The 51620-nt window shown below is 62.4% G+C and carries 72 protein-coding genes, 2 tRNA genes and 1 pseudogene (2 of these 75 only partly in view); 28 read left to right on the top strand and 47 right to left on the bottom strand.

Annotation, left to right across the window (positions count from 1 at the left end):
- Window positions 1-390, top strand: the 3' portion of a protein-coding gene (locus PVE73_RS05200) for a DUF459 domain-containing protein (RefSeq protein WP_277365925.1). It extends 867 nt beyond the left edge of the window; the window shows 390 of its 1257 coding nt (coding positions 868-1257); the start codon falls outside the window, past its left edge; the stop codon is at window positions 388-390.
- Window positions 391-454: 64 nt separating this feature from the next.
- Here the strand turns inward: PVE73_RS05200 and PVE73_RS05195 are convergent, their stop codons facing one another.
- Together PVE73_RS05195 and gltB are read right to left on the bottom strand one after the other, a co-directional pair.
- The gene (locus PVE73_RS05195; RefSeq protein ID WP_277365924.1) at window positions 455-1909 is read right to left on the bottom strand and encodes a glutamate synthase subunit beta; all 1455 of its coding nucleotides are present in this window, start codon (window positions 1907-1909) and stop codon (window positions 455-457) included.
- A 126-nt stretch (window positions 1910-2035) separates the two neighbouring features.
- Window positions 2036-6760, bottom strand: a complete 4725-nt coding sequence (gltB, locus tag PVE73_RS05190; protein ID WP_277365923.1) for a glutamate synthase large subunit — start codon at window positions 6758-6760, stop codon at window positions 2036-2038.
- A 487-nt stretch (window positions 6761-7247) separates the two neighbouring features.
- Here gltB and PVE73_RS05185 point away from each other — a divergent pair, with 487 nt between their 5' ends.
- The gene (locus PVE73_RS05185) at window positions 7248-8300 is read left to right on the top strand and encodes a low specificity L-threonine aldolase (RefSeq protein ID WP_277367351.1); all 1053 of its coding nucleotides are present in this window, start codon (window positions 7248-7250) and stop codon (window positions 8298-8300) included.
- 92 nt (window positions 8301-8392) lie between these two features.
- On the opposite strand, the gene PVE73_RS05180 is transcribed toward PVE73_RS05185, so the two are convergent.
- Window positions 8393-8863, bottom strand: a complete 471-nt coding sequence (locus PVE73_RS05180) for an Hsp20 family protein (RefSeq protein WP_277365922.1) — start codon at window positions 8861-8863, stop codon at window positions 8393-8395.
- A gap of 393 nt (window positions 8864-9256) precedes the next feature.
- Between PVE73_RS05180 and PVE73_RS05175 the strand changes: the two genes are divergently transcribed.
- Complete coding sequence (locus PVE73_RS05175; protein WP_346772398.1) at window positions 9257-10243, top strand: alpha/beta hydrolase; 987 nt, start codon at window positions 9257-9259, stop codon at window positions 10241-10243.
- 36 nt (window positions 10244-10279) lie between these two features.
- On the opposite strand, the gene hisN is transcribed toward PVE73_RS05175, so the two are convergent.
- Window positions 10280-11059 carry a histidinol-phosphatase gene (gene hisN / locus PVE73_RS05170; RefSeq protein WP_277365921.1) on the bottom strand — a complete coding sequence of 260 codons (780 nt, stop codon included), beginning with the start codon at window positions 11057-11059 and terminating at the stop codon, window positions 10280-10282.
- Window positions 11060-11306: 247 nt separating this feature from the next.
- Window positions 11307-12197, bottom strand: coding sequence for an N-formylglutamate amidohydrolase (locus PVE73_RS05165; protein WP_277365920.1), 891 nt, complete (start codon window positions 12195-12197; stop codon window positions 11307-11309).
- 195 nt (window positions 12198-12392) lie between these two features.
- Between PVE73_RS05165 and PVE73_RS05160 the strand changes: the two genes are divergently transcribed.
- Both PVE73_RS05160 and PVE73_RS05155 read left to right on the top strand, forming a co-directional pair.
- Complete coding sequence (locus PVE73_RS05160; RefSeq protein ID WP_277365919.1) at window positions 12393-12755, top strand: response regulator; 363 nt, start codon at window positions 12393-12395, stop codon at window positions 12753-12755.
- A gap of 76 nt (window positions 12756-12831) precedes the next feature.
- Window positions 12832-12906: transfer RNA gene (locus PVE73_RS05155), tRNA-Val, on the top strand.
- A gap of 75 nt (window positions 12907-12981) precedes the next feature.
- Here the strand turns inward: PVE73_RS05155 and PVE73_RS05150 are convergent.
- The 24 genes and pseudogenes from PVE73_RS05150 to PVE73_RS05035 form a co-directional block, all read right to left on the bottom strand.
- The gene (locus PVE73_RS05150) at window positions 12982-13788 is read right to left on the bottom strand and encodes a site-specific integrase (RefSeq protein ID WP_277365918.1); all 807 of its coding nucleotides are present in this window, start codon (window positions 13786-13788) and stop codon (window positions 12982-12984) included.
- A 363-nt stretch (window positions 13789-14151) separates the two neighbouring features.
- Window positions 14152-14841, bottom strand: coding sequence for a hypothetical protein (locus tag PVE73_RS05145; RefSeq protein ID WP_277365917.1), 690 nt, complete (start codon window positions 14839-14841; stop codon window positions 14152-14154).
- Complete coding sequence (locus PVE73_RS05140; protein ID WP_277365916.1) at window positions 14838-15050, bottom strand: hypothetical protein; 213 nt, start codon at window positions 15048-15050, stop codon at window positions 14838-14840. Before PVE73_RS05140 ends, PVE73_RS05145 begins: the two co-directional genes overlap by 4 nt.
- The gene (locus PVE73_RS05135; protein ID WP_277365915.1) at window positions 15047-15352 is read right to left on the bottom strand and encodes a hypothetical protein; all 306 of its coding nucleotides are present in this window, start codon (window positions 15350-15352) and stop codon (window positions 15047-15049) included. Before PVE73_RS05135 ends, PVE73_RS05140 begins: the two co-directional genes overlap by 4 nt.
- Window positions 15349-16011 carry a hypothetical protein gene (locus PVE73_RS05130; protein ID WP_277365914.1) on the bottom strand — a complete coding sequence of 221 codons (663 nt, stop codon included), beginning with the start codon at window positions 16009-16011 and terminating at the stop codon, window positions 15349-15351. The genes PVE73_RS05135 and PVE73_RS05130 overlap by 4 nt, the downstream gene beginning before the upstream one ends.
- 202 nt (window positions 16012-16213) lie before the next feature.
- A complete protein-coding gene (locus PVE73_RS05125; RefSeq protein WP_277365913.1) occupies window positions 16214-16663 on the bottom strand; it encodes a hypothetical protein in 450 nt (149 codons plus the stop codon).
- A gap of 194 nt (window positions 16664-16857) precedes the next feature.
- Complete coding sequence (locus tag PVE73_RS05120) at window positions 16858-17937, bottom strand: hypothetical protein (RefSeq protein WP_277365912.1); 1080 nt, start codon at window positions 17935-17937, stop codon at window positions 16858-16860.
- Window positions 17934-18140 carry a hypothetical protein gene (locus tag PVE73_RS05115; protein WP_277365911.1) on the bottom strand — a complete coding sequence of 69 codons (207 nt, stop codon included), beginning with the start codon at window positions 18138-18140 and terminating at the stop codon, window positions 17934-17936. The genes PVE73_RS05120 and PVE73_RS05115 overlap by 4 nt, the downstream gene beginning before the upstream one ends.
- The gene (locus PVE73_RS05110; RefSeq protein ID WP_277365910.1) at window positions 18137-18400 is read right to left on the bottom strand and encodes a hypothetical protein; all 264 of its coding nucleotides are present in this window, start codon (window positions 18398-18400) and stop codon (window positions 18137-18139) included. The genes PVE73_RS05115 and PVE73_RS05110 overlap by 4 nt, the downstream gene beginning before the upstream one ends.
- A complete protein-coding gene (locus tag PVE73_RS05105) occupies window positions 18397-18771 on the bottom strand; it encodes a DUF4326 domain-containing protein (protein WP_277365909.1) in 375 nt (124 codons plus the stop codon). The genes PVE73_RS05110 and PVE73_RS05105 overlap by 4 nt, the downstream gene beginning before the upstream one ends.
- Window positions 18764-19294, bottom strand: coding sequence for a hypothetical protein (locus tag PVE73_RS05100; RefSeq protein WP_277365908.1), 531 nt, complete (start codon window positions 19292-19294; stop codon window positions 18764-18766). The genes PVE73_RS05105 and PVE73_RS05100 overlap by 8 nt, the downstream gene beginning before the upstream one ends.
- Window positions 19291-20127, bottom strand: coding sequence for a radical SAM protein (locus PVE73_RS05095; RefSeq protein ID WP_277365907.1), 837 nt, complete (start codon window positions 20125-20127; stop codon window positions 19291-19293). Before PVE73_RS05095 ends, PVE73_RS05100 begins: the two co-directional genes overlap by 4 nt.
- On the bottom strand, window positions 20124-20345 hold the full coding sequence (locus PVE73_RS05090; RefSeq protein ID WP_277365906.1) for a hypothetical protein: 222 nt from the start codon (window positions 20343-20345) through the stop codon (window positions 20124-20126). Before PVE73_RS05090 ends, PVE73_RS05095 begins: the two co-directional genes overlap by 4 nt.
- Window positions 20342-20860, bottom strand: a complete 519-nt coding sequence (locus tag PVE73_RS05085; protein ID WP_277365905.1) for a hypothetical protein — start codon at window positions 20858-20860, stop codon at window positions 20342-20344. The genes PVE73_RS05090 and PVE73_RS05085 overlap by 4 nt, the downstream gene beginning before the upstream one ends.
- Entirely contained in the window at window positions 20857-21060 is a 204-nt protein-coding gene (locus PVE73_RS05080; protein WP_277365904.1) for a hypothetical protein, read from the bottom strand. Before PVE73_RS05080 ends, PVE73_RS05085 begins: the two co-directional genes overlap by 4 nt.
- Window positions 21061-21760: 700 nt before the next feature.
- Window positions 21761-22012: pseudogene (locus tag PVE73_RS28220) on the bottom strand (DUF2312 domain-containing protein); the annotation flags it as partial.
- Complete coding sequence (locus tag PVE73_RS05070) at window positions 22009-22425, bottom strand: hypothetical protein (RefSeq protein ID WP_277365902.1); 417 nt, start codon at window positions 22423-22425, stop codon at window positions 22009-22011. The pseudogene PVE73_RS28220 and the gene PVE73_RS05070, both read right to left, overlap by 4 nt.
- A 5-nt stretch (window positions 22426-22430) precedes the next feature.
- Window positions 22431-23558: a hypothetical protein gene (locus tag PVE73_RS05065; RefSeq protein WP_277365901.1), complete on the bottom strand. Its 1128-nt coding sequence runs from the start codon at window positions 23556-23558 to the stop codon at window positions 22431-22433.
- Window positions 23555-23779 carry a hypothetical protein gene (locus tag PVE73_RS05060; protein ID WP_277365900.1) on the bottom strand — a complete coding sequence of 75 codons (225 nt, stop codon included), beginning with the start codon at window positions 23777-23779 and terminating at the stop codon, window positions 23555-23557. The genes PVE73_RS05065 and PVE73_RS05060 overlap by 4 nt, the downstream gene beginning before the upstream one ends.
- Window positions 23779-24819 carry a hypothetical protein gene (locus tag PVE73_RS05055; protein ID WP_277365899.1) on the bottom strand — a complete coding sequence of 347 codons (1041 nt, stop codon included), beginning with the start codon at window positions 24817-24819 and terminating at the stop codon, window positions 23779-23781. The genes PVE73_RS05060 and PVE73_RS05055 overlap by 1 nt, the downstream gene beginning before the upstream one ends.
- Before the next feature lie 145 nt (window positions 24820-24964).
- The gene (locus PVE73_RS05050) at window positions 24965-25249 is read right to left on the bottom strand and encodes a hypothetical protein (protein ID WP_277365898.1); all 285 of its coding nucleotides are present in this window, start codon (window positions 25247-25249) and stop codon (window positions 24965-24967) included.
- Between the two features lie 27 nt (window positions 25250-25276).
- Window positions 25277-25627: a hypothetical protein gene (locus tag PVE73_RS05045; RefSeq protein ID WP_277365897.1), complete on the bottom strand. Its 351-nt coding sequence runs from the start codon at window positions 25625-25627 to the stop codon at window positions 25277-25279.
- Between the two features lie 5 nt (window positions 25628-25632).
- A complete protein-coding gene (locus tag PVE73_RS05040) occupies window positions 25633-25938 on the bottom strand; it encodes a hypothetical protein (protein WP_277365896.1) in 306 nt (101 codons plus the stop codon).
- A 224-nt stretch (window positions 25939-26162) separates the two neighbouring features.
- Window positions 26163-26333 (bottom strand): Arc family DNA-binding protein, encoded by a 171-nt coding sequence (locus PVE73_RS05035; RefSeq protein WP_277365895.1) that lies wholly within the window; start codon window positions 26331-26333, stop codon window positions 26163-26165.
- Between the two features lie 258 nt (window positions 26334-26591).
- Between PVE73_RS05035 and PVE73_RS05030 the strand changes: the two genes are divergently transcribed.
- Window positions 26592-26819: a hypothetical protein gene (locus PVE73_RS05030; protein WP_277365894.1), complete on the top strand. Its 228-nt coding sequence runs from the start codon at window positions 26592-26594 to the stop codon at window positions 26817-26819.
- Between the two features lie 4 nt (window positions 26820-26823).
- Here PVE73_RS05030 and PVE73_RS05025 read toward each other — a convergent pair whose 3' ends face one another.
- Both PVE73_RS05025 and PVE73_RS05020 read right to left on the bottom strand, forming a co-directional pair.
- Window positions 26824-27159: a helix-turn-helix transcriptional regulator gene (locus tag PVE73_RS05025; protein ID WP_277365893.1), complete on the bottom strand. Its 336-nt coding sequence runs from the start codon at window positions 27157-27159 to the stop codon at window positions 26824-26826.
- A gap of 94 nt (window positions 27160-27253) precedes the next feature.
- Complete coding sequence (locus PVE73_RS05020; protein WP_277365892.1) at window positions 27254-27901, bottom strand: hypothetical protein; 648 nt, start codon at window positions 27899-27901, stop codon at window positions 27254-27256.
- 146 nt (window positions 27902-28047) lie between these two features.
- Between PVE73_RS05020 and PVE73_RS05015 the strand changes: the two genes are divergently transcribed.
- The 8 genes from PVE73_RS05015 (at window position 28048) to PVE73_RS04980 (ending at window position 34751) form a co-directional block, all read left to right on the top strand.
- On the top strand, window positions 28048-28368 hold the full coding sequence (locus tag PVE73_RS05015) for a helix-turn-helix transcriptional regulator (protein WP_277365891.1): 321 nt from the start codon (window positions 28048-28050) through the stop codon (window positions 28366-28368).
- Between the two features lie 322 nt (window positions 28369-28690).
- Entirely contained in the window at window positions 28691-29074 is a 384-nt protein-coding gene (locus PVE73_RS05010) for a hypothetical protein (protein ID WP_277365890.1), read from the top strand.
- A gap of 137 nt (window positions 29075-29211) precedes the next feature.
- Window positions 29212-30054, top strand: coding sequence for a helix-turn-helix domain-containing protein (locus tag PVE73_RS05005; RefSeq protein ID WP_277365889.1), 843 nt, complete (start codon window positions 29212-29214; stop codon window positions 30052-30054).
- 96 nt (window positions 30055-30150) lie between these two features.
- Window positions 30151-30807, top strand: a complete 657-nt coding sequence (locus PVE73_RS05000; protein ID WP_277365888.1) for a hypothetical protein — start codon at window positions 30151-30153, stop codon at window positions 30805-30807.
- On the top strand, window positions 30804-33326 hold the full coding sequence (locus PVE73_RS04995) for a DNA methyltransferase (RefSeq protein ID WP_277365887.1): 2523 nt from the start codon (window positions 30804-30806) through the stop codon (window positions 33324-33326). The genes PVE73_RS05000 and PVE73_RS04995 overlap by 4 nt, the downstream gene beginning before the upstream one ends.
- Complete coding sequence (locus PVE73_RS04990; protein ID WP_277365886.1) at window positions 33323-33754, top strand: hypothetical protein; 432 nt, start codon at window positions 33323-33325, stop codon at window positions 33752-33754. The genes PVE73_RS04995 and PVE73_RS04990 overlap by 4 nt, the downstream gene beginning before the upstream one ends.
- The gene (locus tag PVE73_RS04985) at window positions 33754-34068 is read left to right on the top strand and encodes a hypothetical protein (protein ID WP_277365885.1); all 315 of its coding nucleotides are present in this window, start codon (window positions 33754-33756) and stop codon (window positions 34066-34068) included. Before PVE73_RS04990 ends, PVE73_RS04985 begins: the two co-directional genes overlap by 1 nt.
- Before the next feature lie 143 nt (window positions 34069-34211).
- The gene (locus PVE73_RS04980) at window positions 34212-34751 is read left to right on the top strand and encodes a methyltransferase (RefSeq protein WP_346772397.1); all 540 of its coding nucleotides are present in this window, start codon (window positions 34212-34214) and stop codon (window positions 34749-34751) included.
- A gap of 2 nt (window positions 34752-34753) precedes the next feature.
- On the opposite strand, the gene PVE73_RS04975 is transcribed toward PVE73_RS04980, so the two are convergent.
- Window positions 34754-34978 carry a DUF982 domain-containing protein gene (locus tag PVE73_RS04975; RefSeq protein WP_277365883.1) on the bottom strand — a complete coding sequence of 75 codons (225 nt, stop codon included), beginning with the start codon at window positions 34976-34978 and terminating at the stop codon, window positions 34754-34756.
- Between the two features lie 59 nt (window positions 34979-35037).
- Between PVE73_RS04975 and PVE73_RS04970 the strand changes: the two genes are divergently transcribed.
- Together PVE73_RS04970 and PVE73_RS04965 are read left to right on the top strand one after the other, a co-directional pair.
- Window positions 35038-35733 (top strand): hypothetical protein, encoded by a 696-nt coding sequence (locus PVE73_RS04970; protein ID WP_277365882.1) that lies wholly within the window; start codon window positions 35038-35040, stop codon window positions 35731-35733.
- Window positions 35730-36035, top strand: coding sequence for a hypothetical protein (locus PVE73_RS04965; protein ID WP_277365881.1), 306 nt, complete (start codon window positions 35730-35732; stop codon window positions 36033-36035). Before PVE73_RS04970 ends, PVE73_RS04965 begins: the two co-directional genes overlap by 4 nt.
- 15 nt (window positions 36036-36050) lie before the next feature.
- Here the strand turns inward: PVE73_RS04965 and PVE73_RS04960 are convergent, their stop codons facing one another.
- The 12 genes from PVE73_RS04960 to PVE73_RS04905 all read right to left on the bottom strand — a co-directional run bounded on the left by PVE73_RS04960 (window position 36051) and on the right by PVE73_RS04905 (window position 40518).
- Window positions 36051-36395, bottom strand: a complete 345-nt coding sequence (locus PVE73_RS04960; RefSeq protein ID WP_277365880.1) for a hypothetical protein — start codon at window positions 36393-36395, stop codon at window positions 36051-36053.
- Window positions 36396-36647: 252 nt separating this feature from the next.
- Window positions 36648-36980 (bottom strand): hypothetical protein, encoded by a 333-nt coding sequence (locus PVE73_RS04955; protein WP_277365879.1) that lies wholly within the window; start codon window positions 36978-36980, stop codon window positions 36648-36650.
- Window positions 36965-37207 carry a hypothetical protein gene (locus PVE73_RS04950; protein ID WP_277365878.1) on the bottom strand — a complete coding sequence of 81 codons (243 nt, stop codon included), beginning with the start codon at window positions 37205-37207 and terminating at the stop codon, window positions 36965-36967. Before PVE73_RS04950 ends, PVE73_RS04955 begins: the two co-directional genes overlap by 16 nt.
- Complete coding sequence (locus PVE73_RS04945) at window positions 37200-37487, bottom strand: hypothetical protein (RefSeq protein WP_277365877.1); 288 nt, start codon at window positions 37485-37487, stop codon at window positions 37200-37202. Before PVE73_RS04945 ends, PVE73_RS04950 begins: the two co-directional genes overlap by 8 nt.
- Window position 37488: 1 nt before the next feature.
- The gene (locus PVE73_RS04940; RefSeq protein ID WP_277365876.1) at window positions 37489-37839 is read right to left on the bottom strand and encodes a hypothetical protein; all 351 of its coding nucleotides are present in this window, start codon (window positions 37837-37839) and stop codon (window positions 37489-37491) included.
- A gap of 70 nt (window positions 37840-37909) precedes the next feature.
- Window positions 37910-38143: a hypothetical protein gene (locus PVE73_RS04935; RefSeq protein WP_277365875.1), complete on the bottom strand. Its 234-nt coding sequence runs from the start codon at window positions 38141-38143 to the stop codon at window positions 37910-37912.
- A 40-nt stretch (window positions 38144-38183) separates the two neighbouring features.
- A complete protein-coding gene (locus PVE73_RS04930; RefSeq protein ID WP_277365874.1) occupies window positions 38184-38483 on the bottom strand; it encodes a hypothetical protein in 300 nt (99 codons plus the stop codon).
- Between the two features lie 58 nt (window positions 38484-38541).
- Window positions 38542-38904 (bottom strand): hypothetical protein, encoded by a 363-nt coding sequence (locus tag PVE73_RS04925; RefSeq protein ID WP_277365873.1) that lies wholly within the window; start codon window positions 38902-38904, stop codon window positions 38542-38544.
- A gap of 102 nt (window positions 38905-39006) precedes the next feature.
- Window positions 39007-39744 carry a hypothetical protein gene (locus tag PVE73_RS04920; protein ID WP_277365872.1) on the bottom strand — a complete coding sequence of 246 codons (738 nt, stop codon included), beginning with the start codon at window positions 39742-39744 and terminating at the stop codon, window positions 39007-39009.
- Window positions 39745-39808: 64 nt separating this feature from the next.
- Window positions 39809-40120: a helix-turn-helix domain-containing protein gene (locus PVE73_RS04915; protein WP_277365871.1), complete on the bottom strand. Its 312-nt coding sequence runs from the start codon at window positions 40118-40120 to the stop codon at window positions 39809-39811.
- A 45-nt stretch (window positions 40121-40165) separates the two neighbouring features.
- Window positions 40166-40393, bottom strand: a complete 228-nt coding sequence (locus PVE73_RS04910) for a hypothetical protein (RefSeq protein WP_277365870.1) — start codon at window positions 40391-40393, stop codon at window positions 40166-40168.
- Window positions 40393-40518, bottom strand: coding sequence for a hypothetical protein (locus tag PVE73_RS04905; RefSeq protein WP_277365869.1), 126 nt, complete (start codon window positions 40516-40518; stop codon window positions 40393-40395). Before PVE73_RS04905 ends, PVE73_RS04910 begins: the two co-directional genes overlap by 1 nt.
- Before the next feature lie 83 nt (window positions 40519-40601).
- Here PVE73_RS04905 and PVE73_RS04900 point away from each other — a divergent pair, with 83 nt between their 5' ends.
- Both PVE73_RS04900 and PVE73_RS04895 read left to right on the top strand, forming a co-directional pair.
- Window positions 40602-41231 carry a putative metallopeptidase gene (locus tag PVE73_RS04900; protein WP_277365868.1) on the top strand — a complete coding sequence of 210 codons (630 nt, stop codon included), beginning with the start codon at window positions 40602-40604 and terminating at the stop codon, window positions 41229-41231.
- A 10-nt stretch (window positions 41232-41241) separates the two neighbouring features.
- Window positions 41242-41475 (top strand): hypothetical protein, encoded by a 234-nt coding sequence (locus PVE73_RS04895; RefSeq protein ID WP_277365867.1) that lies wholly within the window; start codon window positions 41242-41244, stop codon window positions 41473-41475.
- 40 nt (window positions 41476-41515) lie between these two features.
- On the opposite strand, the gene PVE73_RS04890 is transcribed toward PVE73_RS04895, so the two are convergent.
- Both PVE73_RS04890 and PVE73_RS04885 read right to left on the bottom strand, forming a co-directional pair.
- Window positions 41516-41588: transfer RNA gene (locus PVE73_RS04890), tRNA-Leu, on the bottom strand.
- 556 nt (window positions 41589-42144) lie between these two features.
- Window positions 42145-42294 carry a hypothetical protein gene (locus PVE73_RS04885; RefSeq protein WP_277365866.1) on the bottom strand — a complete coding sequence of 50 codons (150 nt, stop codon included), beginning with the start codon at window positions 42292-42294 and terminating at the stop codon, window positions 42145-42147.
- A gap of 269 nt (window positions 42295-42563) precedes the next feature.
- Here PVE73_RS04885 and PVE73_RS04880 point away from each other — a divergent pair, with 269 nt between their 5' ends.
- The 6 genes from PVE73_RS04880 to PVE73_RS04855 are packed head-to-tail and all read left to right on the top strand — an operon-like array spanning window position 42564 to window position 48289.
- The gene (locus PVE73_RS04880; protein ID WP_277365865.1) at window positions 42564-43028 is read left to right on the top strand and encodes a DUF2280 domain-containing protein; all 465 of its coding nucleotides are present in this window, start codon (window positions 42564-42566) and stop codon (window positions 43026-43028) included.
- Entirely contained in the window at window positions 43015-44433 is a 1419-nt protein-coding gene (gene terL, locus PVE73_RS04875; protein ID WP_277365864.1) for a phage terminase large subunit, read from the top strand. The genes PVE73_RS04880 and terL overlap by 14 nt, the downstream gene beginning before the upstream one ends.
- 11 nt (window positions 44434-44444) lie before the next feature.
- Window positions 44445-45848, top strand: a complete 1404-nt coding sequence (locus PVE73_RS04870) for a hypothetical protein (RefSeq protein ID WP_277365863.1) — start codon at window positions 44445-44447, stop codon at window positions 45846-45848.
- 9 nt (window positions 45849-45857) lie between these two features.
- On the top strand, window positions 45858-47039 hold the full coding sequence (locus tag PVE73_RS04865; protein ID WP_277365862.1) for a head fiber protein: 1182 nt from the start codon (window positions 45858-45860) through the stop codon (window positions 47037-47039).
- 22 nt (window positions 47040-47061) lie between these two features.
- Window positions 47062-47706, top strand: a complete 645-nt coding sequence (locus tag PVE73_RS04860; protein WP_277365861.1) for a hypothetical protein — start codon at window positions 47062-47064, stop codon at window positions 47704-47706.
- A gap of 13 nt (window positions 47707-47719) precedes the next feature.
- Window positions 47720-48289, top strand: coding sequence for a DnaT-like ssDNA-binding protein (locus PVE73_RS04855; RefSeq protein WP_277365860.1), 570 nt, complete (start codon window positions 47720-47722; stop codon window positions 48287-48289).
- On the opposite strand, the gene PVE73_RS04850 is transcribed toward PVE73_RS04855, so the two are convergent.
- Complete coding sequence (locus PVE73_RS04850; protein WP_277365859.1) at window positions 48265-48471, bottom strand: hypothetical protein; 207 nt, start codon at window positions 48469-48471, stop codon at window positions 48265-48267. The genes PVE73_RS04855 and PVE73_RS04850 overlap by 25 nt on opposite strands.
- An 85-nt stretch (window positions 48472-48556) precedes the next feature.
- On the opposite strand from PVE73_RS04850, the gene PVE73_RS04845 reads away from it, so the two are divergent.
- The 4 genes in view from PVE73_RS04845 to PVE73_RS04830 are tightly spaced (each overlapping or abutting the next) and all read left to right on the top strand, a layout consistent with a single transcriptional unit that may run on beyond the window.
- Window positions 48557-49144, top strand: a complete 588-nt coding sequence (locus tag PVE73_RS04845; protein ID WP_277365858.1) for a helix-turn-helix transcriptional regulator — start codon at window positions 48557-48559, stop codon at window positions 49142-49144.
- The gene (locus tag PVE73_RS04840) at window positions 49141-50202 is read left to right on the top strand and encodes a hypothetical protein (protein ID WP_277365857.1); all 1062 of its coding nucleotides are present in this window, start codon (window positions 49141-49143) and stop codon (window positions 50200-50202) included. Before PVE73_RS04845 ends, PVE73_RS04840 begins: the two co-directional genes overlap by 4 nt.
- Window positions 50199-51053: an XkdF-like putative serine protease domain-containing protein gene (locus tag PVE73_RS04835; protein WP_277365856.1), complete on the top strand. Its 855-nt coding sequence runs from the start codon at window positions 50199-50201 to the stop codon at window positions 51051-51053. The genes PVE73_RS04840 and PVE73_RS04835 overlap by 4 nt, the downstream gene beginning before the upstream one ends.
- Window positions 51046-51620, top strand: the beginning of a protein-coding gene (locus PVE73_RS04830; protein ID WP_277365855.1) for a hypothetical protein. The gene runs 808 nt beyond the window's last position; only the first 575 of its 1383 coding nucleotides appear in the window; the start codon lies at window positions 51046-51048; the stop codon falls past the right edge of the window. The genes PVE73_RS04835 and PVE73_RS04830 overlap by 8 nt, the downstream gene beginning before the upstream one ends.

Here is a 51620-nt window from a genome sequence, read left to right as displayed (position 1 = left end):
CAACCGGTGCGGCTGCGCGCCAGCGACGGCATCAATCTGACGAGCGCCGGCAAGCGCAAGATCGCCTTCTATGTCGAAAAGCCGCTGAGCAAGATCCTCGGCACCGCTGTTTCTCCCGAGGACGGTAAGGACGGCGTCGGGAATGACCTGCGACCGGGCGTCGCCGTCGGCAACCCTGCCGATCTCAAACGCACCCAGCCCATCTCACTTGCAGGCCCGGACCTGGACGGCGGCGCGGAGCTTCTCGGGGCGGCAGGTGCCATTTCCACTGCGGACGGAAAGAAACTCAAGCCTTCCTCCCAGGCCGGACGCGCCGACGACTTCTCGTTGCGCCAGCCGGAAACCGCCAAATCCGCGGCCCCCGAGACGACGACGGCGATAACACCGTGACGGAAGCGTCCGGCAGCCTCCATCCCGCCTATCCGTTCGGGTTCCCGGGATCGCTGCAGCGGTGCTATCGCGGCAGGACGGTGCTTCCCATCAGGAACTCGTCGATCGCGCGGGCCGCCTGCCTTCCTTCGCGGATCGCCCAGACCACAAGCGACTGGCCGCGCCGCACATCACCCGCGGCAAAGAGCTTGTCGAGGCTGGTGCGGTAGTCGCGGTCGTTGGCGACCACATTGGTGGAGTTGCGCCGGTCCACACTGGTGGCAAGCGAGGTGCCGAGTTCCTGCAGGACACCGGTTTCCACCGGACCCGCGAAACCGACGGCAATGAAGGCCAGATCCGCCCGGATGACAAATTCCGTGCCCGCGATCGGCTTGCGCTTCTCGTCGACCTGGCAGCACTTCACCCCGGTGAGATGACCGTCCTCGCCGATGAATTCGAGCGTTGCGACCTGGAACTCCCGCTCCGCGCCCTCCGCCTGGCTGGAGGAGGTTCGCATCTTGGTGGCCCAATAGGGCCAGACGGAGAGCTTGTCCTCCTTTTCCGGCGGCTTCGGGCGGATGTCGAGCTGTGTGACCCGGACGGCGCCCTGGCGGAAGGCCGTACCGACGCAGTCAGAAGCCGTATCGCCGCCGCCCACCACCACCACGTGCTTACCCCCGGCCAGGATCGGCTCCGAGGGCCAGGCGGCGGACTGGATGTCCTCGCCTCCGATGCGCCGGTTCTGCTGCACCAGATAAGGCATGGCATCATGAACGCTGTTGAACTCCACGCCGGGAATGCCCGCCGGGCGCGGCTTTTCCGAGCCGCCGCAGTAAAGCACCGCGTCATATTCGGCCAGAAGCGCGGCCACCGGCTTGTCGACGCCGACATTCACGCCACAGAAGAAGGTCACGCCCTCGCCCTGCATCTGTTCGACGCGGCGCTCGATATAGCGCTTTTCGATCTTGAAGTCGGGAATGCCGTAGCGCATCAGCCCGCCCGGCCGGCTCTCGCGCTCGTAGACATGCACATCGTGCCCGGCGCGGCCGAGTTGCTGGGCGGCCGCCATGCCGGCCGGCCCCGAGCCGATGATCGCCACTCGCCTGCCGGTCTTCTTGTCGGCCGGCTGAGGCCGGATAAAGCCGAGTTCATAGGCTTTGTCGCCGATCGCCTGCTCGATGGTCTTGATGGCCACCGGCACGTCTTCGAGGTTTAGCGTGCAGGCCTCCTCGCACGGCGCCGGGCAGATCCGGCCCGTCCATTCGGGGAAGTTGTTGGTGGAGTGGAGATTGTGGATCGCCGTCTCCCAGTCCCCCTGGTAGACGAGATCGTTCCAGTCCGGGATCTGGTTGTGTACGGGGCAGCCCGTCGGCCCATGGCAGTACGGGATGCCGCAATCCATGCATCGCGCGGCCTGTTTGGAGACCTCCTGGTCCGACATCGGCAGGGTGAACTCGCGGAAATGCCTGATGCGGTCGGACGCCGGCTGATACTTGTTCTCCTGCCGGTCGATCTCGAGAAAACCTGTAACCTTGCCCATACCCGTTCCTTGTATCTGAAGGCCTTGAGCCCGCAGCCAATCTTGTCTGATCCTGGAATCCCGCATGCCGTGTCAACCCGTGCGGGAGGCATCCGGCCCCACGGATGTCTCTGTTCGAATGGTTGCCTATTCCGCCGCGATGCCCATGCGCATGCGCTCCATCTCTTCCAGCGCGCGGCGGTATTCGACCGGCATCACCTTGCGGAATTTCGGCCGATAGTCCGCCCAATGGTCGAGGATGGCGCGCGCCCGCTCGGAGCCGGTGTAGCGGTAGTGGTTGGAGATCAGGTGCGCGAGGCGCTCCTCGTCGTGCCGCGTCATGTCGCCGGAGACGTCCACCCGGCCCATATGGGCAAGGTCGCCGCCGTGATGATGCAGCTTCTCGAGGATTTCGTCCTCTTCCGGCACCGGCTCCAGCTCCACCATGGCCATGTTGCAGCGCTCGGAGAAGTCGCCCGCCTCGTCCAGCACATAGGCGACACCGCCCGACATGCCGGCCGCGAAGTTGCGCCCCGTCTGGCCGAGCACCACAACCAGGCCGCCGGTCATGTACTCGCAGCCATGGTCGCCCACGCCTTCGACCACCGCCACGGCGCCCGAATTGCGCACGGCGAAGCGCTCGCCCGCCACGCCGCGGAAATAGCACTCGCCCTCGATGGCGCCGTAGAGCACGGTGTTGCCGACGATGATCGACTTTTCCGGCTCGATCTTCGCCTTCACCGACGGCCTGATGACGATGCGCCCGCCCGACAGGCCCTTGCCGACATAGTCGTTGGCATCGCCTTCGAGCTCGAACGAGATGCCGCGCGCGAGGAACGCGCCGAAGGACTGGCCAGCCGTACCGGTGAAGCGCACAGAGATCGTATCGTCCTTCAGCCCCTTGTGGCCGTAGCGCTTCGCCACCTCGCCCGAAAGCATGGCGCCCGTCGTGCGGTCGATGTTGCAGATGCCGAACTCGAGCGAAACCGGCTCCTTCTTCTCCAGCGCCGGCTGGGCGGCGGCGATGAGCTTCCGGTCGAGGATGTCCTCGATCGGGTGCTTCTGTCGCTCGGTCCAGCGGATCGCCTCGCGCGGAGCCTCCGGCTTGAAGAAGACGCGGGAGAAGTCGAGCCCCTTCGCCTTCCAGTGCTCGATCAGCGCCCGCTTTTCGAGCAGGTCCGACTGGCCGATGATGTCGTCCAGCTTGCGGTAACCCATCTCCGCCAGCAACTGCCGCACCTCTTCGGCGACGTAGAAGAAGTAGTTGATGACATGCTCCGGCGTGCCCTTGAAGCGCTTCCTCAAGACGGGGTCCTGCGTGGCCACGCCCACCGGACAGGTGTTGAGATGGCACTTGCGCATCATGATGCAGCCTGCCGCGATCAGCGGTGCGGTGGAGAAGCCGAACTCGTCGGCCCCGAGCAGCGCGCCGACGATCACGTCGCGTCCGGTGCGCAAACCGCCGTCCACCTGCAGCGCCACGCGGCTCCTGAGCCCGTTCAGCACCAGCGTCTGGTGCGTCTCGGCAAGGCCCATCTCCCAGGGAGAGCCCGCATGCTTGATGGAGGTGAGCGGAGAGGCGCCCGTGCCGCCGTCATAGCCGGCGATGGTGATGTGGTCGGCGCGCGCTTTGGCCACGCCCGCAGCCACCGTGCCGACGCCCACCTCGGAGACCAGCTTCACCGAAACGTCGCCTGAAGGATTCACGTTCTTCAGGTCATAGATGAGTTGCGCCAGATCCTCGATGGAATAGATGTCGTGATGCGGTGGGGGCGAGATCAGGCCCACGCCCGGCGTCGAATGGCGCACCTTGGCGATGGTCGCATCCACCTTGTGGCCGGGCAACTGTCCGCCCTCGCCGGGCTTGGCGCCCTGTGCCACCTTGATCTGCATCATGTCCGAATTGACGAGATATTCCGTGGTCACGCCGAAACGCCCGCTCGCCACCTGCTTGATGGCCGAGCGCTCGGGGTTCATCGAGCCGTCGGCCAGTGGGCGGAACCGGTCCGCCTCCTCACCGCCCTCGCCCGTGTTCGACTTGCCGCCGATGGTGTTCATGGCGCGCGCGAGCGTGGTGTGCGCCTCGCGGCTGATGGAGCCGAAGGACATGGCGCCCGTGGAGAAGCGCTTGACGATCTCCGCAGCCGGCTCGACTTCGTCGAGGGGGATCGGGGCGCGGCCGCTCTCCGTCGCCCTCCTGACGCCGAACAGGCCGCGGATGGTGTTGGCTCTCGCGCTCTCTCCGTTGATGAGATTCGAGAACTCCTGATAGGTCTCCCACGATTTCCCGCGTACGGCGTGCTGCAGTGTCGCCACCGCGTCGGGCGTCCACACATGGTCCTCGCCCCGTATGCGATAATTGTACTCGCCGCCCACTTCGAGCGCGGTGCGCAGCACCGGATCGTCGCTGAAGGCGGCCGCGTGCCGCGTCACCGTCTCGGCGGCGATCTCCTCCAGACCGACCCCCTCGATCGTCGTCGCGGTGCCGGTGAAGTAGCGCTCCACGAAATCGGACCTCAAGCCCACCGCATCGAAGATCTGCGCGCCGCAATAGGACTGATAGGTGGAAATGCCCATCTTGGACATCACCTTGAGGATGCCCTTGCCGATGGACTTGATGTAGCGCTTCACCACTTCCTGGGCGTCGACCTCGGGTGGAAACTCGCCCTTCGCATGCATGTCGTTGAGCGTGTCGAAGGCGAGGTAGGGGTTGATCGCTTCCGCGCCGTAGCCGGCGAGGCAGCAGAATTGATGCACCTCGCGCGGTTCGCCCGATTCCACCACCAGACCGGCGGAGGTCCTCAAGCCCTTGCGGATCAGGTGGTGATGCACCGCCGCCGTGGCGAGAAGGATAGGAATGGCGATGCGGTCCGGCCCGATCTGCCGGTCCGACAGGATGATGATGTTGTAGCCCCCGGCCACCGCCGCCTCGGCCCGCTCGCACAACCGGTCGAGCGCGCCCGTCATGCCCGCCGCCCCTTCGAGCGTGGAATAGGTGACGTCGAGCGTCTTGGTGTCGAACCGGTCTTCGGTATGGCCGATGGAGCGGATCTTCTCCAGATCCCCGTTCGTCAGGATCGGCTGGCGCACCTCGAGCCGCTTGCGGCGCGAACTGCCGACGAGATCGAAAATGTTCGGCCGCGGCCCGATGAAGGAGACGAGGCTCATCACCAGCTCCTCGCGGATCGGGTCGATCGGCGGATTGGTGACCTGCGCGAAGTTCTGCTTGAAATAGGTGTAGAGCAGCTTCGGCTTGTCCGACATCGCCGAGATCGGCGTGTCCGTGCCCATGGAGCCGATCGCCTCCTGGCCGGTGGTGGCCATGGGCGGCATCAGCATCTTCACGTCTTCCTGGGTGTAGCCGAAGGCCTGCTGCCGGTCGAGCATGGAGACGTCCTGGCGCAGCGCGCGCGGCGCCACGGGTTTCAGCTCCTCCAGGATGAGCTGCGTGTTGTCCAACCACTTCTGGAAGGGATGCTTCGAGGCGATTTCCGTCTTGAGCTCGTCGTCCGAAACGATCCGGCCCTCATCCAGGTCGATCAAAAGCATGCGGCCGGGCTGCAGCCGCCATTTCGTGACGACTTTCTCCTCCGGCACGGTAAGCGCGCCAGCTTCCGACGCCATGATCACACGGTCGTCGTCCGTCACCACGTAGCGTGCGGGGCGCAGGCCGTTGCGGTCGAGTGTAGCGCCGATCTGCCGTCCGTCGGTGAAGGCCACCGCGGCGGGGCCGTCCCACGGCTCCATCAGGGCCGCATGATACTCGTAGAAGGCCTTGCGCTCGGCGCTCATGAGCTTGTTGCCCGCCCACGCTTCGGGGATGAGCATCATCATGGCGTGCGTCAGCGAGTAGCCGCCCTGGTAGAGGAACTCCAGAGCGTTGTCGAAACAGGCCGTGTCCGACTGGCCCTCATAGGAGATCGGCCACAGCTTGGCGATGTCGTTGCCGAAAAGCTCCGAATCCACCGAGGCCTGGCGCGCCGCCATCCAGTTTACATTGCCCCGCAACGTGTTGATCTCGCCGTTATGCGCGACCATGCGGTAGGGATGCGCCAGCTTCCAGGACGGGAAAGTGTTGGTCGAGAAGCGCTGGTGCACGAGCGCCAGCGCGGACTCGAAGCGCGGGTCCTTGAGGTCCTTGTAATAGGCGCCAAGCTGGTAGGCCAGGAACATGCCCTTGTAGACGACCGTACGCGCCGACATGGAAACGATGTAGAAGCCGTTGTCGCGGCCGCCCGTCTCCTCATAGATGCGGCCGGAAACGACCTTGCGCAGGATATAGAGGCGGCGCTCGAAGTCCTCCTCGTCGGTGATCCTTTCGCCGCGCCCGATGAAGACCTGACGGTGCACCGGCTCGGACGCCACGATGTCCGGCGCCTTGGAGAGGCAGGAATTGTCGACCGGCACGTCGCGGAAGCCGAGAAGCTTCTGCCCTTCAGAGCGGCAGACGTCGGCGATCACCTCCTCGATATGCGCGCGCAGCGCGGGATCCTGCGGCATGAAGAGATAGCCGACGCCATAGTGCCCCTGTGCGGGGAGTTCCACATCTTCCCTGGCCATTTCCTCGCGGAAGAAGCGGTCGGGGATCTGCACCAGGATGCCGGCGCCGTCGCCCACGAGCGGATCCGCGCCCACCGCGCCGCGATGGGTGAGGTTTTCGAGCATCGCCAACCCGTCCTCGACGATGCCGTGCGACTTCGCACCCTTCATATGCGCCACGAAGCCGACACCGCAGGCGTCGTGTTCGTTGCGGGGGTCATAGAGTCCTCGCGCATCGGGAAAGCCGGCCGGGACCGCAGGTTTGACGGCCGTGGCCCCAGCCTGCACGGCGGGCGCCTGCCCGGTCGATACAGATGGCGTCAGTTCCGTCATCGCTTCGTCCTCCAGTCTGGGCGCCCGGGGCGCCGTTGGGTTTTCGGGCGGCCTCTGGCGGCGGCTCGTCCCGGTGATCGGTCGGCATATCTTTCGAAAAGCCGGAAGAACGCTTCTCCCTCTCCCCCGGGGCGCGTTCCTTCTTGTGGGCGGTGCCCGGTAAACCTGTCCCTGGGCGCCGCGTTCCGCGCATCCTTATGGACCGCCGCACCACTATAGCGCAAACGGCCCACGAATACCCGGATAAATAAGACAGCAGTGCTGTCCTATTTCTTTCATTGCCAGAAAACCGCGCGCCGCACAATACGAAAACGAAAAAAAACCGCGGAGATCGGGCAACAAAATTGCTGCAGAGGCGGCAATCCCGCAAGTTCACACCACAGCCGCGTTGCTCCGGCAGAAGGACCCGAGCCTTCTCACATTATTCTTGAATCCTCGGCGCCGACACGCAAGGGTGCCGCCGCAATGAACGAGGTGAAGGATGGCGATCAATCTCGCATCAGACAATTGGGCCGGCGCGCACTCCGCGATCAGCGCGGCGCTGGACGAGCATTCACGCGGTTACGCTTCGGCCTACGGCACGAGCGAACTCGACCGACAGGTGGAAAAGCGCTTCTGCGAGATCTTCGAGCGAGACGTGGCGGTGTTCTTCGTCGCAACGGGAACAGCCGCGAATTCGCTGTCCATGGCGCTCCTCAACAGGCCCGGCGGTGTCGCCTTCGCCCATCATGAGGCGCATATGCGCGAGGACGAGGGCGGAGCGCCGGAATTTCTCACCGGCGGAGCGAGGCTCCATGGCGTCCATGGCGCTCTCGGGCGCATGACGCCGCAAGCCCTGGACGAGGCCATACGGCTTTTCCCGGCCGAATTCGTCCATTCCGGCCAGCCCATGGCTGTCTCCATCACGCAATCGACCGAGATAGGCACGGTCTACTCACTGGACGAAATCGCCGGTATCGCGGACGTCTGTCGCACCCACGACCTGCCCCTGCACATGGATGGCGCGCGCTTTGCCAATGCACTGGTTTCGCTCGGCACGACGCCGGCGGAAATGACCTGGAAGCGCGGGGTCGACGTCGTCTCCTTCGGCGCCACCAAGAACGGCTGCTGGTGCGCGGAGGCGATCGTGGTGATGGATCCATCGCGGGCGCGCGACATGCCCTTCCTGCGCAAGCGTGCGGCGCACCTCTTTTCGAAGTCGCGCTTCGTCGCCATACAGTTCGACGCCTATTTCCGGGACGGTTTGTGGCTCGGGAACGCTGCCCACGCAAACAGGATGGCGGCAAGACTGGCCGATCATCTTGCCCGAACGGCGATAACGCGCCTTGCATGGCAGCCGCAGGCCAATGAAGTCTTCGCGGTCCTCACCGCCGCAACCGCGGCAACGCTGCAGGAGAAGGGCGTCTTATTCCATCCGTGGAAGGTTCCACAGGGTATGGGGCTGGAGCTCGGAACAAACGAAGGGCTCTACCGCTTCGTCACCTCCTTCGCCACGACGGCGGCGGAAGTGGACGGTTTCGGCGAGATGCTGCGGGCCTGAACCGCCCTCACCTCACGAGGCCTTGGCAGGAAACCCTCAAAACAAAAAGCGGCGCCCGAAGGCGCCGCTCCACGGCTTTCGTTCAATACGCGTCAGGCGGCGTTCTTCGCCTCGATCTGCTTCGCCTCGCCCTTGGAAGCGCGCGCGATCGGAATGCGGCGCGGTTTCATCTCCTCGGGGATATTGCGGGTAAGCTCGATATGGAGCAACCCGTCCTTGAGCGTCGCGCCCGTCACCTCCACATGGTCGGCAAGCTGGAAGCGCCGCTCGAACGTGCGAGAGGCAATGCCGCGATAGAGAATCTCCGCCTCGTCCTTCTCCTGCTCTTCGCGCTTCTCGCCCTTGATGGTCAGCACGTTGCGATGTGCTTCGACCGAGATGTCGTTCTCGGAAAAGCCCGCCACGGCCATCGAGATGCGATAGGCGCTCTCGTCGGTGCGTTCGATATTGTAGGGCGGATAGCTCTGGCCGTTATCGATCTGGCCGAGCGAGTCGAGCATGGTGAAAAGCCGGTCGAATCCGACGGTTGACCGGTAAAGGGGAGAAAAGTCGACATGACGCATGGTCTGTCCTCCTGTTGAGCAACAAGTTTGCGTTTGGCCATCGCCGGAAACCCGTTTTTGGCGTTTCCCCATGGCCAGCGGCCCCGTCAGTGGCGGCCGCGCATAGGATTTGGGAATTTTCTTCCCGCCCTTCAAGAGGAGGCAAATCAGGAGCCGGAGCACCACGACAGGGATTATGAACGCAGCCTGAACACCGCCTTCGCCTTGCGTTCAGGCAGGCTCCCCTATTGTGTCCATGAAACTTCCGGACCCGATGCTACCGTCCCTTCCATCGGTCCGGGCAATGCCGGGGGCGGCCCGTCGGGCCGCCTCCGGTATGCTCTCCCCCTGTCGAAAACCTTTGCCCTTGGCCAGCCCGCTCTCTATCACAGTAGCAAGCAGACCTTCCCTGTGGTGAGTGCCTTTTCGATGCCGGACCTGCTCTGCGAAATCCCGCAAAATCCCGTGCCCGAAGGCGCGGTGGCTGCCATGATGGTGACGCGCGACGGCAAACGCATCCGCTACGCGCTTTTCCCCTCCTCCGCCGAGCATGGCACCGTCGTGGTCCTGCCGGGCCGCAACGAATGCATCGAGAAGTATTTCGAGACGGTTCGCGATCTTTCCGCACGTGGTTTCGCCGCTGTCGCCCTCGACTGGCGCGGCCAGGGTGGCTCGGACCGGCTGCTCAAGGACCCAAGGCGCGGCCATGTCCGGTCCTTCGATCAGTATGCCGCCGATCTCGACCAGTTTTTCCGAGAGGTGGTGCTGCCGGATTGTCGGCCGCCCTTCACCGTGCTCGCCCACTCCACCGGTTCGCTCGTGGCACTGCTCGCAGCACCGCATCTCACCACGCGCGTGCGCCGGATGGTGCTCATCGCGCCCCTTATCGAACTCCACACATCCTTGCCTTTGACACCGTTCGAAACCCTGGCAAAGGCGCTCTGTGCCGTGGGCCTCGGCCGCACATACGTCGCGGGGCGAAGCCGGCGCGGCAAGGAAGTCCCTTTCAAACCCAACGCGCTCACGAGCGATGAAGGGCGCTACCTGCGCAACCAGGCGCTCGTGGACGCCTTTCCGGAACTCTTCATCGGCGGCCCCACCGCTGCCTGGCTGAACGCCGCCTGGTCGGCCGCCAAGCGGGTCTGCGACCCGGATTTCAAGGCGACGATCCGCATTCCCATCCTGTTCCTCGCCGCCGGCATGGACCGGGTCGTCTCGACACCGGCGATTGAACACTACGCACGCGGCCTGCGCTCCGCGAAAGTGCTCACCATTGACGGCGCGCGACACGAGATTCTGCAGGAGGCCGATATGTTCCGCGAGCAGGCGCTGGCCGCCTTCGATGCCTTCGCGAAGGGCCGTGGAGCGGAGACGGGCACGAGCGAGCCCGCCATCATCTGACCGGTTTCCGCCGGATGGCATCTTGCCACGCGATCGTCACCCCTGCAGATATTCGAGCGCCCGCGCGTGAAGTTCGGGCGTGGCGGCGGCCACGATGTCTCCGCCCGCCTCCGCGGCCACTCCCGCCCAAGTGGTCACCACCCCGCCCGCCTTCTCGATGATGGGGATGAGTGCGACGATGTCATAGGGCTGCAACCCGCATTCGATGACAAGGTCCACGTGCCCGGCGGCCACCATTGCATAGGCGTAGCAATCCGTGCCGTAGCGCGGCAGGCGCACGGCTGCCTCCACCCGGTCGTACAGCGCCCGGCGGGGCCCGTCGAAAAGAGCGGGAGTCGTGGTACAGAGCGTGGCGTCGCCCAGGGCGGTCGTGCCCCGTGTGGAAAGCCTGCGCGAACCGCCCGGCCCCTCGTAAAAGGCACCACCGCCGTCGGCATAGTAGAGCTCTCCGATGAAGGGCTGCGACATCATGCCCGCCACCGCATCGCCGTCGACCATGAGCCCGACCAGCGTCCCCCAGAGCGGCAAGCCGGAGATGAAGGCGCGCGTGCCGTCGATCGGGTCGATCACCCAGAGATGGCTGCTGTCTCCGTTCTCCGTTCCGAACTCCTCGCCCACGATGCCGTGCTCCGGGAAGCTCTCGCGGACAAGACGGCGGATCGCCTGCTCGGCCGACCGGTCCGCCTCCGTGACCGGATCGAAGCCGCTCTCGTGCTTGTTGACGACATGCCCTCCCTGGCGGAAGCGCGGAAGCGTTTCGGCAGCGGCGGCGGCGGCGATCCTGCGCATAAAGTCGGGCGAAGGGCTGTTGGGCATGGTGTTCCCCTGAAGGAAGCGCAGCCAGGGCTGCTCGATTCGACGTGGAAGAAAGCGGATTGCGATCCACGAATCCAGTCCTTTGTGCACAAATTTGTAGCAGGGCTTGACAATTGTGCAATGCAGCATAAACTGTGATTCGGACAGATGATTCTGTCCATGCCCACCTTGGGCGTTTCCTCCCTAGACTTGTGACCGTGTCGTGAAAACGATACGGTCTCTTTTTACGGCGAAGACGGATTTCCGACTATTCCGCCGCCAGCGGCATTGTGAGGAAGTGCTGTTCGGGGATTCTCGTGAGCCCGTGAACGAAATCCTTGAGATCATTCGCAAGCGCCTGGAACCGGCCGGTCCGCTCGAGCGTGCGCTCGTTCATGTAAAGCCCGCGGCTGATTTCGATCTGCAGCGCATGCAGCCGTTCTGCCGGCCTGCCATAGTGCTCGGTGATGAAGCCGCCGGCATAGGGCTTGTTGTGCGCGACGGCATATCCCTTCTCGGCAAGAAGCGCCACCGCATGCTGCGTGAGCGCTGGTGCCGCCGAGGAACCAAAGCGGTCACCCAGGATGAAGTCCGGCCTGAGCGGGCCGTCACCGACGCGGATATTGGCCGGCATCGAATGGCAGTCGATCAGGATCGCATAGCCGAATTTCTCCCGGGTGCCGACGAGAAGCTCGGCGAGGCAGGCGTGATAGGGCTTGTAGATATCCTCGATGCGCGAGAGTGCCTCGGTAAGCGGCAGGCGCGCCGGGTAGATGTCGAGCCCCTCGCCCACGAGCTTCGGGATCGTGCCGAGGCCGCCGGCCACACGCGGCGAGCGGATATTCGCGAAAGGCGGCACCGGCTCGCGGAACATGCGGGGATCGAGCTCCCAGGGCTCCCGGTTGACATCCAGATAGGCACGCGGGAAGTTGGCGGTGAGCAACGGGGCTCCAAGGGCTGCGGCTGCCGCAAAGAGTTCGTCCACATAGCAGTCTTCCGAGCGCCTGATGGTGGCCGGGTCGAGCTTGCTCATTGCAAGGAAGCGGGGCGGATAGCAGCGCCCGCTGTGAGGAGAGTTGAAGATGAAGGGGACCCGTTGTTCGCCCGAACTCAAGACCTGGAAAGCCGGGGTTCCGGAAAAGTCCACCTCTGCGCCCATCTACCGCCTCATATCCATACCGTGGAAATGCCCTCCGGTTCGAGATTAACGAACCTGCCACCCGGATCGATCCCTGTCCAGAGCGCCGCGGGCTCCAAGATCTCGTCGAAGCCATCATTCACTTGATATTTACCCTGTTCAAAACATATAGCTGGGACAGCCTCGGGGCGGGGCGGAAATGGTTCGGTAGACGCGATGGCACGAATTCTTCTTGCAGAAGACGACGACGATATGCGGCGCTTCCTCGTGAAGGCGCTGGAGCGGGCTGGTTACGAGGTGATCGATTTCGACAATGGCGCGGGGGCCTATGAGAGATTGCGCGAGGAGCCTTTCTCTCTGCTCCTGACCGACATCGTCATGCCGGAGATGGACGGCATCGAGCTCGCCCGGCGCGCGACGGAGATCGACCCGGATCTGAAGGTCATGTTCATCACCGGATTTGCCGCGGTGGCGCTGAATCCCGATTCGAAGGCGCCGCGGGACGCCAAGGTACTTTCGAAGCCGTTCCACCTGCGCGAACTGGTGAGCGAGGTGGAGAAACTGCTTCAGGCAGCCTGACAATTCACGAGCCCTTCTGCACCAACCTTTCTATTGACGCGAACGGGTCAGTTATGGTCTATGCGGCGCGTCGGATGGGCGTGTAGCTCAGCGGGAGAGCACTACGTTGACATCGTAGGGGTCACAGGTTCAATCCCTGTCACGCCCACCATCCGGTCCCTTGCCCCCCTTGATTTCCCATACATCGCCAGTCCGAATTACATAGTGCTCATCAGGTTCGACAAACCTAGACATTGAGCGAATCCGCCAGCTTGCGCAGGTGCGTCGGCGAGAACCGGGCATAGATTTTCGTCGTGGTCTTGATGTCGCTGTGGCCGAGGAACTCAGATATCTCCCACATGGAATGACCATCCTCGGCGAGCCAGACCGCCGCGGAGTGGCGCAGCATGTGCGGCGAAACGTCCGGGCGCCCGATGGCCTGACCGGCCGCCTTCAGCCCGCGCTTGATCGATCTGACCTGACGCCCGGCCCACTCGATGACAAAGGGAGTGAGCGCCACCTTCCGGCTCGACTCCAGCGCGGCGAACAGCGTGTCGTTCATGGGCACCGTGGCACGGCCCTTCCGGCGCGACTTGTCGAAGGGATTGCGCAACTGGATCATGCGGCGATCGAAATCGACGCGATCCCAAGTGAGCTGCAGCGCCGCCTCGTTGCGCGCACCGGTGCCGATCATGAGCAGGATGGCGAGGCGAATGTGAGGAGCATTGCCGGCATCGAGGAGTCGGCGCACCTCGCCCCGGGTCAGATGGTCCGCCTTCGGCTCGGGCTTCGACGGACGCTCGATTGCCGGCGCCTTCTCGATGAGCTTGTGCTTTTCAGCCCAGAGAAGCACCATTCGCAGGTGTCCGAGCTCGGTATGGATCGTTCCGTCCTGAATTCCGTTGGGAAAACGCTCGGAGCGCAATGCACGGCGCTCGGCAATATGGGCGCGGCAGTCAGCGATCGAGACCGCCTCCCCTTCCAGAGGCCCGAAGCGATCCTTCAGCGCCTTCCAAGTGTGCTTCATGGTGCCGACGACTGCGCGGCCCTCCATGTCGGCACAATAGCCCTTCCAAAGATCCTCTACTGTCGTGCCGCGCGGGCGCGTAAGCTCGGCGTATCGAGCCGGGGCGATGCGGGACGCCTCTTTGGGGTCACTCGTTCCAAGGCGATAACGTCGCCGGATGACTGCTCCGTCTGGCCCTGGTTCATCCCATGTGACGCAGAACTCTCCCTTAAGCCGGGTAAGTCTCCAGTCTGACATTCGAACGCCTCTACATCTTCCCCACGAATGCGCAGCAGTTTGCCGCCAAGGCGGAAGGCTGGCAATTCCCCTCGATCGATCATGTTGCGGACGTGGCGCTCGGAGCATTCCCAACGTTCGGCAAGGGTGCGGGGAGTGAAGACGGTCGGGCGGTCATCCATCGGCCGCTCTCCTGGTCGCCTTGGCGTAAGCCTCGAATGCCTCCTTGTCGCCGGCGCAACAAGTGTAGCCCGCGAAATCCGGTCCCATGCGGTAATTGCCGTCCATGCGGAAATGGGCCGGTCCGATCTTCATGCCGGGGAAGCGGAACGCGATCACGACCTGCTTCCAGTGCCAGCCGCCTCGGCCGGGGATCACATAGGCGTGGTGGCGCTCGCGAAAGCGGTCGCCATCGGCTTCATCGCAGAAATCAGCGTCGGGGAATCTCCGGCGCACGATGGCCTTGAACGCCTCGATGGCACGCTGCTCCTCAGCCTTGCGACGGCGGCGTAGGCTGTAATACCTGCGAGCGCAACGCGAGCCGCAGAAGACATGGCTGTGCTGGGTGCCTATCACGCCTTCGAGGGGCAGCCCGTTATCGCAAAGCCAATCCTCATCGATGCACGCTCCGCACTCGGAGCACTCGAAATGCCAGCCATGGGCGATCATGACGCGGGCCGGGATCGGCTTCCCGGCATAGGCATCGGCCCATGGAGCGCGGCGGCAGCTCACTGCGGAGAATTCACCATCGGCATATTCGTTCGCGCCCAGGCGGCGCGCCACGACGTTGTGAACGGCGAAGATGACCGCTCCGGTGTTCTCATATTCTTCAGTGACGGTGTAGGCTCGGAGGGGCTTTGTCACGATTTCGCCCCCTCACCTTTCCACGGCCCCATGTAGAGGTTGTGCCCGGATTCTGTGGGACACTTTGCCTTCCGGATCGCCTTGAGGAAGTCACGGGAATCCATCGGCAACTCGCCCAGAAAGAATTCGGTTCGGCAGTCGCGGCAGTGGGCTACGACGGCTTTGCCCGCAGCCATCAACTGGTGCTGCTCGGGTGTAAGGCGGCTCATGAAACCCTCCCGCGCCCATCCGGCGTCAGGCGCACATAGAGCGTGAACATGTCTTGAGGGTCATAGGAGCGTTTGACGCGGTAGATCGTGGCCCGGCGCTCGGATTCGTCCGTCGCCGTCCAGAGAACGGTATCGCCGGGCTTTGGATTGCCCGGGTGGTGCACCATGAAGCTCATACGAACCGCACCGTCCAACCAGTCGCGGATTCGGTCGAACAGCCTTTCCGGCTTCACCTGATAGAAGGTGCTTCCGTGGATTGCATGGCCCCAGCGGTTGCGGCCTCGGCGGAAATCGAGTTTCATGCCGATGGCTCCGGCAACCGCGGCATGAACTGCTCCACGCAGCGCTCAAGCTCGGCGATGCCCTCGGGCCCATCCATCTCCGCAAGCTCGCGCAGGGACGGCAGCCCCGTTTCAACGGAGCGCTCGACCTCGGCGCGGGTAGCTTCCCTTCCCTCGGCGAACCAAAGCACCTCGATAGGATCGCCGATGCGAAACAGAATGCCGTCATTTCCGGCGCGTGGTCGGAACGGCCGGAAACTGGTGGTGATCCACACACCGACGGCGCCGGGATTGCGCTTGAGGCCGAATCCGGCAGCCTCGCGGCGTTCGTCGGGTAGGCCGCGCGTGCGCCGCTGGGCCAGCGGCCGCGACAGGAACGGGCAGTTCTTCGCGGAAAAGATTGCGCATTCCCGGTGCGATGGCGGATCGGAGATTGTCCGGTTGATGCCGCACATCGGGCCTATGACGAAGGCCTTGTATTTTCCCATCGTCTGCCCGCATACCCAGCAGCGGGAATGACGGACGGCATGCGCCATCTTCTGTGCCGAGACGACGCGGAAATCGCGCTCGCCGTTCACCTCTTCGGCGAAGTACGGGATCGGAAAGCCGGTCTTCGAGCGCGGCAGCGATGACATGCGCGCTGGAAGGTCGGGAAATTGGCGGCTGACGATGGCGTTCATGCTGCCGCCTTCCGGATCTTGCGCGCGGCAGGTTTCCGGCCCTGCTTCCCAAGCAGCGCCTTCTCCAGTTCCTTCACCAGATAGGTGCCCAATTGCTTTTCGGTCATCGTTTTCATGGCTGAATCTCTGTGATGCAATTTACGCTATATTGAAGCATTTTGTGCGTCAAGTGAGGCGCAAGCGATTTGGTGGAAAGGCGATCTTACCCGTCTCCTTCGAGTGCACGGCGGCCATCCTCCTGTGCTTCAAGGGCGCGGAGGGTGGCGAGGACGAGGGCGATGGCGGCGGTGGCGCAATTGGTGGCGCGCTTCTCATCATTGTGGCCCGGAGCCTTGCGCGGATTCCAGACTGTTGCCTGTCCCTTGTCGCCGGTCCCGCTGACTCGGCATTCCCACGACCACCCCGGCAGCACCCGCTCGCACAGCGCTATCGCTGCGTCGAGGGAGGCGGAATACGGGCGAACCTCATGGGCTGATATGTGCTTGATGCCCCGGTCCCACGATGACCCATCCACCTTCCGATAGACACACCCGGCGCCGTCCCACTGGACGAACTCATAGCCGTTGACGGCGCACCAGATCATGCCGTCTAGAACCAATTCAGGGCCGGCGGCTTTCTCCAGCTTTTCTATCAGTTCCCGCAGATCACCCATCGCCCTGGCCCTCCATTGCTTTGAGGGTGACGCGTTCCTCTGGGCTGTCGATGCTCATGGTGAAGCCGCAGCACTTGGGCCAGCCGTGTTTGAGGCACGACGCGCTGTTCACGCGTTGCGTGTTGCCGCACGCGTGACACCATACGCGACCACGAGATAGTTGCGACACACTTGCGGCAATAGAGCCGTGTAGATCACGCATCCCCACCTCCTGCCGTAGAGGCGGCGGGGGCGGCGGACAGTTGCGCAGCCCATAATGCATCGGCGTAATGCGCGGGGGCAGACCAACGGGCCGTGAACTCTTTGCGCATTTCAGGTGTTAGCTTCTCGGGCACCAGCTGCCACCCGCTCGGCACCGCCTGCGGGGCATCCGGCTTGGATGACGTGAGGGCGGAGTTGACACCTTGAGCGAAGTAGGAAGCAAAGGCGTAGTCGCTGGGAGGAAATCGCCTGATCACCTTACCCTCCCGCTCGACCGACCAGTACGGCCCATGATCGTCATGCTGCCTCAGAACCTCCACCGGCCCGCTCGGCTGCGGGACGGGGTGGGTGTAGAGCGGGGTCACCTTCCATCTCGGATCATGCATGCGGAAGGTGGCTAGATCTGGATCGCGGGTGATAGCATCGGTCTCCCGCCACGAGCCGTTGACGCCTTCACCGCTACAGAGCCATGCGAACGGCTCACCATGGGCGAGCGCTGCGGCTTCGAGCGCGGCTCTGGCTGCCATACGGCAATCTTCGCGGGACAGCCGTTCATCATATGCATCGCGCTCATCTGTCATCGCGTCACCGCAATCGCAGTCAAGGCCGCGTTGCTCCGTGCAACAGCACTCCCACGTTTCACCCCAAGCATTAGCAATAGCTCGCGCTGCCGCCTCAACTTCCGTTTCGCTGATCTCAACCACGGTCGGGGTGGGAGAAGGTAATTCCCCACACGGCTTAGCTAGGCGTTCCTCAGCCTTCTTCGCGCGGGCTTCTGCGGTTTCGGCGCGTTCCACGGCTCGATAGGTATTCGTCGCACGAATTTCATCGACATATCGGAGCAGGTAATCCCGCTCCCGCTCTGCCGCCTCGCAGCGAGCCTTGAGGGTGCGGATTTCTTCTGAAACCGCAGCGCTATAGTGCTCCGCCAACATCTTCGCTGCACCCTGCGTTGCCTCATCCGCGGACAAGCCTGGTCCGAACTCAATGCGCCCATCGTGGGTGAACTTCAGCAGATATGTAGGCTCAGGAAACCCGATCAGCGCTTCCACGTCATTTGCGGTGTCGGTCATTGTGCCTCCAGTTGTTTCTGCGCCTTCTTAACGGCGCGCTCGAAGCGCTTGAATTTGCCGTCGGGAAGAGGCGAGTTGCGGAGGATGAAGACGGATTCGGTGATCAGTTCGCGGAGCGCCGAAGCTGGCACGAAGCGGATGCCGTTGACGATGAGGCACCGGGTGTTGTCGCAATCGGCGGAGATGGTCTCGGTGGTGTTCATATCTTCACCCTCGAGCCAATCGCCTTCACTCTGACGCGGGCCTTGGGCATAGAGGCGCGGAGCGCCCGGTGCACGGCCTCACGCTTCGCCTGGCGCGCTTTGGCGATGCCTTGGGTATGGGAGCGCCGGAGAGCCTCCCGCTCGCGCTCCATGGCCTCGGCAAAGGCGGGAATCGCCTTGGCGAGGATGGTGGTCGAGGCGCGGCGCTCGCGCCAGAGGAGCCACGGCCGGAGCCAGCGGCGGATGGTGGAGAGGGTCATGATACCTCCTCGCAGATTGGACGGTTGGCGAGTTCAAGGAGCACATCGGCATGGCAGGGCGCACCGGCCGGGCACCAGCAGGCGAGGTTCTTGCCGCGGAGAAAGCTGGAAACCCCAAGGCGTTCGGCCTCCTCCCGATAGAGCTTGACCGCGATAACACGCGCACCCTCCTCATTGCCGCATCGGATTCCGCCGATAGGCGTGTTTGGGCCATCCACAAACCACCATGCGCCTTTGCGGATCGACCAAGGATTGCCGTAGCCCGTCGAGCGGTCGACCTTTATGGCCGGCAGACCATTCACCTCGCGGGAATGCTCCTGAAGTTTGAAGCCCTTCGTGCGGGAGAGTTGGAGGCGCACGGGTTCAACCACGGTCGGCCTCCTTCGCATGGGCAACCATGTGTTCCGGGAGCGCCCGGCCGCGCGTATCATCTTTCTCGACATCGTTGTGGGCACGCTCTGCGCGAATGCGATGGTCGAGCCGTTCATGCTCCTGCCGAATCCGCGCCGCCTGTTCCGGTGTCCGCACGCTGCCGTACATGTGGTTTTCAGGGTTCCAATCCTGGCCCGTGACAGCCTCGACGAGCTTGATCAGATCGCTGCGGGTCCGCATATGGCGGACATGGAGGAAGCGGCTGTAGCGGCCGGCCACATCGGAACGTATCCACACAAACCAGTATTCGGCTCGCTCGGGATTGGCGATCTCGCCGGCGCGGTTCCGGTAGGCCATCGGCGCGACCTCGATGCCGATATCCTCAAACGAGGTCATGAAGCCTGTGCCGGCGGCATCGCCACACCAGAGAAGCCAGTGCTTGTCGGGCTGCCGATCGAACTGGTGCCATTTGAAGCCGACCTCACGGAGCCAGTCTTCGGTGATGAGGAGTTCGTCGCTCATGCCGCATGGACCTCCGGGATTCCATGGCGCTGAGGCACCCGAAGCGGGTTGTGATAGCCTTCTGGCAAATACGGCTGGAGATCGCGCTTGATGTAGTGTCGCTTTCCGAGCCGGTTCAGCTTCTCGACTATTCGGAGCGTGTAGTCGCGCCAGTCGGTCGTGCGGGTGATCTCCTTGAGGTAGTTGGCCTGGCCGACCTTGTAGAGGTCGACGAAGCCGTGCGTCGCGTCGACGATCGCGAGAGATGCCTCGATGTCGAGCGTCGGCTCGAGGCTGACCCAGGTGAAGATGCCACGCTCATGATAGGCCCGCAGAGCTGCCAGCCTGTCGCTCGGGTCGGCGGCGCCGCGCTCCCACTTCCGCGAGAAACGCTCGTCCAGGCTGGTCAGCGTCGAAGCGAAAGCATCGCGCTCCGGGCGGAATGCGTAAATATCGCGCAGCGCTCTCGTGCCTCCCTTGGTGAGAGTGCAGAACGCGAGGCCGTGATCGCGGAGGACTTCGAGCGTGATGCGGGTGAGGCTGCAGTCGCCGGGGTGGTAGGGATCGGTGGTGAAGGAGAGCATCACCTGCTCCGTGATCGCGGCCGCCTCGTATTTCCTCGCATCGGCGACCAGACGCTTGTGGAAGTCGACGCGCTCGACGGCGCCGGCATCGAATTCGGACCGAGGCTGCTTCGTCACCAGCGGCACATAGCAATAGGCGCAGCCGTGGCCACAGCCGCGGTATGGGTTGGTTGCGAGCGGCGCGTATTCTCCCGCCTGACCCTTCGGCGCATAGATGATGGAGCAGCCTTTGACGCTGACGCCATCAGGATTGATCATGACAGTTTTCATGCTGGCACCTCGACTTCGCCAGCATGGAACGAAGCGATTGCCTCGGCATATGAGGGGCGCGCCGGTCCATGCGCACCACATGCGAGGCATGCAGCCTGGACCTCACTGAAACCGCGCGCTGTCACGGCGCTGTCAGGGAATCCGAATTGAAGGCCTTCGCCTTCATGCCCGCAATGCGGACAGCGACCGATATCGGGTAAATCATCGAAGATGTTCATGCTGCTCTCCCCGCGTTTCGTTGAAGTTCGTCCCGGCTCACCTCGATCATGGAGGCGATGACATCGAGGACCTTTTCCTTGCTGGCCTGAAACTCGCGCTTGCCCATGGCGCGCATGGACTGGCTCTTGGCCGTGTAGCGGGTGACAACAGCGCCATCGACCCTCACCACGCCGTACTCATCGAGCGGACGGATGAATGCGGCGAGCCGCAAAGCCTCGGCTTTCGATGAGCACACGATTGAATGGCTGTCGTAGTATCCAGCCTTGATGAGTGCCCGCTTGCGAAGGTGCTCGGGTGTCGGGAACTCTGCCGCGATATTTTCCGGCAGGTTCTCCCATCCTTCCTTGATGGAAGCGAAGTAATGGCGATGGCTCTCAGATGAGCGCTCTTGCTGTTCGACCAGCAAATAGACTTCGCCGATCACATATGCCTGGTCCGCGCGCTTTTGCACATATGCGTTGTGCGGGACGAAGGAATCGCCCGTCCAGCGGAAGGCCAATGGCGTGGTGCTCATGCCGGCTCCCCCGCCTTCTTCCGCAGCCGCACACCCATGTCATCGCAGATGCGGATGATCTCGTCGGCGGACGCAGGCTTGCCGAGACGCGTGAACCAGAGCGCGATGGTGTGGGCATGCTTGCCGCGGCGCGCCATGGTGCGGATCGTGTCGGTGTCGCGAACAGTCCATTTGAAATTGAGGTGGGCCGCGCTACGCATCGGATTTCTCCCTGCGCAGCTCGCCGCGTCGATCAAGCGATGCAGGAATGTCGAGATCGATGTCGGCGGTGGAAACGGTGACGGCTTCTCCGGATTTGGCCTGTTTCGCACTCGGCGCTTCGCCGACCCGACCTGGAGTAGCGTTTGCGCGCTGCTCCATTTTTGCACGACCGGCATTCGGGGTTGGTTCGCTGGGCTGGCCGTCGTCAGCCCCTGCAGCTAGCGGGTCGGGTTGAATTGGATCCGGGGAGGACGTGGGAGGAGGAACGCCCTCCCCGGCATCGACCGCCTGCGGGGAGGAGGACGCAGACGGATTCGAATTCGCTGCCGGGCTTTCACCGGCTCCGGCATGGCTCACGCTACCCGCTTCCGGTTTGACCGGGATTGCCTTCGGGGCGTTTTCCGCTGCCACGGGGTTGTTCGGCTGAGCCGTTGTTCCTCCGGCGCGGTCCATCTTGGGTTTGGCGGATTCGATGATCTCGCCGGTCTCGGGATCAATCACCCCGGCGCCGATCTTCAGCGCTACAGCGTCTGAGAGGCGCAAGTTCTCGGCGTGCGCTTCTTCGGTAATGAGGCCATTCGCAAGGAGTTCAGCGGAGAACGCCTTGTTGTCGTCCATCGCTTCGGACGTGCGCCGCTTTGCGCGAGCTTCGCGATCAAGGGGAACTGCCCCCCGGGCATCCCTGAACATGTCCATCTGGATCATGCCGAGGGCATGCATGTAGGTGTGGAGGATTGCTTCCTCCTCCTGCCGCTCGGCCTGGTCTTTCTTTCGCAATTTTATGATGGTGCGGACTGCCTTCGTATCGAAACCGTTGCCCTTCATCTCCGCGTAGACATCCTTGATGTCGTCGGAGATGTTTTTCTTCTCCTCCTCGAGCCGTTCGATGCGCTCGATGAAGGCGCGCAGCTGCCCCGCTGCGAACGTGTTGTGGCCTACCGTGTCGCTCATGCGCGCAGCCTCCGCTTTGCCTTCGGGAACGGTCTGGACGGGATTTTCTTCTTGCGCCGCGTCTGCCCGGTGCGACCTTCCAGACGCTTGAGCTTCGCGATAGCGGGCTGATCCACCTTCGCGGTCTTCGTCGCGTGGGCCGGCTTGTTGAGGGCGACGATGTGGTTCAGGTCGCAGGACGGGGGGATGGTGTCCTGCTTCGCCTCGTCCCACTGACGGAGCTGAATGGGAGGCTGGTGGTCGAACTGGACTCCGTCGAGAGGGTTGAGCCTCGCGCCGGACGGTTCCTTGCCGCCCTGGCGCACGACGATTTCCAGTTTTTCGCGCACGGTCAGGGCGCGCGGGCGCCATTTCTCGGGAGGACCGGAGACCCTTGCGCCATGATCCGGGGATGAGGCGATGCGAAAGGCCATGGCCCCTACCCCGCGTTGACCGGATGAAGTTGCGTCAGGCGGCGCGCCTTTATCTTGTGCGCGATGTCCAGATTGGTATCGTCGCTGTCGTGGGCGAAGGTTCCTTCCGGGTCGAGATTGGTCCAGACCTCCTCGACGGTCTCAGCATCCATCGCGCCGCCCATTGCGGACTCGAGCTCTTCGAAATAATCCGCAGCGCTGAACTCGTCGCCCATGATGGCATCGGTCGACTCGCCCGTTTCCGTGACGATCTCGCGCTCGTCCATGACGTCGGCATCAACCACGTTGCCGGGAGACGGAGGGATGGAGGGAGACGGCGGCGAGGACGGTGACGGAGGAGTGATCGCGCGGCGCGGCTCCTCGGGCTGCTGATCGATGGCATAACCGTTGTGGGACGCGATCTCCCTCGCCTCGAACTCATCGGTGATGCCGCCGAGCACGTCTGCGAACAGATCGCGCAGACAGTAGCCCTCTGCGCGCCACTTCTGCATCCGTGGCGAATATCTGTGCCACGTTGAGTCGTTCGGAACGTCGTCCCAAACCTGCTGTCCGTTCTTCCAGACCTTGCCGCGCCGGGTCTCGCGGTCATCCCACAATCCCGCGCGCTTGGCGTCGGTGATCGAAAAGATTTCCGTCTTTTCCTCGCCGGTATCCGACCGCCGAGCCCAGCAATAGCCGATCGAGCGATCCTCGACCGTCTTCATCTGCTCGATCTGACCTTCGTCTATGCCAATGCTGGCAAGGAACTTGTCGGAAGCGTTTGCGATAAAGCCGCTCTTAATGAACTCGGACTTTCTGCTGCGACGGACCACATTGACGATGCCGTCCCCGTAGAGCGCTGGCTTGTTGCCGATGACGGTAAAAGACCGCAGCGACACCATCGGCGGCAGCCCAAGTTCGGCCCCGGCCATGATGGTGGTCGCGACGGCGCTGGTCGCGCGCTTTCCCCATCGCTGCCAGACCTCATGCTCAGCATTGTCGGCCGGCGGTTTGCCCGTCAACGAAACAGGCGCGATGCCCGCCTCGACGATCATCGTGGAGACGCGCCATGTCTCCTCCAGATTGGTCGGGATGATGGCACTGACGGGGGCGCCCGTCATGAGGGAGGGAAGGTTTGCGGGTCGGTCGTTCATCGGGCTTCCTCCTCGACGGGTTCAGTCTCGACATTAGGCTGAACGGATTGCTTGGCGCGGTCGGATTCGGACTTGACATCGACCACCTCGACCTTGGTCCAGCCGTTCCGCGTCTCGGCGCGGACGATCTGGCCGACCTCGACCGGGAAGTCGGCGAAATAGTCATAGGTCTTCTCGGACTTGCCGAAGCGCACGGAGACGACGGTGCGGGACTCGGACATCACGCCGCCCTCCGCTCTTCATGGCGCTCTGCACCGTCGGGCATCGTCGCGCCCTGGGTCCGCGCGATGCGGTTGGCGATCTTCTCGACCGCCTCGCGAACCTCGGATTCGTTCCGCAATGCCATCACCAGCTTGTCGTAATCGGTGATGCGGGCCGTGTAGAACGTGCGCAGAGAGACCTTGGCGCCGGTGCGGCCAGCGCTGACATCACGGGCCTGCGCTTCCTTCTCGCGCTCCTCGGCCTCGCGGGCGAGCCGCTCGGCTTCCTTCTGGGCCGCGGCGCGCTCAAGGTCGGTCTGCCTGTCGGCCTCGGCGGCTTTACGGGCCTTTTCCTCGGCCTCGCGCCGCAGGCGTTCGGCTTCCTCGCGCGCCTTCCGCTGGCGTTCCTCTTCCTGCCGCCGCAGTTCGTTCAGCCACGCATCCGTGGCGCGCTTGAGCGCCTTGACGAGCGCCGCAGCATCCTGGCGCCAGCGCCACCGGTCGTCGATGCGGCGAGCCTCATCGAGAACGGGCTGCTTCTCGACCTTGAAAGCGCCATCGGCCTTGTTCGCGATGCCGCTGATCTTCTTGGCCCACACGGCGATCTTGTCGGCCTGCTCCTGACTCTGCACGGGCTTCTTGAGGAACTCGTTGGCAAGCTCCGCTTCGGCCATGAACTCGGCGCGCAAGTCTTCGCAGGGATCGCCGGTCTTCTGCTGGTTGTGGCCAATCGGCGCCGGGGGTTCATCGGGCCATGCACCGCCAGCGGCAACGCTGCGATAAAGCTCCTCGGAGATCGGCCACTTGAGGGACCAAACCCATACCTCGTTGATCTTCCCGGCCTCGACCGGCCTGTCGCCATCGAGGCAGAACAGAGCACCGTCCTCCCCACGCCAGATGGCAACCGGAAGATATGGGCCGTCCTTGTGCTGCCGACGACGATAGAACCCCGACTGCGGGTCGGATTCGGAAGGCGCAAGCTGCTCGATCTGGTCGCGGCGCAGTTCGCGGCCGCCGCCCATTTCCAGAGCCTTGCGCCAATATGCCCACTGGTCTGCCATGTAGTGCATCTCCTGTTTCACGTGGAGCAATTCGTGCATCAACCCGGATGCGTCTCGCTCCTGATCGAATGGGTTCCGGGCCGGGTGGCGGCTTGGGGGTGGGTTGCGGGATAGGACCATCCACCCGGCCCGGAATTGCTCGACGCTAGGGGGCGAGCGCGAGCAAATCTCCTATGATGGAATTCGCCAGTTGACTGCTGACCTCGGGGCCGAAATCGACATGGCCGGCGAAGACGGCGCTGACGGCGAAGGCCTTGACCGCGAGCCCTTCCATGGTCGTCGCGGGAAGGAACTTGATGCGGTCGGCGATATCGACGGTGCGCGCCACGGCCTTTTCCAGCACGGCATCGTCCGCATCGGAAAGCGCCTGTTCATCATTCCACGCCTGCCGCAGTTCCTGGCCGAGGCGGATCAGTTCGGCGTCCTGCATGTCTCTCTCCCTCGGATGCCCTTTGGCCTAGGCCGCGTGCCGCAGCCAGATCGCCTTTCCGAAGCGGCGGAAGTATCGCGCCACAATCCATCGGGCCTGCACGTCCTCGAAGCGCTCCGGCTTGGCCTTCCAGTCGCGCGCCTTGAGCAAACCGAGCTCGTACCGGTACCGGTCGCGCAACCCCTTCGAGGCCTCCGTGGTGGACAGGAAACTCGTCGAGACGGGATAGGCCGACAGGTACCGCATCAAGCCGAACTGCGTGTTCTGGAACTGGCGCACGGCTTCGCGGATGCGGGCGCGCTGCTCGATGCGGCGAAGCTCGCGGTTTTGCTTCTGGATCGCGCGGCTCTCGGCCTCGTAGCGTTCGATAGCGTTCATGGCGCTCACCGGCAGAAGGTCTTGAACTGGCGCGCAAGACCGTCGGTCTCGGCCATGAAGTCCATCAGGGCATTGACTGCAGCCGCCCTCGCCTTCTCGAAGCGCTGGACGTGCGCCCCGGCGATATGCTCGATGCCATGCATGCGGATGGCATCGATCTCGACCGCCTCATATCCGGCGCCCATGGCGATCTGCTGGAGTGCCTCGTCAACGGCACGGCATTCCGCCTGGTTCGGCGCGGCATGCGCCGGATCCTCGACCATCGCCACGACGGCGATGCTGGCGGCGAGGAGGAAGGAAACACGCTTCATCTTTCATCTCTCCCAGTGGCGGGCAGATCGGCGTTGCGCCTCTTCGTGCCCGTTGATGGGAGGGATAGTTGCAAATCTTGCAACCAGCGTCAAGAGAAAAAGTTGCACTTCGTGCAACCTCTATGGTGCGTATCATGCAGCTAATCGGCGGCCATATCCGGCCGGAGATCCACGATGCGAACGCAGGACGGGACTCGAGTCGGCAGGGAACCGAGGGGATCGCGCTATGTGCGCTGCTTGGTGCCGTCGGTGAGGACGCGGGAAACTTCGCGGAGTAGCCTCAATGCTTCCTCGCGGTCGCTCTCGGGGAGGTCGAAGGTGCGCTCCAGGCGCGCCGCGATCTCCGCATTTATGCTTCGCCTGTTTTCCACGGCGGCTATTTTGATCCGCTCCATGAGAGCGGCCGGAAGTCGCAGGTGGAAACTGGGCTGCTCGGGCGATGGCATGCCCCGACTTATGGCCTAAAGGTTAAGCCTCTGAAATCGTTCCATTCACTGGTATAAAAATACCATTTCGTGGTACCATTTTTCCCCGCTATTCACAGGCAGTCACATTTCGATACAGGCCGTGATCACAAGCAAGGCGAGAGGTTCCGAAAGTGATACAATCGGCACTTGGGACGGGAGACCCCAAGCAAAAGCAAGAGTATGATCGTGGAAAGACAAAAAGAAGCCGTCGAAGGCCTAAACAGGCGCACAGTCATGGCGGGACTTGCGGCGATCGTCGCGGGCGGGAATGCGGAAGCGGCTTACAGCCCCAAGGAGAAGATACACATCGCCGCCATGGCACTGGCGCAGTCGATGGAAGACGTGCACGGCGGCAGTTGGGATGTGCATGTCGATCACGAACGCCGCGTGGTGGTGATCGTGTCGCACACCTAGGCGATCAGGTTCCGGTCTTCTTTCGGGGGAAGGCGGTTTCCAGAATGCGCCTGGCGCGCTCCCTCTCTTCCTCGTTGCGATCGCGGAAGAACTGGGTGAGCCAATCTTCATCCGGGTGGCGGAAAAGACCGTCGACTGTCGTGCCGAACAGAGCGGCAAGCTTCTCGAGATAGGCATCCGAGGGAAGCTTTCCCTGGAACCAGCGCGTCACGAGACCCTTGTCCGCGCCGATCTCGCGCGCGACGTCGGCCTTCCGCATGTTGCGGTGCTCGGCCCATTCCGGGATGAAATGGATGCGGACAGGTTCCTTGTCCGCATGGATTCGCACGGGGTTGGTCATCGTGCAACTATACCCCCTCCCCGCGTTGTCGGTCGTTAGCATGACTTGCAACTCGGCGAGGAGGCCATTGTTGCACCCTATGCAACCGATCCACTCACAGGGCAGAGATGCGCATCTTGGCGCGGCCGATGATTTTCAGGTCCTCCGGCTTCACCGTCTCTTTCGGGATGTCGGGATTGTCGGTGGAGAGCTGGACAAGGCCCGCTGCCGTCGGCGACAGGAACCGCCACTGGACAGCGCCGCCGATCTCCACGGCATAGACGCCCGGCCGTGCCGGGCTCTTGTCGTCGAGGTCGAGGACAAGGGCATCGCCTCGGGCGACGTACCGGTGCAGGTCGTCCGTGTCGATGATCCTGAGTTCGAGATTGCGCTTCGGAAGACCGGGCATCATCTGGCGCAGGAAGTCATCGCGAACCGAAACGGTCGGTTCGTCCTCCCCTTCGGCATAGATGCTGCGGAACCTTTCCGGGTCCACATCGGCCAAGTGCGGGTAAAGGATTTCATGCGGTGCACATTTGAGGATCGGCGCAAACCTCTCGGCCCATTCCGCGGTCATCCTGATGCTCTTCTTCAGCCAGGGCGATTCAAGGCGAATGATCGTGGTTCGCGACGTTCCGACGGCCTCAGCCAACTCGGCCCGCGTCATTTCGGCCTTCTCGCGCTGGATCTGCAAGCCAGATTTGCGATGGCTTTGTTGCGCCGCCCCGGCAAGCCTTGGTTGCGGTCCCGTCTTCTTCGCCATTCCTGTCCCCGCATTCCGGTTGAAAGATGCACCTATGTAGCATTTTTTGCATCACTTTCCACAGCGAGAATCGCCACCGCCGAGGCTGCCTTGACTATTGATGCAATTTGCGCTTCAACGGTGCGCAGAAAGCTTCAAGCGAACCCATGAGCAAAACGATTCACCCTCTCAAGCAATGGCGCCTCGGGCGCCGCCTGTCCCGGGCCGAGGCCGCGAAGCTCGTCGGCTCGACACGCTATAGCTGGCTTCGCTGGGAAAATGGACAGATGCCCGGCCCGCGCCATCTAGATCAGATCATCATCCTCACCGGTGGTGTGGTGACGGCGAATGACTGGATCAGCGACGAGGCGGCCAGCGCCATTGCCGGCAATGCGGAGCGTCTGACGCGTGAATTGTCCACGGTTCTCAGCGGCAGCGGGACGCGCCACATCGGCGCGCGCACGAAGCAGGACAACGTTCCGGTCTAGGCGCCTGCGCTCGCCGCTCCGCGCGACGTGCGTCACGCCGATGGTCATTTCATCGTCCCGCTGGCGGACCTCTTGAGCGGGACGATCTGTCGGAGGGAGAGGCAGGCGCGGCGGTGCCTCCTCTCCCTCCTTCCCCGGCCGCGAACCATCACCTTGCGGCCGATCTGAAACTGTTTTGGCGCTTTCGTCGATGTGCCGTCCAAGCCTTTCGACGATCCGCGCCGCAGCCTCGCCAATGGGGCGAGGTCCATGTGTGTGTGAGTGCGTAGGCTTCTTTCCTGTCTGGTCCATGTTCTGGACCATGCAGGAAGAGGCGTCGAATATGTCCGAGAAGTCATCGGAGAAATCCGAAATGTCGTGCGTTGAGTTTGTTCAGGATGCGTTGCGCAATCACGTTGCGCCACCCGGCTCCGGGGTGAATGTCGGAGATCGGATTCGGCATGCCGCCAGGCGTCTCGGCTGGGGGCATAGCCGAACCAAGGATGCGTGGTACGCTGCGCCTCGCATCTCCATCAGCGGGGACGAGCTGCGCAAAATCGAAGAATTGACGGGTCTGCGCTATGGCCGACAGGAACTCAAAGAACTCGATGAACTCATCGGCCGGGCAGACGCGCTCCTGGAGGGCGAGAACGCGGATCTATATCGCCCGATCGTTGATGCGTTCCGCGCGTTGGCTCGCGCTCTGGATCGCGCCGGAGCTCCGTGAAAACAAGGAGCGCCGCAAATGACTTATGGCGCACGGAGAACATGCGCCGTCGAGATAGCTGAACTGTTCGGAGTATCGACTTCACAGGTGAGGCGCATTCACCGGAAGGCGTGGGCCTGGCTAGAGGGCACCCCAGGATGAGCCATCACGCCACCAACTGGGCCATCCAGCAACGCGGATTGAAGCCCGCCACCAAGATCGTGCTGTGGCATCTTTGCGATCGTCACAACCCCGACGAAGGCTGTTTTCCTTCACAGGATCGCCTCGCGCACGATTGCGAGATATCGCGCTCGGCCCTCAATGAGCATCTCAAAATCCTTGAGGCAAAAGGGCTGCTCCGCCGCGAGCAACGTCTAGACCCGAGAACGAAGCGCCAGCTCTCAACGCGCTACGTCTTCGCATTTGAGCCCGACTTCACTCAGCCACAAGATGTTGTGGGGCCGTGTCCGGAATCTGAACACGGAGCCGTGTCCGGAAAATCGCCTGAGCCGTGTCCGGAAAAATCTAATTTCCGTGTCCGGAATCCGGACACTAACCCTGTAAAGGAACCAGTAAGAGAACCCAGGAGCGCGCATGCGCGCGCAGGTGGGGGAGATTTCGATATCTTGTGGGATGGATGGAGGGAGGAAAACCGTCCAGACCATCGAGAGACCGCGGTAAGGCTCTTCGACAATCTGTCGCCAGAAGGGCAACGCAAGGCGCTTTCGGGCTCGGTGCCCTTCCAGAAGGCAATGGCGCTCGGCGGAAAGCGGGCCAAGATGATCACCTATCTCCGCGACCGGCTCTTCCTCGACTTCCATGATGATCCCGAGATCGACAAGGACGGCGATTTCGTCATCCGACCCGGGCAGCCGGAATGGAGCGAATGGCTTGGCGCGATCCGGCGCCAGCACGGGGCCGATGCAGTTGAGCGCGTGGCCCGAGGAAAAATCATTGTTAGGAAGCAGAGATGGCCCACTCCGGAGCTTGTTTCCGCTTGACTTCATTGATGCATTTTACGCATCGTATGCGCATTAGGTGCTTCGCCTCGACATGACCTCATGTTCCACCATCGCAACATCAGCCCGGAAGCATCCATGAGCGGCCCGTTTCTCGATTCGCCAAGAGACCTTGAGCGCCGCATTGACCGCCTCGTCGAGCATTTCCGCCATGCCGAGTGGATGTTCTACGCCCAGAAGCCCAAAGGCATCCCCTCCCCTTCGGATCTCCTCTGGCTCCTCTTGACCGACGCGATGGACACGGTTCGGCGCTTGCCCTTCACGGAGTTGCGTCAGGTCTCCGCGGTGCGGACCTACATGCCGGGAGCGCGGGTCACGCCCGCGGACTTCCGCGCCATGCGCAATGCGCGCCTCCAGGCCGGAATGCCGGAATACGACCTCCAGGAGCCGCGTCAGGCCGTGAACCAGAGCGCAGCGGACCGGATGGTCGATGTCTTGGACCTCCTTCGCTTCGTCAGCGGCAAGAACGCCGACCGCATGCGCCGCGTGTGCCTCGCCCGGGCGGCCGGCATGTCGCTCGAGCAGTGCGGGAGGATTTGGGCGAAGGGCCGCACCGACTTCGACCGAAGGGCAATGCACGACATCCGCAGCCGGGTGATCGGGCAAATCCTAGACGGGATCGCAAAGCATTTCGGGCTCGTGAAGACGAGCCGGGGCTTCCGGCGCCTGACGGTGCGGGAAATTGAGCAACGGAAGAAGCGGCGGCAACAAGAAGAGCGGGAAACAGCGCAATGAGCGAATACCTGGAATTCCTCCGCACCAAGATGAAATTTGCCCCAGCGACAGGCTTCGATATCGACGAATCCGAGATAAACCCGGACCTGAAGCCGCATTGTCGCGCCATCGTCAAATGGGCGCTGCGGGGCGGCCGTCGCGCGGTCTTCGCTGCGTTCGGTCTGCACAAGACCTCGATCCAGCTCGAACTGATGCGCCTGATCGGCAGGCATGTCGGCGGTCGCCGTCTGATCGTCCTGCCGCTCGGTGTGCGGCACGAGTTCTTCTCCGAGGCGCAGGAGCGGTTCCGGGGCGAATTCGCCATCCGCCTCAAATTCGTGCGCCGCAACGATGAACTCGACGACGATGAGGCGATCTATGTCGCCAACTATGAGAGCGTGCGAGATGGGAAGCTCGATCCGTCTCAGTTCACTGCGGCGTCGCTCGACGAGGCGGCCGTGCTGCGCGGCTACGGCACGAAGACCTTTCAGACGTTCCTCCCTCTTTTCGAGGGCGTGCGCTTCAAGTTCGTCGCCACCGCTACGCCGTCGCCCAATCGCACCAAGGAACTGATCCACTACGCCGGCTTCCTGCAGGTCATGGATACCGGACAGGCGCTGACGCGCTTCTTCCAGCGCAACAGCGAGAAGGCGAACGAGCTCACGCTCTACCCACACAAGGAAGACGAATTCTGGCTGTGGGTGAACTCCTGGGCCGTCTTCCTGCAGAAGCCATCGGACCTCGGCTTTGATGACGAGGGCTATGTTCTCCCGGAAATGACAGTCAACTGGCATGAGGTGCCGACCGACCATGCCGCAGCCGGTTACGACCGCGACGGCCAAGGGCTCCTGATCAACGATCCGGGGGCCAGCGTCGTGCACGCCGCGCGCGAGAAGCGCATCAGCCTTTCGCCGCGGATCGCCAAAATGGCCGAACTGATCGCCGAAGCGCCAGAGGAGCATCGCGTGCTCTGGCATCACCTCGAGGACGAGCGTCGCGCCATCGAAGCCGTCGTGCCTGGCGTGCGCTCGATCTTCGGTAGCCAGGACCTCGAAAGGAACGAGCAGAACGCCATCGATTTCAAGGAGGGGCGCTTCCGCGACCTCGCGACCAAGCCGGAGATGAGCGGGGCAGGTTCCAATTTTCAAAAGCACTGCGCCTGGGCGATCTTCATCGGCATCGACGCCAAGTTCCACGACTTCATCCAGGCGATCTACCGGATCGTACGTTTCGGACAGAGCCGCCCCTGCAGAATCGACATCATCTATTCGGAGGCCGAACGCGGGACGCGACGGATCCTCGAAGAGAAGTGGGGCGAGCATGACCGCATGATGGAGCGGATGACCGAGATCATCCGCAAATATGGCCTCGGAAATCTTCCGCTGGACATTGTCTTGAAGCGTTCGATCGGCGTCGAGCGTCGCGAGGAAAGGGGCGAGTTCTTCACGATCGCCCTCAATGACTGCGTCGACGAGGCGATGCGCCAACCCGACAGCAGCGTCGGCCAGATCATCACCTCGATCCCTTTCGCCAACCATTACGAATATACGGCGAGCTACAACGACTTCGGCCATACCGACGACAACGACCATTTCTGGTCGCAGATGGATTTCCTGACGCCAGAGCTTATCAGGATCCTGCAGCCGGGCCGCATGTGCTGCGTCCACGTCAAGGACCGCGTCATGTTCGGGAATGTCACCGGCACGGGCCTGCCGACCATCTCGCCGTTCCACGCCGAAGCGATCTTCCACTTCCGCCGCCACGGCTTCGATTATTGCGGGATGATCACGGTCGACACCGACGTGGTGACCGAGAACAACGGCAATTACCGGCTCGGCTATACGGAGATGCTGAAGGACGGGACCAAGATGGGCGTCGGCTCGCCCGAGTATGTTCTCCTGTTCCACAAGCCCCAGAGCGACCGCAGCCGCGGCTATGCCGACGTCCCTGTCACGAAGGCGAAGGAAGATTACTCCCTTGCGCGGTGGCAGATCGATGCCCATGCGCATTGGCGCTCCAGCGGTGACCGCTTCCTGACCCGCGAGGAATGGGCTTCCCTCGCCCCGGATGCGGTGCCGAAGGCCTTCCGCGCCTATAGCGAGGTGACGGTCTACGACCATGAGGAGGTGGTGGCGATCGGCGAGGCACTCCTCGCCAAGGGCCGTCTGCCCAAGAAATATATGGCGCTGGCGCCGGCCGCACGGCAGCCATGGATATGGTCGGATGTCGTGCGGATGCTGACGCTGAATGGCAGGCAGTCGCAGCGCGCCGTCGAGAAGCATATCTGCCCGCTCCAGTTCGACATCGTCGACAGGCTGATCGATCGGTACTCCAACCCCGGCGACACCGTCTACGACCCCTTCGGCGGACTCATGACGGTGCCTTACAGGGCGATCCTCAAAGGCAGGCTTGGCATGGCTTCGGAACTCAACGAGATCTCGTTCGAAGATGGCTTGTTCTACTGCTGTGAGGCGGAAGCGAAGCGGCTTGTTCCGAGCCTGTTCGACCTGTTGGTTCCACAGGTGGAAGCAGCAGAATGAACCTCGACGTCTCAATGCCCAGAGACCTTCGGCAGCGCCGGCGCCGCATCGGCTACGCCGCCATCGTCGCCGTCGGTATTGCCGACACCACGGAAGTCTTCCGGCTCGCCACAGCGGAGAACATCGAAGGCCACCTCGGCGACCTCCAGCCCGGCCGGTGGGAACCTCTTCACTTCGCCCGCGTCGTCTGGACGCCTGGAATGGCTGTGGCCCGAACGATCACCGCCAGAACCGAGCGCTTCCTTGCCGACACGGGCTATGCGCTGGGCCAGCACTGGTTCAATGCTCCGCTCGACCTCTTAGACCAGCTCATCACCGCCGAGGCACGAAGCCTCAACACCCGTACCTGGTCTCATGCCGAGCTCGTGGAGAAGCTCCGAAAGCAGGCCGATGATGAGGCCGACCGCTTTGCACAAGGTGTTTACTGATGTTCCCGACAGCAGATCAGATCGCCACCGCGATCGTCACTGCATGCCGCCTCACCGGCAGCAATCCGGTCCTCATCGCCCTCGGCACGGAAGGCGGCGAGAAGGCCCGTGGTCGCCATATCGCGCTGGCTGCCCTCGTTGAGGCGTTCCCCGACGCGCGGCGCACGGGATTGGCCCGGAGCTGCGGATATCGGACGCCGGCGTCTGCCGTCAGCAACCTCACCAACTTCCGCAAGCAGAGCTGGTGGCGCGAGGCGTGGGTGGATGAGGTGGTAGGCGAACTCGTCTCCGAACAATATGCGGAGGCCGGGTGATGGCGCAGAACACCTCTTCCGCCGTCATGCAGCAGCGTTCGGAGCCGCACGACAGCCTCGATGATTTCCCTACTCCGCCATGGGCAACGCGAGCGCTCTGCGAGCATGTCATTTGGCCGTCATGCGCGGGATGGCCGAAGAAATTGGATCAGCAAACCGTCTGGGAACCAGCCTGCAATCGCGGCTATATGGTCAAGCCGCTCCGCGAGTATTTCGGGATCGTGATCGCATCGGACGTGCATGACTATGGCCATGGGCATGTCGTGCGCGACTTTCTCTTCCCCGGAGATATCCGAAACGTCGACTGGATCGTCACCAATCCGCCATTCAGGCTCGCTCGGCAGTTCATCGCCCGCTCTTCCCAACTCGCCCGCATCGGCTTTGCCATGATCGTGCGGAGCGCCTTCCTTGAGGGCACGGGGCGCTATGAAGGTCTTTTCAGCAAGAACCCGCCTTCCATCATCGCGCAGTTCACTGAGCGCGTGATCATGACCAAAGGAATCGTCCGAGATCCCGCCAAGCTCTATTGGGACGAGAAGGCCCAAAAGTGGAAGCGGCCATCAACCGCGACTGCCTACACGTGGCTCGTCTGGATCGATGGACAGAGCGATACGCGGTTCATGTGGATACCACCGTGCCGGCGCAAGCTGGAGCGGCCGAACGACTATTCGGAGTCCACCTGATGCTACTCCAGCATTCCCGCTTCCTCGGCCGCCGCCACGAAAGCCTTCCGAGCCCGTTCCGGATCGGCGCCTTTCTCCGCCACCGCCAAGCATGCGCGGCAGGCGGCGAAATACTTCGCCCCGCGCTCGGCCCTCTTCGGCCATTCCTTCGCGAGGACCTTGGCGGCTCGCACCGTATCGCGCACAGGAATCCGCGTTCCGCCGGCTGGCCCGGCGTACACCACCACCGGCTCTTTCCATCCCCATTTCGCCATGCGCATCAACGCGGGTTCGGGAGGGCGGTTGCATGAAGCATAGCCGCTCCTCCGCTGAAGTCGAAATCCGCGAAGCCGTAGTGAAGCGTTTCCGAGAACTGTGGCCAGACGCCCGCATCATTCACGAGATGAACGTGGAGCATGGCAGCTCGCGCGCCGATGTCGTCGCGGTGCAGCCTGACCGCATCTGGATCTGCGAGATCAAGAGCGAGCGCGACAAGCTCGACCGGCTGCCAGGACAGATCGGAGACTTCGGTCCTTGCTGCCACGGCATGATCATCGCTGCCCATGAGAAGTGGACAAAATCTCCCGGCATGGAGACTGTGAAGCATGGCGTCATAAGGCAGGTTCCTTCACCGCTGACCGTGGCGCTGGCCGGGACACGGCACTGCTACGATATTTGGTCCTACCCGGAGATGAACAGCGGAAGCCGCTGGCGCGCCTGGTCTGCGCCCTACCGAACCGAAGTGCCGTGGCATCATCGCATGCTCATGCTGCTCTGGGCCGATGAGATCCGCGCCGTCGCCGCCCTGCATCGCATTCCCTGCGACCGCCGCACGCCGGCCTACAAGATCGCGCCGGAAATGTCGCGCCTCATGACCGGCCGCGAGATCGAGCGCGCCGTGTGCCAGATGTTGCGAGCGCGAGACTTTGCTGAAGCCGATGCGCCCATCGATCCAATTCCCCTCGGCGCCGAGCGCCCAAAGTCACAGGAGCTTTTCCGTTGAACCACTTCGCAGGCTATACCCGCGCCGTTCCCGGCGGTTGGTGGGCTATGCTTCGCTTCGCCGAGGATGCCAGGCCGGCGCCGATCCTCGGAAAAGGCGCCCGGCCGATCGTCTTCGCGAGCGAATTGGAGGCGCAGAAGGCGGTAACATCGCACCTCTTGGCCTATTTCAACGGCGACCTGCGCCGGCATGGCGAAATAGCCGCGAATCCAAAGGCGGCCGCGGAAACGTTCTTCCGAAAAGGCCGCCGCATCGAGGTCGAGAAGCGCCGGCCAAAATACGAGGATGAAGCGGCGGCATAGAGCCGCCGCTACGCCCTACTGGTCGTTGCAGGGCGTCGGGATGTTCCGGCGCAGGTCGGTTTCGATACCTTCACGCACCCAAAGCACCCCGGGAACATGGAGCGTGCAGAAGTGCGTTGCCCCGGCAGCGATCATGCTCGCCCATTTGTGGTGCGTCAGCAAATTCACCGAGAGCCGCTGTTGAAAGCTCTCGGTCTCGCCAATGTAGATGGCGTCCCAGTTCCCATTCCTAGCAAGCTTGCAGGCGATATAGACGCCGGGCCTGTCCTTGAAGGGTGTTCCGATGGGATCGAGATGGAAATCGTAAGAGTGACCGCTTTTGCCGGTCCACCGCACGATGATGGGCTTCTGGATGGTCATTTCATTTTTCCTGTATGAATGCCACAGGAAAGCTTGACGCATGCATCCGATGAACTACTCTATTCGTCGTCTTCATGATCCGAATCCGAGCCGTCCTGTGGCTTGGTTGACAAAACGGCGGTGGCATTCTGGGGAGAATCGGTCCACCGCCGTTTTCAATTCGAAGACAATCGATCCTTGGTTGCAAGCAGGCTGAACTGCTCCACCCGTATTCCACAGGGCTTATCCGATCACGTTTTGTTCAGTGGCCCGTTACGCCGCCTTCCTGAACGCCAACGCCTGCGGGAAATGCAGCTTCGGCACGATCCACTCCAGCGAATATCGCAAGGGCAAGCCCTTGCAGTCGTCGAGCCTGGACCGGCCGCAAATGAAGCCTCGCCCATGATAGGGATGCGGATGCCCGTCGATCGAGAATGATGCGTTCTTGGGCTGCGATGAAAGCCACAGATCCACGTCATCGCCCAAAGCGACGGCATGGGCCATGTCGCACCGGAGCACTTTGCAGATGAACGCCTCGTCGATTTGGACCGGTTGCTGGCAATCGAAGGCTTTCCGGTGCTCGGGCATGATCAGGATGAAACGCATGACTCTTTGTCCTTTGAGGTGATGGTGACCGGCGCCAGATGGGCGTCATAGATGGCGAGCCACTTCCGGCGCGCGGCATAGATGTCCGACCGGGGCGGACCATAGCCGACGGCTTTCTGTGCCTCCGCTTCGGCAATCATCCCGGCGATGATGTCGAGCTGCTCGCCAGGCTGTTTGCCCTCGATGGCGCGGGCGAGCTTTTCGGAGAAGAAAATCGGCTCAGCCATCATCCCCTCCTTTCGCTTTCGCAATGTTCTCCAGAATCTCAGCAATACCGCCGCCGCCTGCGCCGAATGCCTTTTCGATCGCCTCTCGGCCGATTGCCTTCTTTGCGGCTTCGCGACCCTCCGGCGTCGTCATGTCGAAGGTCGCGATTGGCTTGGAACCATCGGGGAACTGGCGCTTGTATTCGGCATTCGCCTCCGCTTCGCAGTAGAGGCAGCCTTTGCCGTAGCACCACCGGCAATCGCGGTAGACGGAGCGGCGCTCATCGAATCTCGGCTGCATGTCAGCGGCCCTCCGCCAGCGCGATCGCAGCGTCAGCGGCACGCAGGAGCGGCCCGATGATCTCGCATTCTTCGCATTCCGGGGATTGATAGGCGCGGATCTCGGTGACGAAATCCTTGAGCGCGTCGAGCACGGCAGGGAAGGCGTTCAGTTGCCGTGCGAGGCCCTGCGCCGCCTTTTCCTTCTCCGCGACCCAATCCGTGATCTGGAGCGCAGGAAAGGTCACTTGATGTGTTGTCGTGCCATCCTCATTGCGGATGCCTCCCGGCGTCGGGTCGTACCGGAGAACCCAGGGAGGGTTGTAGTTGCCGTTCTCTTCGGCGGTCCAATGGACTTTCGGTTGCTCGCTCATGCATGGAATCCTGGGGCAGCGCGACGAGCCCGAAGGCTCGCCGCTATCAACGAGGGTAACGACTCGTGCATCAGGCCATGGGCTTCTCCGTTGCTGGTTGAGAGCGTATGGGGGTGCGGAAGGATGCGCGGGCGGCGTCTAGGTCATCTGCCGTTATCGGCTCGACATCGACTTCGATGTTGCCGGTCCCCTCGCAATAGGTGCACGCTGTCCAGTGGCCGTAGTGAACCGGCGAGAACTCGCCATCCCAGCCTCCATCGCCGCCACAGTTTGGGCAGCAGATCATGCGGGTTTCTGTCGCCATCTCATCCTCTCTGTTCACCGGGGCCTGGGTGGGGGAAGGGTTAGCCGTTCGGGAAAAGCTCTTGCTCCAAGGCTTCCGTTATCTCCGCGTCGGTGGCGTTCCGGTCTTCGGTGACGAAATCGTCAACGGTCTTGGTGCAAGCAGGACAGAGAACCTTGTCACTCTCGCCTTGGACTGACGAGAATCCGCCCTCACGTGGGCCGAAGCCGCGAGCATGATCGACAACGAGGTCATACCAACTCCAATCGCGCGGGCGTTCGTCGGCAGCGTCGAGGTCGAATGTCATCTTCGTGTTGCAGCCGTCGCAGGAGACGAATGCGCGAATGCCGATCAGTGCCATCTTCATCTCTCCGTATCGGAAGTGTTGGAAGCCGGCCCCGTGAGGCCGGGAGGCGGGTTCAGGCGGCCTCAGTGCGCACCGATGCAGCCTCGGAGGCGTGCGACCACAGAGCCACAGAGATCCGGTCGAGGCGCTTATTCAGGTCTCGTGCAGCTTCGACGCTCATGAGGTCGAATGCGGCATGGCTGATGTCTTCAAGCTCGGAGTGGTACTCGGGGGCAGTGAAGACTGCCGGCCTCTCCTGATCACTGAAGAACTTAGAAACGGCGGAACTACCGATATATTTCAGAGATCTGCTGACGCCCCGGATCGCCTCGGGCCGCTCGTCCCCGTGAACCCTAGCCACAAGATCAGCGAGGTACGGCCCGAGGCGGTTGTCTCCAAAATTCGCGAAGTGCAGAAGGTATCCCAAGGTCGCCATCTCATCCCTCCTTCCATGTCTCACCGTGTGGCAGATCATGCCCGGCAATTCATCTGATGCACATTACGCTATACTGATGCATTAAATGCGTCAAGTAGGATATCACAAGACAAGTGCCATCTGCCCGGAAGCCTCGACCTTTACCCCGATGCCGTTGACGAAGATGTCGGGCAGCTCCGCGAGGAAACCTCCTCGGCGCCATGCCGGATCAGCGTTGCGACGTTCCCGGATCCAGCCATCATCCGGCCCGAACTTCTGATTGCCGCGCCAATAGAGGGGGCCGAAGGGAGGTTCGTGGAGCTTTATGGGTCTGTCGCCCTTGATGCCCTGCGCGGAGCGCAGCTGCGCCTCGCAGACGCGGGCCATGTAGTCATCGACGTCGATTCCTCCGGTGCAGAGGATGCGGTGATGCGGGCACACTTGAAAAGAGCGGAATCCGGTCTCGGAGTAGAACGGACGGTCGAGGTCGATCACATGCGCTCCGCCGCCACATATGCCGAAGATGCCATCATAGCGGAAGTCGGTCCTGCACCCTGCGATCTCCAGCACGAAGCGCCCGCGCTGGCCGTACATCGGAACATCGCCGTCGCGCGCCGCGGTCTGGTCGAGGAGCCAGTCAGCCGCGCTGTGCCAGCAATCGAAACGTTCACTGCCGCGGTAGCGTTCGCCGGGAGGCGACTGCCAGACGTTGGCGATGAGGGCGTTGAGGCGCGTCACTTCGCGCCCTTGGCCGTCCACATCGTTTGCCAAGGCTGCATCGTGATACCGTTCGAGCGAGCGTCCAGCCTCCTCCACAATGCCTTCTTCATCGGTGGGCAATGTTTCGCGCAGGCGCGCCACAAGTTCGCTCTCGCGCTCCTGCTCGATCTGGAAAGCGGATTTCTTCTGCGCCCTGGGCATCTATTCAGCCTCTCACTTTTCGCGGAACGCCATCGTTCATGGTCTCAAGTTGCGACCAAACGCGAGTTGCAGAAAGTTGATCGTGTGGCGTTTCGCTGCGGCGACTAATCTCCTCATCGCGCCATTGCTTGAGCATCTTGTTGACCTGCGGGTGGTGCTTTAGGAATTCGTAGAGATTGGATCTGTGGATGCCTAGCTCGCGTGCAGCTTCGGCCTTGTTGCCGCCCGCAAGATAGAGAGCGCGTGCCACCTTTTTCGGGTCAAGCTTTTTCCAAAGGTCGAAACCTGGGCGGATCCATCTCCCCTTTTTGCTCATTTCTGATATTCCTCTTGACCTAAACCCGGGGGGTAAGGTACAGAATCAATTAGCCTTAACCTCAGTGTGAGTAGAGGCATCCCCGACAATCAACCGAGCTTCTTCGAGCCACGCGTCCATTGATGCGATGGCGTCGGCGACGTTCCGGTCAATCTCATCGGTGATGACGAGCTTTCCGTTGACCTGATGCCCTTCGAACAGGCATTGGCGCTCTTCCTCGATGATGGGAATGGCGCGGCGGATGAGGTCGACGACCGTTTCGTACTCGCGCATCACTGCATCACTCCGAGACCGCGCAGGAACGCGGGAACGATTTCGCCCGTGGCCGCGAGATAAGCCCAGACGGCGACGCAAAAGAGCACGACGGCGATCCGGGGATAGTTGAGGGTGGCGCGCATCAGATTGCTCCCTTTCTGTTGCACGATTGATGCAATTTACGCTACACTGCTGCGCACCATGCTTCAACAGGAATGTGGCTCCGATGGCTGATTTGTTGCGCCCACGTCCGCCGGAATCGCTCCTCGAAACCGTCGGCGAGCCGCTATTCGTGCCTGCGCCCGAAATCATCGAGTGGGCGCGGGCCTCGTTCATCGAGGAAGGTGCTCCGCTCTATAACGAAGAACACGCGCACCTGAACTTTGCCTCGATCGGCGCGCTATGGACCAATGTCGGCAATTCTCGACAAGGCCGCACCATCGTCGGTCAGTGCGAGTTGGGACAGCCCAGAGCCATGATGGGCAAGTGGCCAAAGGCGCGGGCGGAAATGCAGTTGCTTGGATGGTTCGGGGAGATTCCTGATTTCGTCCTGACTTTCGATGCACATTATTCCGAGCAGTGCAGTGATGCGGAATGGGCTGCGCTCTGCGAACACGAACTTCTGCATGCGGGTCAGGAAAAAGACAAATTTGGCGCTCCGAAGTTCCGACAGGACGGAAGGCCAGCCTTCGCCATAAGGCCCCACGACGTTCAGGAATTCACCAGCATCGTGCGCCGCTATGGCGCGGATGCGGCTCATGTCCGTGAGTTCGTCGATGCTGCCAATGCCGGGCCTGAAATCGCTAATGTTCGGATTGCACAGGCATGTGGGACATGCATGCTCAGGGCTGCATAGGGAGAATCGCATGACTGTAGGCGAACTCATTGAGCAGTTAAGCAAAGTCGATCCATCATTGCCGGTTCTGGTCGACGCCTATGAGGACGGATATGAATCCCCGTCGTCGATAGCAATCGCTCGCGTCACTCCGGCCGACCGAGATGATGGAGAGTATTGGCAGGGCGAGTACGATCTTGCCGAAGGCGATGCAGGCGAGCAGGCGCTTGTGATTGCAAGGAAGGCGAAGCCCTTCGGCCAATAGTGCTCACGTGCGGCACCTGCATGTTGAGGGCGGCGTAGGTCAGGAGCGGTGGGATTCGAACCCACGACCCCCTGAACCTAAATCAGGTGCGCTAACCGCTGCGCTACACTCTGAAATGACAGGCTTGGCCTGCCACCTATGATAGTGGCAGAAAGCTGCATCGGTTGCAACAGTTTCAGCAGGCAGGCTCGGAGCCCGCTCGGTCTCATAAGCCGGGAAGACAGCGTTCGACTCGCTGGCCTGCAACCAGATCGGCACGCCTCCCGGTGAAAGAATCCGGTCGGACGGGGATGTGCTGATGGGCCAAGGGATTGCTCTTGATCCGGGAGAACCCGAGGCCCCACCAATTGCACCCGCCGAAAGCCCTTCGGGGCGAGTAGGCACACCAGGCCTGTGATCCTGATGGCATTCCTGCCGTGTCTGTCAGGGGAGGCAGTAGTGCAGGTCGGGGATACGGCGCGCTAAACCTTGCGGCCACAAGCCCCGCAGTTTCGCCCGAACGGGCTACCAGATCAGGACGGCGGCGCGGAGAGCTGACCGCGCGGCTATCTGCCGTTAGAGATGACGGTTAGAGACACGCCACAGGAGTTGCGCCCTGCCCGTCCTGACCTTGAATACCGGATTATCCGGGCGTTTCGCCTCTTTGGGCAATCTCCGCAAAGGTTTAGCTCATTGCGCAACATCAGCACCCGCGCCGATCTCGACGCAGTGATCTACGCTGGCCGTCAGTATCCCGGCATATGCGAGAAAGAGGAATGCACTGTGGACGGGGAAGACGTTGATCTCTTCCGCGATCGCGCCGGCCTGAAGGTCGCGCATATCGAATGCCGCACTTGCGGGCGCAGGTGGAGACGGATCGGGGAGTAGAAAACCATTCCCGAAAATGCCAACTGCCCACCGGCCAGATACCGGCGACATTCTCACGCTGTGGCGTATTCAGGAATGAGATTGCAACACAGTACGGAAAGAGACCGAAATGGGCGCTCTGATCGTCAACCCGCGCGATAGTGGCTCGCTTCTCTTCCTCGAGGCGGTGCTGAGACGCGCTGTACTCAATGGGCAATAAGTAGACACAAGGTAGACTGTTCATGCCACGCAAGGGATTATCCGATGAGGTGAAGACCTTCATCGTGCAGGCCCTCGCGTGCTTCGATTCGCCTTCTGTCGTTGCGGATGCCGCAATGAAGGAATTGGGAGTTCAGGTCACCCGGCAGCAGGTCGAGAAATACGATCCGACCAAGAAGGCCGGGCAGCACCTTTCCCAGAAGTATCGGACCCTTTTCGAGGAGACGCGGAAAGCCTTCCTCGAAGACACAAGCAAGATCGGTGTGAGCCATCGGGCCGTTCGTCTCCGCAAGCTCGAAACCCAGATCGCGCTCAACGAGAAGCGCGGCAACAGTGCGATGGTTGCGCAGTTGCTCAAGCAGGCCGCCGAGGAAATGGGAAACGCCTACACCAACCGGCGTGAACTGACCGGAAAGGACGGGAAGGACTTGCCGGCCGTGCCGGCCCAAGTGACGTTCTTCCAGCTTCCGGACAATGGCAGGGATTAGCGCGGCGGAGGGCAAGCCGAGGATCATTCGCCCTCAGGAAGGCCCGCAATCAGCCTTCCTCGCATCGCCGGCCGATATCGCGATTTACGGCGGCGCGGCGGGCGGGGGCAAGACATGGGCGCTCCTCATGGAGCCCATGCGTCATGTCCTGAGGAACGGCGAGTTCGGCGCCGTGTTCTTCCGGCGCACCACGGTCCAGGTCCGAAACGAGGGCGGATTGTGGGACGAAAGCGAGAAGGTTTATCCTTCCGCCGGCGGCCAGCCGAAAGAGCACGTGCTGGAGTGGAACTTCCCCTCCGGCGCTACGGTCTCCTTCGCCCACCTCGAGCACGACAAGACCGTGCTCAACTGGCAGGGCGCGCAGATCCCGCTCATCTGCTTCGACGAGCTGACGCATTTCAGCGCGAAGCAGTTCTGGTACATGGTTTCGCGCAACCGCTCCATGTGCGGCGTGAAGCCTTATATCCGGGCGACGTGCAACCCCGATGCCGATTCCTGGGTCGCCGAGTTCATCTCGTGGTGGATCGATCAGGACACGGGCTACGCCATCCCGGAGCGCGCCGGAAAGCTGCGCTGGTTCGTTCGCATCGGGGATGCCATCGTCTGGGCCGATCGGCCCGAAGACCTTGCCGAATACAAGGACCCGTCCACCGGCGAGCCGATCCCGCCCAAGTCCGTCACCTTCATCCCGGCGAAGCTGACCGACAACAAAGCGCTCATGCAAGCCGATCCGGGCTACATGGCGAACCTGTTGGCACTCCCCACGGTGGAGCGCGAGCGCTTGCTGGGCGGCAACTGGAAGATCAGGCCTGCCGCCGGCCTCTTCTTCCAGCGCTCCTGGTGCGAGGTGGTCGACGCTATCCCGGCTCAGGTCCTCCAATGGGTGCGCGGCTGGGATTTGGGCGGCACACCGAAGACGGAAGAGAACGACCCGGACTGGACCGCAGGCACCAAGATCGGCAAGCTTTCGGACGGCCGCTATATCGTCGCCGACCACCGCCGTGACCGCCTCAGCCCGCAGGGCACGGAAAAGATGGTGACGAACACGGCCTCTGCCGATGGTAGGCTCGTTCGCATCTCGTTACCCCAGGACCCGGCGCAGGCCGGCAAGTGGCAGAAGTCCTACATGGCCTCGAAGCTCGCCGGCTATGATGTGCGGTTCTCTCCCGAGACTGGCGACAAGATCACGCGCTTCAAGGCATTTTCAGCCCAGGCCGAGGCTGGAAACGTGCTCGTGCTTCGCGGTTCATGGAATGAAATCTGGTTCACCGAGCTGGAAGGATTTCCCGAGGCCGCCCACGACGACGATGCCGACAGCACGAGCCGCGCGTTCAACACGCTCGTCGAGCGCAAGGACGGCTTCTCCGGCATCGGCGCTCCCGTCGCAATCCCGATCACAAATTAGGCTCCTCCCTCATGGCGAAAACCTGGCTCACCGGCATGCTGAGCGGACTTGGCCTCGCCGGAGGTGAGAAGCCCAGCCAGCGCGTCAGTCCCTACAAGGAAGCAGGTGTCAGCGGCACCGCGGTCTACGGCGGCTTCGTCCAGAACATCGAGAAGAACCCGGCGGTTTCGGGCTACAACCGCTACATCACCTTCTCGGATATCATGGTCAACACGTCCATCGTGGCGGCCGGCATCCGGTATTTCCTCGGCCTCGCCACCAAGCCCACATGGACCGTGAGCCCGGCGCAGGACCTTCCCGACGGCGAATCCTCTGATGAGGCAAAGGCCGCGGCCGAGTTCGTCGAGAAAATTCTGGCCGACATGGACGTGTCCTGGCGCCGCGTCGTCAAGCGCTCCGGCATGTACCGCTTCTATGGCTTCTCCATTCAGGAGTGGCAGGCCAAGAAGCGGGAAGACGGCCTCATCGGCATCGAGAACATCGAGGCGCGGCCACAGCATACCATCTGGCAGTGGGACATTGATCCGGCGACCGGCCGCGTGCGCGGCGTGGTGCAGCGCTCGCCGCAGACCGGCGAATTGTTCTATATCCCGCGCTGGAAGTTCGTCTACCTCGTCGACGACACCCTGACCGACAGCCCCGAGGGGCTCGGCATCCTTCGCCAGGTCGCGGAGCCGGCCGAGCGGCTGAAGGAGTATCTCAAGATCGAAGGCATCGGCTTCGACCGCGATCTAAGGGGCACTCCAATCGGCCGCGCTCCCATCGCCGAGCTCGAGCAGGCCAAGCGCGAGCGGCCCGACGACAAGGAATTCGCGCAGCAGGTCGACATGGCCATCATGGCGATGCGCAACTTCGTCCAGACGCAGGCCAAGGACGTGAACACGGGGCTGCTGCTCGACTCGACGCCGTTCAAGAACATCCAGGCCGACGGCTATTCATGGGCGAGCGCACTTCGTTGGGGCATGGAGTTGCTGCAGGGCAATTCCACCGGCATCGAGCATCTCGGCGCCGCGATCGAGCGCACCAACTGGGAGCTCGCCCGCATCATGGGCGTGGAGCAGTTGCTTGTCGGCCAGACTTCCGGATCCCGCGCCCTGAGCGAGGACAAGAGCCGGAACCTGTACCTGCAGGTCAACGGCATGCTTGCGGACATGGGCGAGATGTACGGCCGCGATCTGGTCGGTGGCATCTGGTCGCTCAACGGCTTCGACGATCGGCTCAAGCCGACGCTGGAGCCCGAGGACGTGAGCTTCATGTCGGTGCAGGAGGTGGCGTCCACGCTGCGCGACATGGCGACGGCGGGCGCTGTTCTTACTCCATCCGATCCGGCCGTTGCCGAGGTCTATGAAATGCTTGGCCTTTCCGCGCCACCTGAAGATGCCGGCGGCGATTTGCTCGAAGGCAGGCCCGCATAGGAGACTACGATGGGTTTCAAGAAATTCACGCGGCCCGTGATGGCGCCGGGCTTCTATACCGAAGACGGCGCGCCTTATGATCCGGGAGAGGGCGAGTTTATCCCGCTTTCCGAGAAAGGCGCGGCGGGTGGCGTTGCGACTCTGGACGGGGATGAAAAGCTTTCGGCCGACCAGTTGCCGCCTCTCCAGCACGAGACTGCCGAGGCCGCCACCGAGGCGGAGATGTTAGCGTTGATTGTCGGCGCGCCGGCGGTCTGCATTCGCACCGATTTCACGCCGCCGCATATGTTCTATCTGCGGCAGGAGCCGGCGAGCACGCTTTCAAACTGGACTGATACAGGAGAGTTCGGGGCCGGGGCCGCCAATCCTTCGGCAACCATTGGCCTCGTGGCCAAGAACGGAGCGGCAAATACGTTCATGCGCTCTGATGGCGCTCCGGCGCTCGATCAGGGAATTGCCCCGACGTGGACCGGCAAGCACATTTTCTCCGGTCCTTCTTCTGCGACAGAACCGGGCTTTCAAGTCCGATCTGCCCTTCCGGCAGTCGATTTCTATGACACAGCCGGGGTCAGCAACACTCATCGCTTTACCCTTGTATATGACGGCAACCGGCAGCGCGTCTTTGCCAAACTGCTGAATGACGACGGCAGTGATTTGATGACGCTGTGGGAATCGGACGGCGGCGTGTTCGTCGTCAATCCTCTCGTCGTCTCCCAGGCTGAAGCCACGGCGGCGCAGGGAAGCATCACGGCTTGGTCGAATACTCCGCGTATCGAGGTCTCAAAGGGGAATGCCGCGACGGATTCCGGTCGGTGGGACCTCGATGGCAGCGCGGCGAATACGCTCAACCTGCGCGCCATAAGCGATGACGGCTCAACGTCCCACAATGTTCTCTCCGTGACCAGAAGCGCCGCCGCTGTCACTGCGATTGCTTCCAACAGCGGCAGCGGTGCATGGCAACACACGGGTGGCTTTTCCATTACCGGCGCTTTCTCTGTCGGCTCTTCACCCAGCGCAGGCACGGCAGGACAGGTCCTCACGTCTGGAGGCAACGGGGCCGCACCTTCGTGGAGCAGTCTTCCGCAAGCCGCTGCACAGGCCGATAGTACAGCCACCGACATTGCCGGTCTGGTTGCTGATTTCAATGCGCTGCTCGCCAAACTTCGCGCGGCAGGACTGATAGCGACATGATCATCACCGACTGGAGCTGACGATGGCAAGCTGGTGGCGCGACATAGCCCAGCAATTGGGCGTCGAGGGCTCGGGCTCATGGAAGCGCCGGATCGCCCAGGCGCTTCAGGCCATGGACGGTGACGGACCTTGGGCCAAGCATATCGCCGAGAAAGGCGTCACGACCATACCCGCTGATGGCGCCATCGTCACGGATGGGCAGGCGGCGAATGTTCTCGACGCGACCGGCAACTCGACACTGGCAACGGGTGCGGTCGAGGTATCGGGTGATCCTGCTGCGTTCCATGGCGTGACGCTGCCGGCGAACTATGCCGTGATGCAGGACGGCGTAGACGACATAGATGTGCTCGACTTCGGCGCGGGCGCTGGCCAGGTGGCTGGTGTGGGGCGCGTGAGCAGCAACGCCGGGAACGTCCAGCTCGCCAACGCAACCACGAAAATCGCCATTCATGCCGCGCCGATCACGATCGTCGACCAGGGCGGCAAGACAGCCGGTGCGACCGTCGCCGTCGATCAGGGCAACTGGCAGAACTTCCCGCTGGTCAACGCCACCGATGCTATCGTGAGCGATGCGCAGGCCCTGACTGTTCCTGTCACCGGGACATACACGACCACCGCGACCTTGACCGTTGCCGGCGGCGTTATCACCGCAATCGAGCTAAGTTGATCGGAGAGCGGACATGGCCTTCTCCTATCCGCAGGTCACCATCGACGGCACGGATTATCCCGTATACATCGACCTTGCGACGGCTGACACGTTCATGAATGGCACCATTGATGCCGATGCGTGGAATGCGATGTCAGATGACCAGAAGGGCCGCACGATAGTGTCCGGCGTTCTCGTCATTGACAGTCAGGCATGGAAAGGCAGCAAGACTGACCCGGACAATGCCCGTGAGTTTCCTCGCACCTGTCAAGAAGACCCGAGCGTTCTCCCCGCAGCTCTTCCGATTGTGAATATCCGGTTGGCGTTCGCGATCAGCCAGAACCCGGAACTTGCCGGCGGCGCGTCTTCATCGCAAGGCGGCACGAAACGCCTCAAGGCCGGCTCGGTCGAGATCGAGTATTTCAACACGGGTATCTTGCCGTCGCAGTCGAATGCCTCGACAATATGGGGCATCTTTGCGCCGCTCGCGGATTGCCTCGCAGTGTCAGGCGACAGCGGCTCATTGGTCGGAGCATTCGCCAGCGGCACGAGCCGGGAAAGCCCGTTCAGTGATCCGGACTATGGGGTGTCGCGCGGCGTCTGATCGCGCTGCTCCTCGTCCCACAGATCGGCCAGCATCGCCACGCCCTTCCAGTAATCCGGGCGCCACCAAGCTTTCTTCGACGCTTTGATCAGCGCCAGGTTTTCCGTCTCTTTCCACGTCGAACGGTCGTGGAGCTTCTGCTCGCGGTCACGCGGATCGTAAGCTTTTTGCTTTTCACTCAAGGATTTGCATCCTATATTCAGCGGACCGAAGCGGCGCGCCAACGCCTGCTCCGGCCCTGACCAAGCCCGAACGCAGGAGGTTCGAGTGGCTGCTATTCGTATATGCAAGATTCCGGGATGCGACAAGGCACCGAAGGCCCGTGGCTGGTGCAGCATGCACTATGACCGCTGGCGCGTGCATGGCGATCCACTGGGTGGCCGTGAGACATTCAATGGTGAACCTGAGCGCTTTTTTCGAGAAGTCGTCCTTTCCTACAAAGGCGATGAATGCCTAATTTGGCCTTATGGTCGGGATCGGCATGGATATGGGAAGCTTCGACGGAATGGCCGAGATAGAGTTGTTTCCCGGCTCATCTGTGAAGAGGTCAACGGCCCTCCGCCAACGCCGCAGCATGAAGCCGCGCATGAATGTGGATGTGGCAATCTCGGCTGTGTGACACAGGCGCACATCATCTGGAAAACCAGAACGGAAAACCAAAGCGACAAGCTAACTCACGGCACCCATAACCGCGGCAAACAGCATGGCTTATCAAAGCTTACAGAGCACGATGTCCGGCAGATACGGGCATTGAGAGGTAAGATGCATCAGCGTGATCTCGCCGAGATGTTTGGCGTGTCACCTACCACAATAAGCCAAATACAGCGCCGCCTTCGATGGAAGTGGCTCACTTGAATATTCAGGCTCTCTTTGGTCCTTATCAGGCGCCCGTAAAGGCGCCTGATTTGTTTTGCAAGGCGGCGTCGGATGAGCAGCTGCGCATCGAGCGCCTTGTGCAAAGGCTGGAGCGCTCGGTTAAGCGTGCGTTCCTCGACTTCGTGAGGGCCGTCCAGTCACCTGACGTGCTGCGCGATGTGGCCGAATTGCTGGGCCGCGGCGATATCGAGGCTGCGTTGCAGGTCGTGGATCGTTATGTCGCGCGCATGGCGCCGGTCGTGTCGGAAGTCTTCCTCATCGCGGCGCGGGAGGAAGTAAGCGCCCTCGCCTCTCAGGTTCGGGCATGGGCACCCTCGACCGGAATTGCCTTCGATCCGACGAACGAGCGCGCCGCCGCGCTGATGCGTGATGCACAGCTCCAGTTCATCCGCGAGATGACGCAAAGCCAGCGCGAGGCAATCCGCCAAGCGATCACGCAAGGGCTCATGGACGGTGCTGGGCCGCGAGACATGGCGCGGCAGTTCCGCAATGCCATTGGGCTCACGACAGAGCAGCTTGAGACGGTCGACCGGTATCGGCGCGTCTTAGAGGGCGGTCAACGCGTGGCAGTCTATGACGCGGCATTCGATTACGATCTCCGCGACCGTCGGTTTGATCCCACATTGCAGCGGGCGCGCCGGGAAGACAAGCCGCTCACACCTGAGCAAATCGACAGAATGGTGGAGCGCTATCGCCAGCGCTACATCGCTTTTCGCGCCGAGACCATCGCCATCACCGAAACTGGCAATGCTATCAGCGCGGCACGCCAAGAAGGCTTCGACCAGATCACGGAGCAGATCGGCATCCCCGACGATCAGATAGAACGCGAGTGGCGAGTGAACCGGGACGGTCGCGAGCGCTGGAGCCATGGACACATGCAGGTCAGTCGGGTGCAGGGTCGCGAGGCACCATTCATCACCGGCAATGGCGTGAAAATGATGCGCCCTCATGATCCGAAAGGCCCCGCTTCGGAGCGAATCCGGTGCAGGTGCAACCAGATCTTCCGCATCCGCAAGCCCGAGAGGAACGCGACATGAGCCAACCGGGCGCGAGCGACGTCCATGTCGACAGCACCGAGTGGAAGGGCAAGAAGCCCAAGAAGACAGCCTTGGCGAAGCGATCTCTGGAGCCGCTCGATGATGAGCGATCAAAGACGCCGTTCAGTTACGACGGCAACGTGCTCGGCTCCCTGCGCGAAGATCAGGTGCCGCGCTTCTTTGGCGCACTGACCGATTCCGACAAGCTGCCGGCCACGTCCGTGAAGCTCGACGAACTCACCGCGATGCAAAACCGGGTCGACACGGCCAAGGTCAAGGCGATCGCCGAGAAGGGCGCCGAAGGCGGCAAGCTCCCGGTCGTCGTCAAGATCAACGGCCGGCTCTGGATCGCAGACGGCCACCACCGGCTCACCGCGGCGTGGCTCAATGGTGATGAGGAAGCCGAGGTGCGCTTCAAGGACCTCGAACCGGAGACCAACGTCATGAAAACCGAGTTCGCCACCGATGCCCAGGTCTTCAAGGTCGATGAAAGCCTCGGGCTCGTCTTCGGCTGGGCCATCGTCTGCAAGGCGGACGGCAATGAGTATTTCGACAGCCAGGGCGACCACATTCCCGAGGACGCCATGCTGAAGGCAGCGGCCGACTTCATGGCCAATAGCCGCATGGCCAAGGAAATGCATGCCGGCAGCGAGAAGGGAAGCGTTGTCTTTGCGTGGCCCATGACGGCGGACATCGCAAAGGCCATGGGCATCGAGACCAACCAGACCGGCCTCATGATCGCGATGAAACCAGACAGCCCGGCCATGCTGGCCAAGTTCAAGTCCGGTGAATACTCCGGCTTCTCCATCGGCGGCCGGCGCATCAAGGACAGAGAGGTGACCGATGCCTAAGCGGATCATGGAAGACTTCTCCATCTCGGAGATCAGCGCCGTCGACCGGCCTGCCCAAAAGGGCGCCAGGATGACCATCATGAAGCGCGACGACACGGGCGACGAGCCCTACTGGAAGCGCGATTTCAGCCAGGAACAGCGCGAGCAGGCCGCCGAGCGCGGCGAGGCGATGCCGGATGGCAGCTATCCCATCATCAACCGGTCCGACCTCGAAAACGCCATCCGCGCCTATGGCCGCGCCGACGACAAGGAAGCCGTCAAGCGCCACATCATCCGCCGCGCTCGCGCCCTCGATGCCGTGGACATGCTTCCCGAGGATTGGGAAGTGAAGAAGGTCGCCGAGGCGATCGACACCATCGCAAAGCGCTGGATCGATCCGGCCGAAGGCGCGAAGCCCTTCTCCGAGTTCCTCGAAGCCTCCCTCGAAAGTGCCCGATATTACGAGGTGATGGAGGAGGCCGGCCCCGTCATCAATGCCCTCGACAACTCGCTCCGCTCCATTGCCGGCGATACCGGCATGGACGGCACCGCCAAGCAGACGGCGATGCGCGAGAGCGTCGAGGCCTT

The organism is Chelativorans sp. AA-79, assembly GCF_029457495.1.
Lineage (GTDB): Bacteria > Pseudomonadota > Alphaproteobacteria > Rhizobiales > Rhizobiaceae > Chelativorans.
Note: the sequence above shows the minus strand (reverse complement) of the source record. Positions and strands in the feature narration are given on the sequence as shown.

What these genes read in the sequence shown, in the direction of transcription:
- PVE73_RS05195 (WP_277365924.1), bottom strand. Translation starts at nt 1,909, where the DNA reads ATGGGCAAGGTTACAGGTTTTCTCGAGATCGACCGGCAGGAGAACAAG.
- gltB (WP_277365923.1), bottom strand. Translation starts at nt 6,760, where the DNA reads ATGACGGAACTGACGCCATCTGTATCGACCGGGCAGGCGCCCGCCGTG.
- PVE73_RS05180 (WP_277365922.1), bottom strand. Translation starts at nt 8,863, where the DNA reads ATGCGTCATGTCGACTTTTCTCCCCTTTACCGGTCAACCGTCGGATTC.
- hisN (WP_277365921.1), bottom strand. Translation starts at nt 11,059, where the DNA reads ATGCCCAACAGCCCTTCGCCCGACTTTATGCGCAGGATCGCCGCCGCC.
- PVE73_RS05165 (WP_277365920.1), bottom strand. Translation starts at nt 12,197, where the DNA reads ATGGGCGCAGAGGTGGACTTTTCCGGAACCCCGGCTTTCCAGGTCTTG.
- PVE73_RS05160 (WP_277365919.1), top strand. Translation starts at nt 12,393, where the DNA reads ATGGCACGAATTCTTCTTGCAGAAGACGACGACGATATGCGGCGCTTC.
- PVE73_RS05150 (WP_277365918.1), bottom strand. Translation starts at nt 13,788, where the DNA reads ATGGAGGGCCGCGCAGTCGTCGGCACCATGAAGCACACTTGGAAGGCG.
- PVE73_RS05140 (WP_277365916.1), bottom strand. Translation starts at nt 15,050, where the DNA reads ATGAGCCGCCTTACACCCGAGCAGCACCAGTTGATGGCTGCGGGCAAA.
- PVE73_RS05135 (WP_277365915.1), bottom strand. Translation starts at nt 15,352, where the DNA reads ATGAAACTCGATTTCCGCCGAGGCCGCAACCGCTGGGGCCATGCAATC.
- PVE73_RS05130 (WP_277365914.1), bottom strand. Translation starts at nt 16,011, where the DNA reads ATGAACGCCATCGTCAGCCGCCAATTTCCCGACCTTCCAGCGCGCATG.
- PVE73_RS05125 (WP_277365913.1), bottom strand. Translation starts at nt 16,663, where the DNA reads ATGGGTGATCTGCGGGAACTGATAGAAAAGCTGGAGAAAGCCGCCGGC.
- PVE73_RS05120 (WP_277365912.1), bottom strand. Translation starts at nt 17,937, where the DNA reads ATGACCGACACCGCAAATGACGTGGAAGCGCTGATCGGGTTTCCTGAG.
- PVE73_RS05115 (WP_277365911.1), bottom strand. Translation starts at nt 18,140, where the DNA reads ATGAACACCACCGAGACCATCTCCGCCGATTGCGACAACACCCGGTGC.
- PVE73_RS05110 (WP_277365910.1), bottom strand. Translation starts at nt 18,400, where the DNA reads ATGACCCTCTCCACCATCCGCCGCTGGCTCCGGCCGTGGCTCCTCTGG.
- PVE73_RS05100 (WP_277365908.1), bottom strand. Translation starts at nt 19,294, where the DNA reads ATGAGCGACGAACTCCTCATCACCGAAGACTGGCTCCGTGAGGTCGGC.
- PVE73_RS05095 (WP_277365907.1), bottom strand. Translation starts at nt 20,127, where the DNA reads ATGAAAACTGTCATGATCAATCCTGATGGCGTCAGCGTCAAAGGCTGC.
- PVE73_RS05090 (WP_277365906.1), bottom strand. Translation starts at nt 20,345, where the DNA reads ATGAACATCTTCGATGATTTACCCGATATCGGTCGCTGTCCGCATTGC.
- PVE73_RS05085 (WP_277365905.1), bottom strand. Translation starts at nt 20,860, where the DNA reads ATGAGCACCACGCCATTGGCCTTCCGCTGGACGGGCGATTCCTTCGTC.
- PVE73_RS05080 (WP_277365904.1), bottom strand. Translation starts at nt 21,060, where the DNA reads ATGCGTAGCGCGGCCCACCTCAATTTCAAATGGACTGTTCGCGACACC.
- PVE73_RS05070 (WP_277365902.1), bottom strand. Translation starts at nt 22,425, where the DNA reads ATGGCCTTTCGCATCGCCTCATCCCCGGATCATGGCGCAAGGGTCTCC.
- PVE73_RS05065 (WP_277365901.1), bottom strand. Translation starts at nt 23,558, where the DNA reads ATGAACGACCGACCCGCAAACCTTCCCTCCCTCATGACGGGCGCCCCC.
- PVE73_RS05060 (WP_277365900.1), bottom strand. Translation starts at nt 23,779, where the DNA reads ATGTCCGAGTCCCGCACCGTCGTCTCCGTGCGCTTCGGCAAGTCCGAG.
- PVE73_RS05055 (WP_277365899.1), bottom strand. Translation starts at nt 24,819, where the DNA reads ATGGCAGACCAGTGGGCATATTGGCGCAAGGCTCTGGAAATGGGCGGC.
- PVE73_RS05050 (WP_277365898.1), bottom strand. Translation starts at nt 25,249, where the DNA reads ATGCAGGACGCCGAACTGATCCGCCTCGGCCAGGAACTGCGGCAGGCG.
- PVE73_RS05045 (WP_277365897.1), bottom strand. Translation starts at nt 25,627, where the DNA reads ATGAACGCTATCGAACGCTACGAGGCCGAGAGCCGCGCGATCCAGAAG.
- PVE73_RS05040 (WP_277365896.1), bottom strand. Translation starts at nt 25,938, where the DNA reads ATGAAGCGTGTTTCCTTCCTCCTCGCCGCCAGCATCGCCGTCGTGGCG.
- PVE73_RS05035 (WP_277365895.1), bottom strand. Translation starts at nt 26,333, where the DNA reads ATGGAGCGGATCAAAATAGCCGCCGTGGAAAACAGGCGAAGCATAAAT.
- PVE73_RS05025 (WP_277365893.1), bottom strand. Translation starts at nt 27,159, where the DNA reads ATGACCAACCCCGTGCGAATCCATGCGGACAAGGAACCTGTCCGCATC.
- PVE73_RS05020 (WP_277365892.1), bottom strand. Translation starts at nt 27,901, where the DNA reads ATGGCGAAGAAGACGGGACCGCAACCAAGGCTTGCCGGGGCGGCGCAA.
- PVE73_RS05015 (WP_277365891.1), top strand. Translation starts at nt 28,048, where the DNA reads ATGAGCAAAACGATTCACCCTCTCAAGCAATGGCGCCTCGGGCGCCGC.
- PVE73_RS05010 (WP_277365890.1), top strand. Translation starts at nt 28,691, where the DNA reads ATGTCCGAGAAGTCATCGGAGAAATCCGAAATGTCGTGCGTTGAGTTT.
- PVE73_RS05005 (WP_277365889.1), top strand. Translation starts at nt 29,212, where the DNA reads ATGAGCCATCACGCCACCAACTGGGCCATCCAGCAACGCGGATTGAAG.
- PVE73_RS05000 (WP_277365888.1), top strand. Translation starts at nt 30,151, where the DNA reads ATGAGCGGCCCGTTTCTCGATTCGCCAAGAGACCTTGAGCGCCGCATT.
- PVE73_RS04995 (WP_277365887.1), top strand. Translation starts at nt 30,804, where the DNA reads ATGAGCGAATACCTGGAATTCCTCCGCACCAAGATGAAATTTGCCCCA.
- PVE73_RS04990 (WP_277365886.1), top strand. Translation starts at nt 33,323, where the DNA reads ATGAACCTCGACGTCTCAATGCCCAGAGACCTTCGGCAGCGCCGGCGC.
- PVE73_RS04985 (WP_277365885.1), top strand. Translation starts at nt 33,754, where the DNA reads ATGTTCCCGACAGCAGATCAGATCGCCACCGCGATCGTCACTGCATGC.
- PVE73_RS04970 (WP_277365882.1), top strand. Translation starts at nt 35,038, where the DNA reads ATGAAGCATAGCCGCTCCTCCGCTGAAGTCGAAATCCGCGAAGCCGTA.
- PVE73_RS04960 (WP_277365880.1), bottom strand. Translation starts at nt 36,395, where the DNA reads ATGACCATCCAGAAGCCCATCATCGTGCGGTGGACCGGCAAAAGCGGT.
- PVE73_RS04955 (WP_277365879.1), bottom strand. Translation starts at nt 36,980, where the DNA reads ATGCGTTTCATCCTGATCATGCCCGAGCACCGGAAAGCCTTCGATTGC.
- PVE73_RS04950 (WP_277365878.1), bottom strand. Translation starts at nt 37,207, where the DNA reads ATGGCTGAGCCGATTTTCTTCTCCGAAAAGCTCGCCCGCGCCATCGAG.
- PVE73_RS04945 (WP_277365877.1), bottom strand. Translation starts at nt 37,487, where the DNA reads ATGCAGCCGAGATTCGATGAGCGCCGCTCCGTCTACCGCGATTGCCGG.
- PVE73_RS04940 (WP_277365876.1), bottom strand. Translation starts at nt 37,839, where the DNA reads ATGAGCGAGCAACCGAAAGTCCATTGGACCGCCGAAGAGAACGGCAAC.
- PVE73_RS04935 (WP_277365875.1), bottom strand. Translation starts at nt 38,143, where the DNA reads ATGGCGACAGAAACCCGCATGATCTGCTGCCCAAACTGTGGCGGCGAT.
- PVE73_RS04930 (WP_277365874.1), bottom strand. Translation starts at nt 38,483, where the DNA reads ATGGCACTGATCGGCATTCGCGCATTCGTCTCCTGCGACGGCTGCAAC.
- PVE73_RS04925 (WP_277365873.1), bottom strand. Translation starts at nt 38,904, where the DNA reads ATGGCGACCTTGGGATACCTTCTGCACTTCGCGAATTTTGGAGACAAC.
- PVE73_RS04915 (WP_277365871.1), bottom strand. Translation starts at nt 40,120, where the DNA reads ATGAGCAAAAAGGGGAGATGGATCCGCCCAGGTTTCGACCTTTGGAAA.
- PVE73_RS04910 (WP_277365870.1), bottom strand. Translation starts at nt 40,393, where the DNA reads ATGCGCGAGTACGAAACGGTCGTCGACCTCATCCGCCGCGCCATTCCC.
- PVE73_RS04905 (WP_277365869.1), bottom strand. Translation starts at nt 40,518, where the DNA reads ATGCGCGCCACCCTCAACTATCCCCGGATCGCCGTCGTGCTCTTTTGC.
- PVE73_RS04900 (WP_277365868.1), top strand. Translation starts at nt 40,602, where the DNA reads ATGGCTGATTTGTTGCGCCCACGTCCGCCGGAATCGCTCCTCGAAACC.
- PVE73_RS04895 (WP_277365867.1), top strand. Translation starts at nt 41,242, where the DNA reads ATGACTGTAGGCGAACTCATTGAGCAGTTAAGCAAAGTCGATCCATCA.
- PVE73_RS04885 (WP_277365866.1), bottom strand. Translation starts at nt 42,294, where the DNA reads ATGCGCGACCTTCAGGCCGGCGCGATCGCGGAAGAGATCAACGTCTTC.
- PVE73_RS04880 (WP_277365865.1), top strand. Translation starts at nt 42,564, where the DNA reads ATGCCACGCAAGGGATTATCCGATGAGGTGAAGACCTTCATCGTGCAG.
- terL (WP_277365864.1), top strand. Translation starts at nt 43,015, where the DNA reads ATGGCAGGGATTAGCGCGGCGGAGGGCAAGCCGAGGATCATTCGCCCT.
- PVE73_RS04870 (WP_277365863.1), top strand. Translation starts at nt 44,445, where the DNA reads ATGGCGAAAACCTGGCTCACCGGCATGCTGAGCGGACTTGGCCTCGCC.
- PVE73_RS04865 (WP_277365862.1), top strand. Translation starts at nt 45,858, where the DNA reads ATGGGTTTCAAGAAATTCACGCGGCCCGTGATGGCGCCGGGCTTCTAT.
- PVE73_RS04860 (WP_277365861.1), top strand. Translation starts at nt 47,062, where the DNA reads ATGGCAAGCTGGTGGCGCGACATAGCCCAGCAATTGGGCGTCGAGGGC.
- PVE73_RS04855 (WP_277365860.1), top strand. Translation starts at nt 47,720, where the DNA reads ATGGCCTTCTCCTATCCGCAGGTCACCATCGACGGCACGGATTATCCC.
- PVE73_RS04835 (WP_277365856.1), top strand. Translation starts at nt 50,199, where the DNA reads ATGAGCCAACCGGGCGCGAGCGACGTCCATGTCGACAGCACCGAGTGG.